This window comes from Streptomyces sp. NPDC006463 (genome assembly GCF_042870715.1).
In the GTDB taxonomy this organism is placed as follows: Bacteria; Actinomycetota; Actinomycetes; order Streptomycetales; family Streptomycetaceae; genus Streptomyces.
In genome coordinates, this window is sequence record NZ_JBIAHP010000029.1 from 1 (window position 1) to 57,671 (window position 57,671).

The window sequence follows — 57,671 nt, forward strand, 5'->3', positions numbered from 1 at the left end:
AGCTACCTCGCCGGCCTCCACCTCCGCGCCGCAATGATCTGGATCGACGACCTCCTGAAAGCCGCCGAATGATCACAACAGCACACAGGCCCTAGGCGACACAAGCAGGCCACGCCTACGCCCGGCTCCGAACACACCGCTGAGCCTCTCCCCCGCCTCGGGGTGGAAGCCGTCCGTCAACTGGCACTTCAGTTCTCGACCCGAGTGACCCAGTGATCCATGCCACCACGGAACAGCACAACCGACAGCACGGCCTCCGCCGGACCGGAACTCGCAATCGCCTGGCACCCCTCGCGGGAGTGCCTGCCCGCCCATGCCGAGGGCATCAGCAGCGACCGCTGAACGGCAGGACTGCTCAGCTGTCCGGGGTCAGCTTCCGATTGGTACCGGACAGACCTGGGTCCAGTTCGAGAAGTACGGTCAGAGTCGTGCCGCTGTTCCAGAAGCCAAGAAGGTCGACACGACTCCGTGAGGTCGGGACCCCTCAACCCGGCGCGGACATACCCAAGCTGACCAGGACAGATAGCTGTGGCATGCTCGCCCGCGTGATTCATGACCCGGATGGCGGATGATCCTTCGCGACCGCACGGGAGGCAGCCAGCATCGGTGCCGGCGAGCTGGCAAATGTTCCCGGCGTCGAACATGCGATGGCCGAGAGCGGGACGCTCTGCGGCATTCCAGAGCACCAGGTCACCCGCTATATGCACCTCTTCGAACCAGCAGACCCGCAGGGGTGTCCGACATGTCACCGGCAGGCCGAATCGGCTCCGACAAAGCCGTGTGCTCAAGAGCGGCTTCACGACAGGCTCCAGGACGCCTACCCGGGACAGGCCCGCCACGACCTCCTTGCCACCTTGTGTAGAGGGGCGAAAGTGCGCCTGTGGCTCCGCGGTCCCGCCTCAAGCCTGGCCAGACGCACGCAGGCCTCGACTCGCTGACCGAGGGGGCCAAGCCCGGCATCGAGGCCCGACCACCGAGCCATCGAGCCATCGACCATCGCCACCCACGTCTCCTGGCCCGGCACGACCACATCCCGGAACCATGACCGCACCTGGTCGTCCGTATGCGCCCGGCGCACGCCCGGAAGCGCTGCCGCGAAGGCACGCAGCCACACGTCAGCCACCGCGACAGCGTCGGAGGCCCCCATACCGCATAGCACCGGCATACCGCAGGGATCACTACCCGTCACTACCCGACGCCAACCCGAGAACCTCAGTAGCCGCCCCGGCCGCGGTCAGCCGCCGCCCCGACCACCTCGCTGTCCACGAGTGGCTGCGTAACTGAGAAGGGGGTTCTGGCACAGATCTTGGGGAGCGTTCGCGGAGGGTTGCAACGGTGTTCGAATGTGCTCGTTGATTGGCTACCCAAGGGCTCGGTAGTCAGGTGACGGATGAATCAGCCTGCGGTGTTCCGCTACGTACCGATCGCCGTGGATTGCAGGCATCGCCCAGTGCCACGCCTCGTCGTGAAAAGATCAGGCCGCGGTACGGCGCCTCAGCCGGTTCGTATGGATACCGCGCGAGTGTTCCGCACCGCGGCCGCGCTGCCGGGCCAGTTACGAAACTGTTGCCGGAACTGTGGGCTCCGGCACAGCCCTCGCTCCCACAGCCCTGCTGAAGTCGGCTGGTGGCCTTCTTCCTCCTGCTTCTCGTCCCGGCCGGTCTGATCCTTCCGTTCGTCTTCGCGGGTCGGGCCGTCGGGGTTCCGGCCCGGGCCGGCGGGCCGCGGCTGGCCGACAGCCACGTCTGGCTGCGCACTGCCGGTTTCGCGCAAGCGGCGATCGCGTTGGGTGTATACACCTGGGGCCTGCTGCACGTCACCGGCGCGGTCATGTCGGCAGAGGACGGCGGAACGAACTCGATCCCCATTCCGCCCTGCCGCACGCCGGGCTGGGAGCAGCGGGCGGAAGGAATCACCGGCTACCGGGTGGAGTACATGCCCTTGCGCTTCGTGTGCGAGACCGACGACATCGGCGACTACGCCGTCTCCGTCCCCGGCTACGTCAACCCGGTCTTCTTCTTCCTCGGTCTCGGAGCTGCCGTCTGCTTCACCGTTACAGCCCTGGATTCCGACGGCAGTCGCAAGCAGGACGTCACCCGAGCCTAAGTTTGATCTTCAACCTCGTGTGTCATCCAACCTGCAGTTGACGGCCGCGGCCTTGGCCAGCGCCACGGGTACAGGAAGCGCAGCGGTCTGATCTGCTCAGCCCAGCTGGTTGGCGGGCTGATCACGACCATCCAGAACGCGGCTCAGGAACGGCCCTGCGTGTCCTCATTCTCCCGCGTCCGCACTCGAAGCGGCAGTCAATCGCCTGTGCACGGCGACACTTCGTTCCAGGTGACGTGGTGCTTGTCAGACTGCATCCCAGGGGACTTCGGCCCAGGCAGTGTTGAGGACATCGGTCAGGACAGCACCGTCGCCGGAGAGGGCAACCTGGTCGATGGGGACGGGTGCCCCGCGTCGCCGATGGGGATGACGGCGTCGGCCAGCAGTACACAGACAGCCCCGAGCCCGGCGCTGGCCCATCGCGAGCGAGCAGGTGAGGGCGACGAGCCCTGAGGCGATGTCGCGGACGACCTTGACGGTGAAGTAGCCGGTCGCGTTCCCGTACGGCCAGGGGGTGATGCTCAAACCCCCCGCCGTGCCGTGCGGGTTGATCAGGAAGTTCGCCCCGAAGTAGATGACGGCCGCGCCGATCAGATCCGCGAGGACGGTGCCGGTGGGCTTCAGGGACACGGGGTCTCCCCTCGATCACGTGCGGTGCGCTCACTTCTGCTCGTCGTAGCTGATGTGGTGCCTGGCTGCGATGGGGTTGATCTTCGCGGGGTCCAACTGCCCGTCGGTGAAGACCGTAGGCCCCGCCTCGATCAGGTCCTCGACGTAGTGCTCCCAGCCTCCGGGGGATGAGATCTGCAGGACTCGGGGCGGCGGGTCGGAGGCGCGGCGCAGCGCGTGCGGGACGCAGCGGGGCAGCAGGGCGAAGGTCCCCTTCGGCGCCGAGTGCGTCTGCTCGTCGAACTCGATCTCCAGGATGCCCTCCAGTACGTAGATGCCCTCGTCCGCCTGGTGGTGGGTGTGCCGGGGAATGTCCTTCGCCACGGTCACCTCCAGCAGCGAGAACCTGCCTTCCGTGTCGTCGGTCATCGCCTTGACGGCGAAGGCGGGCGGCAACGGGATCCGGCCCGGCCGGGCGGCGCCCGGCTCCAGCAGGATGAAACGGTCTACAGACACGGATGTAGCCCTCCTCGCATGGCATAATCAAATCCGGAATCGGATTCCGATTCCGATTCCGGATAAAGTTAGGCAGAGGAGTGGTGAGCTTGTCAACGCCGTCAACACCCCCTGGGCGCAAGCCGCGTGCCGACGCGGAGCGCAACCGGGCCCGCGTACTGGCGGCGGCGTGCGCACTGTTCGAGGAACGGGGCGACGAGGTCCAGATGCCCGAGGTGGCGCGCGCCGCCGGGGTCGGCGTCGGCACCCTGTACCGGCACTTCCCCTCCAGGCAGGCCCTCGTGGAGGCCGCGGCGAAGCACCGGTTCGCCGAGATCCTGCGCCTCGCGCACGCTGACTGCCTGCGCGACCCCGAGTCGGGTCAGGGTCTGGCCCGGTACCTCCACCACGTCGGCCGGATCCTCTCCGAGAGCCGGGGGCTGACGGCCTGCGTCGCGGCGGCCCTGGGCACGTCGGCACCCGGCGGGGAGACGCTCGCGCAGCTCGAAGACGTGGTCGGAACCCTGATCGACCAGGGGCGGGCGGCCGGTACCCTCCGGGAGGACCTCACCGTCGGCGACGTCTACATGCTCGTCGGCGGCCTGTCCGCGGTCATCCGCACCGACAGCGGCGAGTGGCGCCGCTTCATCGGCCTCGCCCTCGACGGCATGCGCCCGCGCGGGGGCCGCTGACCGTCGACGCGCCTGCCCGTACGACCTCTTCGGGGCATCTCTCAGGGGATCTCAGGGGTTGGTGCCGGATGTGGTTCGGGGGTCCGCTCCCATAGCGTCATTTGCATGATCAACTCACGAACTGCTTTCCTGGCCGCGCCCGTTCTGATGGGCGCCTACGGTGTCATCCGCATCATCGATGGGCTCGACGGCAGCCGCGGTCCGGGCCTCGCGTGGAGCCTGGGCCACCTATGCTTCCTCGGCGCGCTCGTCTTCTTCGTACGGGGCTTCGCGGCGATGCGCGCTGCGGCGGGCGGCAACCGGTTGTCCACCGTAGGGCTGTGGACCGGCACGGCGGGAGCGATAGCCGTCGGCGTGCAGTTCGCCATCGACATGGTGGTCGGGTTCCTGTCGGCGGACCGGGGCGCCATGGACGAACTGTTCACCCGGGTCCAGGACATACCTGGCGTGCTCCCGGCGTTCTACGACTTCGGCCCGCTGCTGTTCTTCGTCGGCCAGCTGGTCCTTGTCTCCCAGCTCGCCAAGCGGGGCGTGCTCGAGCCGTGGGCCCCGCTCCTGGTCCTCATCGACACCACCCTGCCCTTCGCCGACAAGGACCTCATACCCCTCGGAGCCGTCCTGCTCCTGGTCTCCTGCGCCCCGCTCTGGCGCATCCGCGAGGTCGCCGCCGAGCCCCCGGCCGACGCGAAGGTGCTGGTCTAGCCGCAATGCCGGTGACTTTGGGGTCTGTACGGTCAACGGCTCTGTCCCGTAATCGGCTCTGTCCCGTAATCGGTGGTAACGAGGGGTGACGGTCGTCGTTGACGGAGCATGGAGGATGTCAACGACCTTGTGGGCGTGGTGTTTTCGGGACTTGCATCGCTGGTCGTCGAGGATGTGGCGGACGAGGGCGAGTTCATCCGGGTGCGGGCCCGGACGCGGGACGAGCCGGTGCAGTGCCCGGCGTGCGGGCAGCCGACGGGGCGGGTGCACGGCATCCACCGGCGTACGATCGCGGACGTGCCGGCGGACGGCAGGCGGGTCGTGGTGTCGGTACAGGTCCGGCGCCTGGTCTGTCCGGTCCTGGGCTGCCCCCGACAGACGTTCCGTGAACAGGTCCCAGGCCTGATCGAACGCTATCAGCGGCGCACATGCCGGCTCGCCGACCAGCTCGGCTCTGTGGTGAAGGAGTTAGCGGGACGGGCGGGCGCCCGCCTCTCCCGTGTCCTGGCTGCGGCGATATCCCGCTCGACCGCCCTCAGACTTCTGGCCCACCTGCCCTTGCCCGTGGTGCGGGTGCCGCGCGTCCTCGGCGTCGACGACTTCGCGCTCAAGCGCCGCCACCGCTACGCGACTGTCCTCATTGATACCGAAACCGGCGAACGCATCGACGTACTCCCGGGCCCCGGCGCCGACGCCCTGGAGAGATGGCTGCGCGAGCACCCCGGCGTCGAGGTCGTCTGCAGCGATGGCTCCGGCGCATACGGGGAGGCCGTGCGCCGGGCCCTGCCCGCTGCGGTGCAGGTCAGCGACCGCTGGCACCTGTGGAAGAACCTGTGCGAGAAGACCCTGGCCGAGGTCCGCTCCCACAGCGCCTGCTGGGCCACTGCGAACACGCCCCGTCCGGCCGGCGTCCACGAGCAGACCACCCGCGAACGCTGGCACCAGATCCACGACCTCCTCGGCAAGGGCGTCGGCCTGCTCGAATGCGCCCGCCGCCTGAACCTGTCCCTCAACACCGTCGAACGCTACGCGCGCACCCGTGAACCCGAGGCCCTGCGTCGGGCGCCGCGTTACCGGCCAACCCTGGTCGACCCCTACCGCGACCACCTGCGCGAACGCCGTGCGGCCGACCCCGCCGTCCCCGTGAAACAGCTGTTCCGCGAGGTCCAGGAGCAGGGCTACACCGGCAGCTTCAACCTCCTCTACCGCTACATCACCCAGGGCCGGGCCGAAGGCGACCGGCCCGTCACCACCCCGCGATGGTTGGCCCGCCTCCTGCTCACCCATCCCGACCACCTCCGGGACAAGGACACACGCCTCCTCGCCGAGCTCACCGCAGCCTGCCCTGAGATGGCCCAGCTAGCCTCATTTATCCGGGAGTTCGCACAGCTCCTTACTCCGGCCGCAGGCAACGACAAGAAACTGACCGCGTGGATCGTCGGCGTCCGCACGGCCCAGCTGCCCTACCTCCACGCCTTTGCGAACGGTCTCGAACTCGACCGCGCAGCCGTCAACGCCGGCCTCACCCTCCCGCACCACAATGGGCGGACCGAAGGCGTCAACACCCGCACCAAACGGATCATGAGGCAGATGCACGGCCGCGCGGGCTTCGACCTCCTCCGCCACCGCATCCTCCTGCACTGACCGTCACCCCTCGTTACCACCGATTACGGGACAGAGCCCCGTAATCGGTGGTAACGAAGGGTGCGCCTGCGGTCCGGCCGTTGTGGTGCTGGAGGGTGAGGCCGGCGTCGACGGCTGGGCGGTCGAGTTCGAGGCCGTTGGTGAAGGAGTGGAGGTAGCGCAGCTGGGCCGCGCGGACGCTCGCGATCCACGCGGTGAGATGGCGTCGAATGAGCCGAACGAAACGGCCTAGTAGAGGCGGCTGAGGACTTCGGAGGTTGCACTCTCTGCGCGGGTTACGGTGCGGTCGAGCTCGGTCAGCGTGTGTTCAGTTGATGGAGGGTGGGGGTAGTTGGGGGTGTCTGGAAACGGGGTTTGTGGGGGGCGGGATGTGCCGAGGAATGGTTCATGGCTGAGGACATTGCGGCTCAGGCCGCGGATGCGGCACGTGTCTACTACAACGCGCCTGACATCGATGGTTTCTACACCCAGGCGTGGGGCGGGGAGGACATTCACATCGGGGTGTATGCAGATGTGCGGGAGGCGGTCGGCGCCGCATCCGGGCGCACGGTGGAGCGGCTGGCTGCGAAGGTGGCTGACGCGCTCGGTCCCGACAGCACGGTGCTGGACATGGGGTCCGGCTACGGAGGCGCGGCCCGCCGCCTGGCCGGGGAGTTCGCCTGCCACGTTGTGGCCCTGAACATCAGCGAGGTTCAAAACCGCCGGCACCGAGAACTGAACTTCCGGCGCGGCCTAGACGAGCGCATCGAGGTGGTGACCGGTTCTTTCCACGACATCCCTGCCCCCGACGGGAGCTTCGATGTCGTCTGGTCCCAGGATGCCCTGTGCCACAGTGGCGACCGGCCCCAAGCGCTGCGGGAGGCCAGGCGCGTTCTCAAGCCCGGCGGCCGCCTGGTCTTCACCGACATCATGGCCGCCGAGGGCGCCCCTGAGGGCGAGGTACGCCCGCTCGCGGAGCGCTTGACCATCAGCGGATTCGCCACGCCGGGCTTCTATGAGGAGCAACTGCGGGCGCTCGAGTTCTCCGACACCGGCTTCGAGGATCTCAGCGATCACATGCTGACTCACTATGAACGCCTCGTCGACGAGGTCCGAACACCGACACCGGGACTCGTCAACGCCGTCAGTGCCGGGTATCGGGACCGCCTGGAAAGGAACCTGCCCCAAGTGGCTGCCGCCTGCCGCAAGGGCCACCTGAGATGGGGCATCTTCCACGGCCGCCGTAGGTGACCGGCTCCTCCCACACCCGCACACCCGCACACCCGTTGCGTAGCGCCCAGACGCTGCCAGCCGCGTCCGGCGAGCCGGTCTGCAGGCGGCTGTGACCGTCGGTCATCGGTGACGGGGCCTGGGTCGCCACAGGTCCGCGTGCTCCTCACCGACGGCGAGTGCATCTCCTCCCGCCCGCTCAGTCCGTACGGGAGCCGTTGGCGATGCGGGTGACGACCGGCCGGGTGCGCGGGTGCGTAGACGGTTCGAGACCAGGACGACTTCCTCCGGTACGACATTCCTTCCCAGGACGAATCGACCGAGCAGGCCCTGCGGCCCGGTGACGACCAGGACGTGACCCTCCATGGTCAGGCGCAGTTCTCCCCATGGTCGGCTCCACTGAGGCAGATAGCCGAACTCCCACAGCTGGAGCCGATGGGTGGTGGTCGTAAGGGAGTAGGACGTGTATTCGTTCTCCTTGAAGGACGCAGGCGCCGGAGCGCCGTCGGGGACCAGCTTCACCCGGTACTGGCTCAGTTCCCTCTCGCCCGCCTCGAGCGTGTCCCTGCGGACTTCGGCCTTGGTGCCGTCCCGATGGGAGGTCATCGCCCCGGTAATGCCTGCCGTGATGCCCATGGCGAGGCAGAACGTCAGGTTGAGCCACCAGGGCAGGTGCTCTGTGCCGTCGATGGCGATCGGCACGATGCGAGACACGCCCGCGGCCCCGCCCCAGACCGTGCCGCGCCGCAAACGTCTACGGCGTGCCACGTCTGCCTCACCCACCGCTGTCCGCTGGACGGTCCCGTCCATCTACTCCCCCGCCCCCTCGTGGGGCAGTGGCTGATCAGCGGCCCGGCCGCGGTCAGGCGCTCGTTGTAGGCCGATTGCTGGGGCAGGCAGCGAACAGGTGCCCCAGCCTGGCGTGGGCGAAGCGGATCCAGTGCCGGGCCGAGGGAACCCCAGCCATGCCTGGGCGCCCGCAAGGCGCAGCAGTTCGGCGTCCGTCAGTTTCGAGGGTCGCCCGATCCTGCGACGGGGTGCCGCATGGTCGTCGATGAACACGTACAGTGCCGCCAGAAGGGCTCGGTGTCCTTCCGCGCCAGCCACTGTGTCCGCCGAAGCGTGGGTTGTTCGAGCGCTTCGCCTTCCAGCGGGTGGAGCGGGCCGACGTCCCGGCCTCTTGGGCGGTTCGGCTGAACCCCTCCCGCGGCTCCCTCCTCTACGTCTGGCGCTGACCTGATGGGGTGCGCCGTCACACGTGCAGGGTGGTCCCCCGGCTGGTGTCGGCGGTGGAGGCGCTGAGCAGTGAGTCATCTCCGACCAGCCGGACGACGGGCACACCCGAGCGGAGGGCTGTGAGGGCGCCGGACAGCTTCGGCATCATGCCGTCCCGCGGAGGCCGGTCGCGCAGCAGCGCCGCGAGGTCGGCGCTGCCCATGCGCGGGATGATCGACGCGGGATCGGCCGGATCGGCCATCAGCCCTTCCACATCGCTGACGTAGACCAGACGGTCGGCGGGCAGAGCGACGGCCAGCGCGGCCGCAGCGGTGTCGGCGTTGACGTTGTGGGGCAGGCCCGCGGCATCCGGCGCGACGCTGGCGACCACCGGTATCAGACCCGCCTCCCACGCCATGGTCAGCACCTTCGTGTCGACCGCTGCCACCTCGCCCACCCTGCCGAACCTGGCGACGCCGTCGACCCTCAGCGTGCGCGCCGTCATCAGCCCGGCGTCCTCGCCGGAGAGTCCGATCGCCGGTACGCCGACGCCCTGGAGCTGACCGACCAGGTCCTTGTTGATCCGGCCGACGAGCACCATGCGGACGACGTCCATCATGTCCGGGTCGGTGACGCGCAGACCATCGACGAAGCGCGGGGTCAGACCGCGCCGGGCGGCCTCCTCGGTCACCGTACGGCCGCCCCCGTGTACCAGGACGAGCCGCCGGCCGTCGCCGGCCAGCACGGTCAGATCCCGCATCGCGGTGGTGGACAGACGGCCGCCGTCCATCGCCGCGCCCCCGTACTTGACCACGATCGCCGGCTCGGCCGTGCTCACTGCCGCCCCCCGACGCGGTACTCGGTCACCGCGGCGACGATCGCCCCGAAGGTGGGCCGGCCGATGGGCAGGTCGAGGGGCAGCGAGCAGTCCAGCGCCTCGCCGAGCAGCACCATGAGTTCCGCGGCGAGCAGCGAGTCGCCTCCCGCGGCGAAGAAGTCGTCGTCGTCCGTCGGCGCCGCGCCGTCGAGCAGCCGTTGCCACAGTCCACTGGTGTGCTGACGGACCGAGGGATCGCCGGTCGGCGGGGGAACGGTTTCCGCGACCGGCGCCGGAGCGGAGGACGGCCCGGAGTCGGCAACCGGTCCGGGGCCTGGAGCTGTTCCGTCGGCGGCACCCGGCCCGGCCTCCGGAGGCCCGCTCGGCTCAGGCGCCCCGACGGGGGAAACCTCCCTGGGCGGCCGCGGCTCCGACGCCATACGTTCCAGCACGCCGACCAACCCCGCGGCGAGCCGTGCCGCTTCCGCCGGGTCGATCAGGTCCGGCGAGTACAGCAGCCCCCCACGGATCGTCCCGTCGGGCTGCGGACCGAGTTCGAGCGTGATGTCGGTGCTGCTGGACAGGGCTGCCGCCGGGAGCGTCGTCGTCTCGGCGCCGGCCAGCCGCAGCGGTTGGCCGAGGCCGTCACGCAGGGCGACCAGGACATGGGTGAGCGGGTTGACGGGCAGGGTTCGGGGCAGCCCGAGTTCCTGCATCAGCAGCGGGAACGGCACGTCCTGGTTGTCCATCGCGGCGAGCATGACCGAGCGTGTCTCGTCGATCAGCTGGGCCGTGGTCGCCGCCGATACCGGGATGCGCAGCGGGACGGTGTTGGTGCTCAGCCCCACCAGGCGGTCGAACTCCGGCAGCGACCGTCCGGCCGTCGACATCCCGATCAGGGCCTCCCCGAGGCCGGTCTCGCCGGCGAGCCACCGGGCGACCGCGGCGATCAGCACGGTGGAGACACTGGTCCGCGCGTCGACGGCAAGTGCGCGGGCGCCCGCGGTGAGCGGCACGTCGCAGAAGATCTCCTCCCACAGGGCGTCCGGTCTACGGACCATGGGCCGCGGCTTCAGGAAGGGCAGTGGCGCGGGACCGGTGATGTCCGCCAACCGCTCCTTCCAGTACGCGATCTGGGTATCGAAGCGCCCTGTGTCGAGCCCCTCCTGCTGCCAGGCGGCGAAGTCGGAGAACTGACGGTGGACCGGGGGCAGCGCGTCTGGCCGCTTCTGCACGAACGCCTCGTAGCAGGCGGCGATCTCCTCCCGGACGACACCCATCGCCCGTCCGTCCACGCTCACGTGATGCGTGGTCAGCAGCACGCTGTGCCGGCTCGGACCGTGCCGCAGGACCCGGCAGCGCAGCAGCGGACCACGGCCCAGGTCGAACCGGGTCGTAGCCTCCTGCCTGGCCAGTTCCCGGACATCGGATACGGCGACGTCGTCGAGGAGGGTGAAGCCCGGCGGGAGTTCGGTGTGAACGACGCGCAGCAGCTCCCCCTCCCGCAGGGTGAACGTGGTGCGCAGCGCTTCGTGGCGGGCTGTCATAGCGGTCAGCGCGGCGTGGAAGGCTGCTGGGTCGAACGGTCCGTCGATCCGCCAGGCGTAGGCGAGGTTGTAGACGGGCGTGTCCCGGGCGTACTGCGTGGTCAGCCACAACCGCCGTTGCAGCGGGGTGGCCGGTGGGTGGAAGGGCAGGCTGTGCAGCCGGGCGCTACGCATCGGGCGGGGTTCCTTTCGGACGGGTACCCGTGGTCCGCCGAAGCGGCCGGGGCATCAGGTCACGAGGTCGGCACACCAGGTCCTCCACTCACCGGTACGCCTGGCGTTGCAGTGCGTGGAGCTGCGCGTACGAGCCGTCGAGCGCGAGGAGTTCGTGGTGCGTGCCGACCTCGGCGATCCGGCCCTCGCGCAGCACCACGATCAGATCGGTGTCGCGCATGCTGCCGAGCCGGTGCGAGACGAGCAGGGTGACCGCGCCGGTGGCCCGGCCGACGGCGCGTGCCGCCGCCGCGTAGCGGTCGAGGAGGACTTGTTCTGCGGCCGGGTCGATGGCCGCCGTCGGCTCGTCGAGCAGGAGCAGCAGCGGGGCGGGACGCATCATGGCGCGGGCGACGGCGAGTTTCTGCCACTGTCCGCCGGACAGGTCGGTTCCGTCGTCGAAGCTGCGCCCGAGCGGGGTGCTCAGCCCCCCGCCGAGGGTGTCCGGGAGCGTCTCGGCGTCGGCGGCGCGCAGGGCGCCGGTGACGGCGAAGGTGTCGTCGATCCGGGGGAGGTCGCCCATGCCTACGGTCTCGCGCAGCAGGAACTGGGGCTTGGCGAAGTCCTGGAAGCCGGCGGTGATCCGGGAGCGCCAGTCGGCGAGGTCGAGGTCACGCAGGTCGGTGCCGTCGATCAGGATGCTTCCGTGTGTGGGGGTGGCCAGTCCCGCCAGCAGACGGACCAGGGTGCTCTTGCCGGCCCCGTTGTCGCCCACCACTCCGACCACGCTGCCGGCCGGCAGGAACAGGTCGGCGTCGGTGAGCGCGGCGTGGTCCGCGTCGGCGTACCGGTAGCCGAGACCGCGCAGTTCGATGCCCCGGGTGAGCTGCCGCGGCGCCGGCAGGGTGCCCGTCCAGAGTTCCGCGGCGGCCTGGGCTCGGGCCCGCAGCCGCAGCAGCCGGGTCCCCGCCTCCTTGCTGTTGTTGACCGCGTTGCCGAAGCGCACGGTCTGCGCCATCTGCTGGCTGACGCTGGCCACCAGGGTCAGGGTCAGTACGACGTCACCGAGGCCGGTCCCGCCGGTGACTGCCTGGCGCGCCACGAGGATCACGGCCCCGGCGTAACCGGCGGCGAAGACCAGCCAGCCGCCGGCGACGTACAGCGTTCCCCGCACGCCGGCGCGGTCCAGCCGTGCGTCGGCCGCGATCAGGTGGCGCAGGTGGCGGCTGCGGAACTCCTCGCGCAGGCCGTAGATGCGCAGTTCCTTCGCCGGGCCGGCGTGGGTGGCCTGTTCGAACAGGAAGCGGGCATGGCGCTGGTCGGCGGCCGTGTCGGTGAGGGCCCGCTGCCTGAGCCGCTCCGTCCGGGAGCCCGCCGCCAGCGAGGGCCAGGCGAGTAGCGGCAGGAACAGCAGGTACGGATTGACGAAGGCGAGCGCGACTCCGGTGGCGACGGCCCGCAGCACGGCGCCGATGAGCAGCGAGGTGACATCGCAGCCTTCGGCCAAGTGCATCCGGTCGGCGGCCAGCAGTTCGAGTTCGTCCAGCCAGCCGGAGCGTTCGGCCGGCTCGACCGACGTGGTCGACAGCCGCATGTGTTCCCGGTCGACCAGGTGGGCGGTCTGCTCGATGAGGGGGACCGCCAGCCGGATCGCCACCGAACTGGCGGCGAAGCCGAGCGCGTTGATCAGGGCGATGACGGCTGCCAGCCGGATGGTCGAGCCGAGGTGGTGGGCCTGGATGGCCTCGACGGCCAGCTTGAGCCCGTACGCGGAGGCAACCAGGGTCAGCGGGCGGAGACTGAACAGGACGGTGAAGGGGAGCGCGCGGGCGCGGTCGGCGCGGAAGGACAGCGCGAAGGCGGCGGCGAGGCCGCGCAGGGACTCACGCACGCGCCTCACCACCCGGGCGCGGGCCGTCGAACCGGTCGGCCTGGATGCGGAACATCCGGGCGTACGCCCCGTCGGCGGCCACGAGGTCGTCGTGGCTGCCGCTCTCCAGGACCGTGCCGTGTTCGAGTACGACGATTCGGTCGGCTCGGCGGGTCGTGGAGAAGCGGTGCGAGATGAGCACGGAGGTCACTCCCTCGGTGAGCGAGAGGAACCGGTCGTTCAGCTCCGCCTCGGCCCGTACGTCGAGGGCGGAGGCCGGTTCGTCGAGGATCAGCAGCCGGGCGCCGTGCCGGACCGCGAACAGTGCGCGGGCCAGCGCCAGCCGCTGCCACTCGCCGCCGGACAGGTCACGGCCGCCGGGGAACCTGGCGGACAGCATGTTCTGCCAGCCGTGGTCCAGACGGTCGATCAGCTCCATCGCTCCGGCCTGGTCGGCGCAGGTCCGCAGGCCCTCCATGTCGTCGAGGTGCTCGACGGCGCCGAGTCCCACGTTGTCCGCGACGCTCAACTCGTAGTGGACGAAGTCCTGGAAGACCGCGCCGATCCGCCGCTGCCACCCGGCGGTGTCGGCCTCCGCCAGCGGTACGCCGTCGATCAGGACACGGCCGGCCTGCGGTCGGTACATGCCGGACAGCAGCTTGACCAGGGTGCTCTTTCCCGCGCCGTTGACGCCGACGACGGCCAGGGACCGACCGGCCGGGATGTCCAGGTCGAAGCCGCTGAAGACCGGTTCGGACCGCCCGGCGTAACGGAAGTCGACCGCCTCGAACCGGATCGCCGGCGGCGGACCGCCGGACGGCCTGTCCGCGGCCGGGGCGGTGGGGACAGGCGCGGTGGATACGGAGACGGCGGGCACGGGGGCCGGGGCAGGGGCGGACGGCAGGGCGCGTTCGAGCGCGCGGACCAGCGGAATCGCGGCGGCCCCCTGGTCGATCTTCACGTTGTCCGGGCTGACGCCCATGACAGCACTGAGCCCGAGCAGCGCGCCCGCGTAGGCGGTGAAGCGCCCCGCACTCAGGGAGCCGTGGGAGGCCGCGAGCCCCAGCACTGTGAAGCCGCCGAGCTGCACGGCCATCACCCCGGCGGTGAGCGCGGGCATCAGGAGACGGCCGTCCCGGCGGGTCTGCCACAGGTCCGCCATGGCGACCCGCCACTCCTGGTGGAAGCGCAGGTCGAGCCAGTCGCGCAGCCCGAAGACCCGGATCTCCTTGGCCGCGTCCGGGTCCCGCGCGAAGTCGCGTACGTACGACGGGCGCCGCAGCCGCGCCGGGGTTCCCATCAACGCCTGCTGGCCGCGCCGGTAATCCGCGACGACCCCGCTGGTCAGGACGGCGAAGCCGGCCAGCAGGGCCAGGGCGAGCCACCAGTGGAAGACGGCGATCAGGGCCGCGCAGGCCACCGCCTGAAGCCTGGCCACGCCGATGTTCGCGGTCGCGATCAGGGCGTCGCGCGGGGTGAAGCTGGCGGCGGCGACCCCCTGCGCCCCCGTCACCAGGTCGAGCGTGTCCGTGTCCTCCAAGTGGCCGATGCCGGTGGGGGTGAGCGAGGCCGCCATGACGCGGTCCCGCAGCTGCCGGGTGAGCCGCCGCCCGAGGGTGTCGGCCGTCTGCTGGGCCACCGCAACCAGGAGCTGCTGGAGCAGGAAGCCGAGCGCGATCAGGATGCCCAGGACGGTGACCTGCCGCAGCGCCGAGGCCTGGCCGTGGGCGACGGCGCCCGACACCACGTCGACCAGGCGACCGTTGGCGATCGTCAGCGCCACCGGCGCGAGCGCCGCCCCGACCAGTGCGAACAGCAGCAGTCCGGCCAGCGGGAGGCTGACGGACGGCAGCGTCCCGAGCATCGCCAGGAGCGGCGACCCGCGCCGGGCGGGCCGTTCACCCCCGGGGACGGGGGGCTGCGAGGGCATGCGATCGCTCTCCTTCCGGTCTTCTGGCGCAGACGCGTGACGCCCCGGACGTGCGCCGACGGGCGGAACGGCCGGCATCAGATGAGACGGCGCGGCGGTACCGCGTTGTGGGCGCGCACCCAGCGGAAGGCGTCGCTGGTGGCCTGCTGGCCGCCGTGGACCGGGAGGGTGACCCCCGAGATCCAGCCCGCCTGGTCGCTGCACAGGTAGAGCACCGCGGCGGCGACGTCGGCGGGGTTGCCGAACCGGCCCAGCGGATAGAGGGAGGCGCGGTCCTGCCGGTCGTCCTGGTCCGTCAGCCACGGCTGGGTCATCGCGGTCTCGATCAGGGCCGGGGCGACGGCGTTGACCCGGATGCCGCTCGGTCCGAGTTCGTACGCGAGGGCGCCCGTAAGGCTGATCAAGGCGGCCTTGGCCGCTCCGTACAGGGCTTCGCCCGGGGCGGGGAACAGGCCGTCGATCGAGGCGGTGGAGACGATGGCGCCGCCGGTTCCCTGGGCGGTCATCGCACGGGCCGCGGCCATCACCGTGAGCAGCGGGGCCTTGACGTTCATCCCGAACACGGAGTCGATCGCGGCCGCGGTGGCCTCGGTCAGCTGCCCTGTGGAGCCCGGCACGTCGCCCCAGCCGCCGACGTTGCCGACCAGGATGTCCAGCCCGCCCATCCGGTCGACCGCCTTGGCCACGGCCTGTTCGGCGGCCACGGGATCGGCGCAGTCGGCGGCGATCCAGTGCGCGGTCCCGCCGGCGCCGCGGATCTCCCCGGCGACCGCCTCGACGTCGGCGGCCGTGCGGGCGACGACGGTCACCTGGGCGCCCTGGCGGGCCAGCAGCATTGCCACCTCACGGCCGATGCCGCGGCCGGCGCCGGTGACCATGGCGCGTCCGCCGTCGAGACGAAAGGGCTCCGACACTCGTTCTCCTCGTTGATCACGTATCGCTTGATCATTTGCCGGACAGGGCGGCGACGACGGGGGCGAACGCCTCCATCGCAGCGGCCGGTACGGTCACGGTGGACAGTCCCCAGCGTTCCCTGCGTCGTTCCAACTGCTCGGCGGCGGACGTGGTGCTGCCGATCAGCATGGCGGGGTTGTCCACCACGCGTTCGGGGGTCTCGTCCATGGCCTTGGCGAAGACTTCCAGGATGGGCCGCGGGTCCGGCAGCACCATGCACTCCCACAGCACGTGGTTGAGCCGCAGCCGGGGGAAGCGGGGGCCGGCCGCCTCGCGGACCCAGGCGACCTTGCGGTCCACGGCCTCCGGCGTGGTGTCCCGCTGGTCGATGGTGCGCTCCGCGGTGGTGCGCGGCAGAAGGCTCACCGTGTCGGCGCAGCGCGCGGCCAGCGCGAGCGCGCCGCGCCGCGCGCCGCCCAGCAGGAGGTCCGGGCGGGTGCCGTCCGGGCGGCGGGGGGCGAAGTCGTCGACGTGGACGGTGTGGTGCTGTCCCTCGTGGTGGCAGCTTCCGGTGGTGAGGAGCTGCTCCACGATCGCGACCGTCTCGGTCAGCCGGGCCAGGCGTTCCGCTCCGGGGTCGAAGGGGATGCCGGTGCTCCGGTAGTCCTCCGGCAGCCAGCCGGCCCCCAGGCCCAGGGTGAAACGTCCGCCGGACAGGCTGTCCAGCGTCGCCGTCTCCTGGGCGAGCAGGACCGGATTGCGCAGGTCGTTGCCCAGGACGTACGTACCCAGGCCGATCCGGGTGGTGAGCACCGCGGCGGCGGCCAGGGCCGGTAGCGGGGCCAGGCCCTGGGAGACGTGGTCGGTGATCAGCAGGAGGTCGTAGCCCAGGTCCTCCGCGCGGCGCACGAAGTCGGGCCAGCCGCTGCCGGGTTGGTCCCCGGCGGTCGTCACGGCGAACTGGAAGGGATGGTGAGTCATGCCTCTCCCGGCGGGTTCGGTACCAGCCGCGTGGTGGCGCCGCCGGTCGGCGGCGGGTCCAGCGGCTGGGGGGCGGCGGTGAGCCATGCGGCGAACTGGTCGCGGTAGAACGGGCTTCGCGGGTCGCCGGACTGGCCGCCCGGGAGGTTGACGAGTGCCTGCGCGGGCCGGCCGGGGGACGCGGCCAGCCGCACGGCCGGGCCGAAGCCCGGCCGCGCTGCGCAGACCGACTCCGGGCAGCCCGGCATCTCGTCCTGGGGCAGGTCGAGGAGTGCGGCGAGTTCCGGCGCGAGGTGCGACATCGGGTGTCGTATGCCGGTGGGGTTCAGCATGCCCCACCGCAGTGCCTCGGGTCCGGTTCCCGGGGCGAGGTGTCGCAACAGGGCGCCGCATACGTCGAGTTCGAACAGCAGGAAGCTCCGCTGGTCGCGGTGCGGCGGGGGGAAGAGCGAGGCGTCGCCCAGCATCGCGCGCAAGGGGGACTCGTGCGAGTGCCAGCAGTAGACGAAGTCCTCGTCCTTGGACGCGCAGCGGCTCAGCAGCGCGGCAAAGAGCGACTCGCGCAGCAGCTCGCGCCAGGCGACCAGCACGGCCAGTCCGATCGCGTCGGGCCGGGCGGTGCCGTCCCATGCGCGGACCGCTTCGCGCAGCCGCCCTCGCTTCTCGTCGGCCTCCGTCACGGGGTCGGTGAGGACGGTGAGCGCCAAGTCGCGGTAGAAGGCGTAGAACTGCGCGTCGGTGTCGCCCTGGAGCGCCAGCAGCCGGTGCTCGTCCCAGTTTCCGCCGGCGTCGAGCAGTTCGCCGATGCGCGCGGCCCGCCGGGAGGAGAAGTGGTTGGCGGCCAGGCCCGGGACCGTGCCGTGCTCCCGTACACCGTTGTTGGCGCTGACCAGCCGTCCGGAGGCGGGGTCGGTGACGTGCGGCAGTTCGTGCGGGAGCCGGTGGGTGGTCCAGGCGCGGTCGGGGGTGACCGGTCCCACGCCGTCGCGCACGGGGACGCGGCCGGAGACGGTCCAGGCGACCCGGCCGCCGGTGTCGGCCAGCAGGATGTTCAGCGGCGGGCCGCCGGCCCGCCGGGCGGCCTCCGAACCGGCGTCGACGTCCCCGGCGGTCATCAGCGCGCCCAGCCCGAGGTCCACAGCGCCCGGCTCGCGGCCCAGCCAATGGCGGGCCAGCAGGACCCCGTCGGGTCCGGATACGTCGACCGGCCCCCACGGGCTGTCCGTCACCTCCACGTCGACGGGGTCGCCGCGGTGCACCAGGACACGTTCTCGCCGGGTCGTCAGGTGCGCGGGCTCCACCTCGACGAGCTCGACCACGTCCGCCGCCAGCCGGGTCGCACCCCAGGCGAGGGCGGAGCTGACCCCGGCCACGAAGACCGGTAGGCCGGGGACCGTCACGCCGTCCACCCTGCCGCCCGGCCAGCGCAGGCCGGCCCGGTGAAAGAGGGTGGGCGCGCCGAGCGGCAGATGCATGTCGTTGGCGAGCAGCGCCCGCCCGTCGGCGGTGTGCGAGCCGGCCAGGGCCACGGCGTTGGAACCCCAGGGCTGGTCGTCGGAGGCCACGATCTGGCGGTCGCCGGCGAGGGGGGCCGGGGCCTCGGCCAGCAGGGCGCGCAGCGCCTGCGTCGGCGGGTCGGTCCTCCTGCCGTCGGCCGGCCGGCCGTCCAGCCCCACGAGATAGGGGTCGGCCTCGCCGAGCAGGAAGCCGACGACCACGGGCGGCAGCGAGCGCTCCATCGCCGCGTGCATCCGGTGGTGTTCGCCGTTGCCGCTGAGCATCTGGGCGAGCAGCAGGGCCACCAGCAGCGAGTCGCGCGGCTGCCACGGCTCCATGTGCCGGCCGAGCACCTCGTGTTCCAGCGGTAGCGGCGCCGAGGCGATCACCGCGTTGATGCCGCCGGCGTAGGCGGTGAGCACCGCCCGTTGGTCCGCGGGCAGTTCACTGAGCGCCCCGTCCGCGGCCGCGGTGAGCCCGGCCCGCCGCTGGGCGACGTCCTGTGCGACGGCCGACGGGCCGAAGAGCTCGGCCAGGCGGCCGGCCGCGCCGCGGCGCAGGAGGTCCAGTTGGAAGAGGCGGTCGGTCGCGACCGCGTAGCCGAGGCCCGCCCAGCCGTCGGACAGGCCGGCGGCCCGGACGGTCGGCACGCCGCCGGCGCCGCGGTCGATCGTGACGTCGGCCCGCAGTCCGGACAGGCCGAGGCCGGACCCGCTCACCACGGCGCGCCGGTGCAGTGGGCGATCGGCTCGCCGGGGGCCGCCAGCAGGCGGTCCAGCAGCAGCCGGGCCTCCTCCAACAGGTGCCGGGCCGGTTTCTCATCCAGTACGGACCTGCTCACCTCCAGGACGAGTCGCAGGTCGTCCCCCTCCTCGCGTACGACGAAGGACGCCGCGGTCGAGGACGGCAGCACGCCGGGGTTCGATCCGCCCGGGGGCCGGTGGACCTCGAAGCGGGTCGGACCGACCTGGTGGGGCGGACGCGGCGGCTCCCATGCCACGCCGATGCGGAACGGCGGCTGCCCCGGCGGCAGCGCGTCGAAGGCCAGCTCCAGCGGGGTCCGCTGGTGGGTGAAGCTCTCCAGCACATCCGCGCGGGCGGCGGCCACCAGCGTGTCGAAGTCCGCTCCCGGGTCGACCGGCACATCCAGTGCCAAGGTGGTGCTGAACAGGCCGACCGCGTGCTCCCAGGCGGCCTCCTCGCGATTGGCCGTCAGGGTGCCGAGCCGCACCGGCGACAGGGTGCCGCGGGCGTTCAGCACAGCGGCGAGCGCGGCGGTCAGGCAGATGAACGGCGTGGCGCCCCGCGCCCCGGCGAAGTCCCTCATCCGGCGCGCGAGTTCCGGGCCCAGCGCGATGTCGGCGGTGACGAAGCTGAACGGGTCGGCCCCGTCGGTGGGTTCGGGGCCCAGCCGCAGTTCGGGCACCGGGCGGCTCAGCTTGGCGGCCCAGTACGCGAGGTGGTCCGCATACCGTCCCTCCGCCAGCTGCGCCCGCTGGTGTCCGGCGTACCGCAGGTGCACGGGCTCGGCGTCCGGATCGGCGCCGACCCCGCCGGCCAGCCGCACGCGGTACGCCTCGGCGAGGTCGGCCAGCACGACGTGCAGCGACACCCCGTCACAGAACAGGTGGTGCACCGCCAGCAGCAGGTACGAGCGGTCCGGTGCGAGCCGCACCAGCCGGGCGCGGAGCACCGGCCCGTGCACCGGGTCGAGCGGCTCGGCCATCAGGCGGCGGGCCTGGCGGACCGCCGCCTCCTCGGCGGACTGCGCGGACTCGGCGGCGAGCGCGCTCAGGTCGGCCACCGGGCAGGGCGGCGCCGCGGCCGGGGCGACCGTCTGGGTCGGCTCACCGCCGTCGGGCGCGGGGACCACGCGACCCCTGAGCGCGGGGTGCGCGGCGGCCACGTCACCGAGCGCGGCGGTCAGCACGGGCACGTCCAGCGGTCCGCTGACGAGGACCGGCAGGAGCGCCGTGTTGAAGGGGGTGCCGGCCAGGAACTCCTCGGTGCGCCACAGCTCCTGCTGCTGCACCGAGAGCGGGCAGGGGGCGTCGGTGTCCCGCCGCGGGCCGTCCGCCTCGCGCCGCGGGAGGCGGGCGACGGCCGCCGCCACCGCGCGGACCGTGCGGTGCTCGAAGATCATGCCGACGTCCACCGCACGGTCGAGCGTCCTCGTCAGTCTGCCGGCCGCCTGGACAGCGAGCAGCGAGTGGCCGCCGAGTGCGAAGAAGTCGTCGTCGGGCGAGGTCGCGGGGCGGTCCATCAACCCGTTCCACACCTCGGCGACCTGCACCTCCAGCTGGGATCCCCACGTCGCCGGCTCGGTGGGGGGCTGCGCCTCCTCGAATGCCTCGGCGGCGATCCTGGCCCGGTCCACCTTGCCGTTCGGCCTCAGCGGCAGCCGGTCGTAGACGCGCAGCGCCGCCGGCACGAAGTGGCCGGGCAGCCGGGTGGCCAGCTCGGCCAGCAGGGCGGCGGACAGGTCCGGGCCCGGCCGCGCGGACTCGACGCCCGCGGCGAGCACGACCGCGCCGCGGCTGTCCGAGGTGACGGCGAGCGCGGCGCGGCGCACCCCCTCCAGCGCCGTGAGGGCCGCCTCGATCTCACCGGGTTCGACGCGGTTGCCGCGGATCTTCACCTGGTCGTCCAGCCGCCCGCGCAACCGCAGGGTGCCGTCGGGCAGGAGGGCGCCCACGTCGCCTGTACGGTAGAGGCGGTCGGCCCCCGTGCCGGTGAAGCGCCGGGCGGTCTCGGCGGGCTGTCCCCGGTACCCGCGCGCCAGGCATACGCCTCCCAGGTGCACCTCGCCGTCCTCGCCCGCGCGGACCGGGCGGCCCGTGTCGTCGAGGACAAGCACCCGGACGTTGTCGACCGGACGCCCGACGGTCAGCTCGGCTCCGGCCGGCTGGAAGCCGCCGGTCACCTGAACGGTGGCCTCGGTGGGGCCGTAGACGTTGGCCATGGCGCAGTGCGGCAACAGCCGGCGGGTGCGCAGCCACAGCTCCTCGCGCACCCGGTCGCCGCCCAGGAACAGGCTCGACAAGGCGGGCGGCGGGGCCGCGGCGGACTCCAGGACCAGCAGCAGTTCCTCCCACAGCGCCGGCACGCAGTGCAGACCGGCGCCCGGACGGGCGGTCAGCTCGCGCAGCAGGCGCTCCGGATCGAGGCGTAGGCCCTCGTCCACCAGCCAGACCGCGTCGCCTCGGGTCAGCGGCGCGATCACCTGTTGGAGGCAGGCGTCGGAGGTGAGCCGGGTGGTGGCGGGCAGGAGGGCGACGCCGTCGTCGACCCGGTTCGCCCTGGCCACCCAGCGGCAGTAGTTGACCAGACTGTGGTGCGCCACCTCGACGCCCTTGGGCACGCCGGTGCTGCCGGAGGTGAACATCACGTAGGCGAGGTCGCGCGGCTGCACGGGGACGTCGACCGGCTCGGCAGGGCCTGACCACAGGTCCGGTCCGAGGACGACCGTGGGCGTGGCCGAGCCCGCCCGGAAGGCCCACTCGGCGGACTCCTCCTGCGTGCACAGCGCGGCGTCGGGGAGGGCCTGCTCCAGCAGGACGCGGGTGCGCTGCGGCGGGTCGCCGAGGCCGAGCGGCAGCCAGGCGGCACCCGCCTTGAGCGTGCCGAGTATCCCGGCCATGAGTTCGGGGGTGGCCGGGCCGAAGACCGCCACCAGCGATCCGGGGCCCACGCCCGCCTCGCGCAGCCGGGCGGCCACCCGGTCGGCCGCCAGGACCAGTTCGCGGTAGCCCACGGTCCGGCCGGGAGAGTGCAGCGCGACGGCGTCCGGCCGGCGCCGGGCGTGCTCCGCGACCAGGTGGTGCACGCAGGCGCCGGTCACGGGCCCACCTGCTCGGTGATGAGCGTGCCGACCGCCGTATGCGGCTCGTCGGCCACCGCACGCAGGATGCCGTCGAAGGCGGCCACCAGGGCCTTGATCGCGACCGGCGGGTATCGGTCGGCCTTGTAGGTGACGTGCCCGGACAGCGCCGGTCCGTCCGCACGCAGTTCCATCGTCAGTCCGAAGGTGGTGGGGTCGAGTTCCTGGCCGTCGCCGAAGGCCAGGCCGGACGCCTGGCGCAGGAAGCCGCCGGGCACGGGGGTCTCGGGCACCCAGGCGTCCTGGATCGCGAAGCCCACCTGGAGCAGGTCGGCGGGGTCGATGCCGTCGCGCTCCCGGAGCTCGTCGACCACCTCCTCCAACGGGACCTCCTGGTGGTCGAACGCCTCCAGCAGGGCCGTCCTGACCGTCCGCAGGTACGCCTCGAAGGCGGCGGCGGGATCGATGGGGACGCGCAGCACCAGGGTGTTGGCGAACAGGCCGACCAGCTTCTGGGTGCCGGGCCAGCGGCGATTGGCGACCTGAATGGCGGTCATCGCCTCCGGCGTGCCGCTGCGGGTCGCCACTGCGAGCAGGAAGACCGCCAGCAGGACCGTGAAGTCGGTGGTGTTCTTCCCCCTGGCCAGCCGCGCGACCGAGGCCATCGTCGCGGCGGACACGGTGACGGGCTGCGTGGCGCTGCGGTACCCGTCATCGCCTTCCAGCGCCTCGGGCAGCCGGAGGTCGGGGTAGGGCGCCGCGAGCCGGTCCAGCCAGTAGGCGCGGGAGGAGTCCATTCCCCCGGCCGCCCGATGGGCCACCTGCCAGGTCGCGAAGTCGGTGTACGTGAACGCGAGTGGCTCGGGCACGGCGGTGCCCTCGATCCGGGCCCGGTAGTGCGCGGCGACGTCGGCCACCAGTTGGTTGCGCGACCAGCCGTCGAAGGCGATGTGGTGGGTGACCACCAGCACCGCGCTGCGGGTCGCGGTGAACCGCAGCGCCCTCAGCCGCAGCGGGATCTCGCGGACCAGGTCGAACGGCAGCCGGGCCTCGGCCTTGGCGGCCTGCCGGATCGCCTCTTCGCGTGCCGACTCGTCCAGGTCCCCGCACTCGCGCTGGCGGAGGGGAACGGTGAAGTCGGGGCGTACGGTCTGCCGGGGGCCGTCGGGACCCTCGCCCAGGGTGGCGCGCAGGACGTCGTGCCGGCGGATGGTGCCGCGGAGCGCGGACAGCAGCATGCGCGGGTCGAGGTCCCCGATCAGGTCCACCCGCATGATCTGGTTGAAGAACGCGGCCTCCGGCAGCGTCCGTTCGACCTTCCAGAAGCGTTCCTGGAGCGGGGCGAGCGGAGCGCTGTAAGGGTGCAGCGGGGAGTGGACGAGCGGGGCCGGGCCGTCGGCGGGCAGGTCGGCCGCCGTGCGGGCGACGGTCTCCTCCGTACGTTCCCGGGCGGCGACCAGCGCGCTCAGGCCGGCCAGGGTGGGGTTGTCGAAGATGTCCCGGAGCCTGAGGCGGACGCCGAACTCCTGCCCGATGTGGCCGATCAGCCGGGTGGCGATGAGCGATTGGCCGCCCAGGCTGAAGAAGTCGCGGTCCTCGTCGCCGTCCGGCTGGTCCAGCAGTTCGTTCCACAGGGTCCGCAGGCGCTCGCCGGTATCGGTCACGCGTGCGCTCCGGCGCCGCCGAGGGTCAGTACACCGGCCGCGTCGGCTGCCTCCCGCAGCTCCTGCAAGTGCACCAGGTTGGCCAGCACCTCCTGCGGCGGGACGCCGAAGTCCACCAGGCAGGCGATCTCGGTGACGCCCGAAGCGGCCAGCGCGCGGACCCTGGCCAGCGCGGTGTCCGGAGTCCCGAACAGCCCGTTGGTGGTGAAGTAGCGCTCGAAGGCCAGCTCCGCCAGGGCCGCCCGGTCCGCGGCGCTCACCTTGGCGGGATCGACGGCCACGTCCTGGCTGTCGGCCAGCTTGGCGAAGAGCTCCATGTGCGAGCGCAGGTAGCCGATGAGCGGTCCGTGGACCGTGCGCCGCACGCCGTCCTGGTCGAGGCCGACGAAGGTGTGGAGCATCGCGGTGACCGCGTGCTCGTCCGGATCGCGTCCCGCGGCGCGCAGTTCCTCGCGGTAGACCGCTGCCTTCTCGCCCAGTTCGGTGTGGTTCTGCTCCAGCAGGGCGGTCAGGACGTGCAGGCCCTCCTGTGCGCCGGTGCGCCAGGTCTCCACCGAGGAGGACGCGGTGATCCACAGCGGGATCTCCCCCTGTACCGGGCGCGGGAGCGTGCCGATCTCGATGAGGCTGCCCGCACCGTCCCGGCGCTGGACGGTGCCGCCCCGCCACAGGTCGCGTAACTGCCGGATGCCCTCCACCGTCCGGTTCCGGCGGTCGGCGTAAGCGTCGGGGGCAAGGGCGAAGTCGTTGGGGTGCCAGCCGGAGGCGAAGGAGACCCCGGTCCGGCCGCCGGACAGGTTGTCGACGACGGCCCACTCCTCGGCCACCTGGACCGGGTCGTGCAGCGGGAGCACGACGCTGCCGGCCCGCACCCCCACCCGCTCGGTGACCGCGCAGACGGCGCCGGCGAGGACCGCGGGTGCGGGGTAGGGGCCGCCGAAGGTGTCGAAGTGGCGTTCGGGGAGCCAGATCGCCTCGAAACCGTTGCGGTCGGCGAAGCGGGCGCAGTCCAGCAGGAAGGCGTAGTGCTCCCGAGTGGTGTGGTCACCGCCGGCCGAGAAGAAGAACAGGCTCCACTTCATCGGCTGCCCGCCGTGGCGGACGCGGACCGGGGCGGGGGCCTTGGCGGGCGGCGCCGGAAACTGCCGGCGGGCAGCGAGTCGTTCCTGGAGCAACCGGCGCTGCTGCGGGGACAGGGCACGTATACGGGCGTCGATTTCCACCACGGGCGAGGATGCCTCCGTGAGACGGCCGGTACGCCGTCCCGCGCCGGCGGCGGGTCGTTGGTGCCGGCCCTGGAGCGGACGCGCGGAACAGTGAGCCGGGTGAGTGACAGCGCGAGTCGGGTGGAGCATCAGCGATCACCCAAGGATGTTCAGTGGTCACTCTTCCGTCAAGAGCGCCCGATACGGTCGCCGGGACGCCCGGCGTGTGCCATGGTCGATCGGCATCTGACGCTTGGGAGGGCGGGGCAGGATGGCAGGGGAAGCGCGAGCGGGCGCCGCGCCCGCGGGCGGAGCGGGGAACGACCTGGCCGGACGCCTGGAACGGCTCACTCCAGCTCAACGGGCGCTGCTCGCCCGCCGGCTGGGGCAGCGTACGTCGCCCGGACCGTACCGGCCGTCCGCGACGCAGTTCGGCATTTGGCTCTTCGAGCAGCTCAACCCCGGGACCTCGACTTACCACAACCCGGCGGCCGTACGGCTGTCCGGGCCGGTGGAAGAGGACCTGCTCCGCGAGGCGCTCCAGCGGGTCCAGGACCGCCACGAACCGCTGCGCTCGCGCTACCCGGCCGACGGGGACGGCGTCCCGCGCGCCTTCGTGGAACCGCCGGGAGCGCTGCGCCTGCCCTGGCGGGTGGTGGACGTCAGCGATCTGCCCGACCCCGGGCAGGAAGCGGCGCGGATCGTACGGGAGGAGGCGGTCACGCCGTTCCGGCTCGACCGGGGTCCGGTGTGGCGCTGCCTGCTGGTGCGTACCGGACCCGACGAGCGGGTGCTGGTCACCACGTTCCACCACATCGTCTCCGACGGCGGTTCACTGGGTGTGCTGCTGTCCGAACTCGCCGTGCTGTACCAGGCGTTGGTGGCCGACGAGCGTTCCGCCCCCGCCGTGCCGCCCAAGGGGTACTTCGCGCTCGCGGCGAAGGACACCGCGGCGCCGGGCTCACTGGAGCACTGGCTCGGGACGCTCGACGGCGCGCCGGACCGGATCGACCTGTCCGCGCTGGCCGAGTGGCCCGGGCACCACGAGAAGTCTCAACCGTCCGCGTCGGCCGCGGAGTTCGCGTCGGCCGACCGGACCGGGCAGACCGGGCGGCCCGGTCGGTCGCAGGGCGCCGCGGCCGGTCGGAAGTGGGCGGGCCGCGAAATGACGCTGCGGGTGCCGGACGGCACGGCCACGGCGCTGGAACGCCTGTGCTCACGCCGCTCCGCGAGCCTGTTCGCCGGGTTGGTGGCGGCGTCGGCGGCCACGCTGCACCGGGCGAGCGGTCAGGGCGACCTGGTCCTCACCACCCCCGTCGACCGGCGCGACCGCGAAGGGCTCGCGTTGATCGGCTGCTTCGTCAACACGGTGGTCCTGCGCCTGCGGATCTGCCCCGACGACCGGCTGGACGCGCTGCTGGAGCAGGCCGCCGGGGTGGTGGCCGACGCACTGGCCCACAGCGACCTGCCGTTCTCCCGGCTGGTCTCGGCACTGCCCCGCCGCGGCGACGGCCGAAGCCCGTTCGGGAACGTGGCCGTGGTGCACAACAACGCGCCGCTGGACGCCGTGTCCCTGGGGGACCTGAGGCTGAGCCACTACCCCCTGCCGCCGGTGGAGGTGAAGCACGACCTCGCCCTGTCCTGGAACCGGCGGCGGGACGAGCTGACCGGCCGGATCGAGTACGCCGCGAGGTTCCCGGACGCCGCGGTGGAACGGCTCGCCGGGCATCTGCGGTACACCGTGGAGACGCTGGCCACCGCGCCCGCCACCCGCGTCGCGGATCTGCCGCCGCTGTCGGAGCCCGCCGGATGACCGGCGCCACCGGCTCCGGACCGCGGTTGTCCGGCTCGCCCTGGTTCCCGTACGCCGCCGAGGAGAGCGACGCCGCGACACGCTTGTTCTGTCTGCCGTACGCGGGAGGCGGCTGGGCCCTCTTCAGGGGCTGGCAGGAGGAGCTCGGTCCGGACATCCAGGCCGTACCGGTGAAACTGCCGGGCCGGGCGGAACGTCTGCACGAGCCTGCGGTGGCCCGGATGGACCGGCTCGCGGATCTGCTCGCCGCGGAGCTGACCCCGCTGCTGGACCGGCCGTACGCGCTGTTCGGCATCAGCATGGGGGCGCTGCTGGCGTTCGAGACGGCCCACCGGCTGGTCGCCCGCGGGCTGCGCGCTCCGGACCGGCTCTTCGCCGCCTCCTACCGTGCGCCGCGGGAGCCGTTCACCACGCCGCCGGTCCACGGGCTGCCGGACCCGGCGCTCATCGAGGTGCTGACCCGCCTGACGGCGACCCCGCCGCAACTGCTGGCCAATGCCGAGCTGATGCGGCTGGTCCTGCCCACCGTGCGGGCGGACTTCGTCTGCACCGAGACCTACGTACGCCCCGACCGCGCCCCGCTGCCGGTGCCGGTGACGGCCGTCCGGGGGCGGTACGACGACACGCTGACCGAGGCGATGGTCGACGGCTGGCGCGCCGAGACCTCCGCCGGCTTCGAGCAGGTGGAAGTCGCGGGCGATCACTTCCTGGTCCACGGCGACCATCGCGAACTCACCGCGCTGGTACGCGAACGGCTGACGCGGGGCGGGCCGGACACGTAGTGCCATGGGGGTGGAAGTCCCCTCCGGTGCTCCTTCCACCCCACGGCCCGGTCCGACCCGCCCTGGCGGCGGGTCAGGCGGTCTCCTCGCCCTCGGTACCCAGCGCCGCCTCGATGTCCGAACTCGACAGCCCCTCGATCTCGGTGAGCAGTGCCTCCAGTTCTGCGGAGGCGACCTCGCCGACCTCCAGGTCCACGGCCTCCGCCCCTTCCGCGGTCTCCGCGGGCTCGGGCGCGCCGGTCGGCGGTGTCTCACCGGCGGCGCGGATCAGCTGGGCGATCGTGGCCACGGTGGCCTCCTGGAATATTTCGCCGAGGGGCAGTTCGATCCCGTGGGCATCCCTCAGCCGGCCGACGAGCTGCATGGCCAGCAAGGACTGCCCGCCCAGTTCGAAGAAGCTGTCGCGGACCCCGATCTCGTCGATGCCGAGCAGGTCGCGCCACATGCCCGCGACGTACTTCTCCGTCTCGTCGCGCGGTGCGACGAAGGGCACGGACAGCTTCGGCCGGCCCTTGGCCGTCCCGGCGGACGAGGGCCCCGCCGGTCCGCGGTCGGCCGGCAGCGCGGCGGCGCCGGAGCCGACCTCGGCCTGCCGGGCCAGCGCCTCGCGTACGTCGGGGTCGGCCGCGCACACCGTGAACGGCCCGTCGCCGCCCGCCGCGGCCAGCAGGCGGTACAGCTCCTTCGCCTCGTGCGGTCCGCAGTCGGCGGCGTCCCGCACACCGGGCGCGTCGGCCTCCCGCCAGTGCTCCCACTGGACGTTGAGCCAGCGGCGCGCCGCGGTCCGGTTGCGCAGCGCCACATAGGTGTCGGCGTACCAGTTGGCCGCGGTGTAGGCCGCGCTGCCCACCCCGCCCAGCAGGCTTGAGAGCGATCCGACGATCAGGCAGCGGTCGTACGCCACCCCTTCCAGCGCCGCGTCGAGCGCGTGCAGCCCGGTCATCTTGGTGGCCATGTGCTGCGCGAACAGCTCGGGCGAGGAGTCCAGCACGGCCCGGATACCGTCGGAGACGGACATGCCCGGGGTGTAGATGACACCGGCCAGCCGGCCGTCCCGCTGCGCCGCGGCTTCGCGGACCGCCGCGGCCAGCGCCCCGGCGTCCTCGGCGTCGCCCCGCCGTACGGTCAGCCGGTCGCCGCCGAGCGCGCGCAGCTCCTCCAGCTGCCGCCGTGCCGACGGGGCGAGCGCGGCGGGATCGGCGCGGTCGTAGAGCACCACGTGGGCGGCGGGGTCGCGCAGGATCTCCGCGGCCAGGGTGCGGCCGATCATGCCGAGGCCGCCGACCAGGAGATGGGTGCCGTGCGAGGAAGGAGCCTGGTTGCCGAGGTGCACCCGGACGTGCGCACGGACGAACCGGTTGCGGCCGCGAAGGGCCACCGGGGACGCCTGCGATGCCTGCGATGCCTGGTCGTTCAGCTCGGCCACCAGGTCCGCCACCGTCTCCGGCAGGCGCTCGCGCGGATCGCGCGGGTCGAGCTCGACCACCCGGCAGTCCCAGGAGGTCTCCTGCGGCACGACCCGGCACAGACCGACCGCGGTGGCCAGGCCCGGGCGCACCGGGTCCTCGCCGGTCACGTCGAACACGTGGCGGGTGACGTACAACAGCCGGGGCGGCTGGGCCCCGCCGGCCGGCAGGAGGTCGAGCAGCGTCCGCAGGCCGACCGCCTGCTCCTGGTCGACGTCGCCTCCGGGGGCCGCGTCCAGCGAACGCAGGTGCACCACGACGTCCGGGCGGGAACCGGGTACGGCCAGCGCCGCCCGCAGCGCGGCCGCGGGGTCGGCGTCGGCGTCGGCGTCGGCGTCGGCGTCCACCAACGTGACCCGGCCGCCCAGGGCCGTCAGCCGCTCGCCCAGGGCCGCGCCGACGCCCGACCGGTCGGCCAGCACCAGGACACCGCCCGGCGCGGTCCCGGGCGCGGCGCCCCCGGACTCGGCCCCGCCCGCCTCGCGCGGCACCTGCACCCAGCGGGGCTGGTGTATCCACTCCTCCGGCCCCTGGGGAGCCGCCTCCAGGGCGACGGCCGCGTTGTCCGGCGCGGCGTCGATCCAGCACCGGGTGCGCTGGAAGGGGTATGTGGGCAGCGGAACACGCAGGCGGGGGTGCTCGTGGGTACGCTGCCAGTCGATGCGGACACCCTGGTGCCACAGCTCGGCGAGCCCGTCGAGCAGGGCCGCCCGCTCGCTGCCCCGGTGGTCGGCGGCGGGCATCATGCCGGCCACCGGCGCCGTCCGCGCGCCCAGTTCGTTGCCGGCCAGGGCCGACAGCTGGCGGCCGGGACCGACCTCGATCAGGACGGTGCCGGGAGCCGACGCGACCTCCCGCAGGCCGCCTGCGAACCTGACGGTCTCGCGCAACTGCCGCGTCCAGTACCCGGGGTCGGTGGCCTCCTCATCGGTCAGCGGCCGGCCGGTGACACAGGAGACGACCGGGATCGTCGGCGGATTGAGCGCCGCCTTGGCCACTTCGGCGGTGAAATCGGCGAGGACGGGGTCGAGCATGGCGGAGTGGAAGGCGTGGGAGACCCGCAGCCGCCTGCTCACCACGCCGTCGGCGCGCAGCTGGGCCTCAAAGGCGTCCACGGCCTGGTGATCCCCGGCGACGGACACGAGCGCGGAGCCGTTGACTGCGGCGATCGACAGTTCCTGGTCGCCGATCAGCTCGCGGACCCGGGCCTCGGGCAGCGGCACGCCGAGCATCGAGCCGCCCGGCAGGTCCGCCACCATCCTGCCGCGCGCCGCCACCACCGACAGCGCGTCGGGCAGGCTGAAGACGCCCGCCAGGGTCGCGGCCACGTACTCGCCGATGCTGTGCCCGAGCATGGCCGCGGGTTCCAGGCCGTACGAGAGCAGCAGCCGGGCAAGCGCGTACTCGACGGTGAATAGCGCGGGCTGGGCGAGGTCGGTGGAGGTCAGGCCGTCGGCCGAGGGGTCGCGGCGGGTCAGCAGCAGCGGCCGGAGGCGCTCGGCGACCTCGGCGGGCATCAGGGCGAGGCACTCGTCGACCGCGTCCCGGAACACCGGCTCCGTACGGTGCAGTTCCGCTCCCATGCCGACGCTCTGGCTGCCCTGGCCGGGGAAGAGGAAGACGAGGGAACCGGCCCCGTCCACGGTTTCCGAGGTGCGGATGCGCGCGGAGCCCTTGGCGCCCAGGGCACTCGCGGCGTCGGCCAGGTCCCGGGCCACCACGCTGGCCCGGTACTCGTGCTCGGTCCGGCCGACCTGGAGGGTGTAGGCGACATCGGCCAGTAAGGCGCCGGGGTGCTCGCGCATCCAGCGGGCGGTCTGCTCCATCTGTTCGGCGAGCGCCGGCCCGCTGCGCGCGGAGAGCACAACCAGTTGGCTGTCGGGCGCCGGCGCGCTGGGTACGGGGTCGGGGGCCTCGCGCAGCACCGCGTGGGCGTTGGCGCCGCCCATGCCGAGCGAGTGCACCGAGGCGTAGCGTGGCCGTCCCGGCTCGCCCTCCATCGGCAGCAGTTCCGTCGGCACGTAGAACGGGCTGGAGGCGAAGTCGATCTCGGGGTTGGGCGTGCGGAAGTGCAGCACCGGCGGGATCGACTTGTTCTTCAGGCACATGACGGTCTTAATAAAACCGGCGACCCCGGCGGCGGCGTCGAGGTGGCCGATGTTGGGCTTGACCGAGCCGATGGCGCAGTAGTTCCCGCGGTCGGTGGTGAGCCGGTACGCCTTGGTGAGCCCGGCGACCTCGATCGGATCGCCCAGCGGCGTGCCGGTGCCGTGCGCCTCGACGTAGTCGATGACGTCCGCGGTCAGACCGGCCGAGGCGATGGCGCCGGCGGCGGCGCGGGCCTGGCCGTCGACGCCCGGCGCGGTGAAACTGGCCTTGGCCCGGCCGTCGTTGCCGATCGACGTGCCGGCGATCACGGCGTGGATGTGGTCCCCGTCGCGCAGCGCGTCGTCGAGGTGCTTGAGCAGTACGGCTCCGGCGCCATTGCCCACCACGCTGCCGGTGGAGTCGGCGTCGAAGCTGCGGCAGTGGCCGTCGTCCGAGGCGGTGGCGTTCTGGAGGTAGCCCGCGTTGTGGGGCATCCGCAGCGACGCGCCACCGGCGATGGCCATGTCGCACTCACCGGCCAGGATCGCCTGCGCGGCGAGGTGGATCGCGGTGAGGGAGGTGGAGCAAGCGGTCTGCACGGCGACGGCCGGACCCTGGAGGTTCAGCTTGTAGGCGACGCGCAGCGCCAGGTAGTCCTTGTCGTTGCCGATCATGGTGGCGTGGTCCCCGACCGCGTCCAGCATCCTGCGGTTGCCGACCAGGTTGACCAGCAGGTAGGTGTTCATGGTGGAGCCCGCGTAGACGCCGACCAGCCCCGGGTAGCGGGCCGGGTCGTAGCCCGCGTCCTCCATTGCCCACAGGGCGCACTCCAGGAAGAGCCGGTGCTGGGGGTCCATCAGCTCGGCTTCCCGGGCCACGTATCCGAAGTAGTCGGCGTCGAAGTCCTCCGCCTCCTGCAAGGCCGCGGACGCCGGCACGTAGCGGGGGCTCGCCAGCATCTGGGCCGGCACCCCCGCGGCCCGCAACTCGTCGTCGTCGAAGAACCGGATCGATTCGACGCCCTCACGGATGTTCTGCCAGTACTGGTCCGGGCTGTCCGCACCGGGGAACCGGCAGCCCATGCCGATCACCGCGATGTCGGCGGGGATCGCGTCGTTCTGCTTCTGACCGTTCAAGTGCGCTCCAGAGTCGGACCGGGCAAGGGGACGCGGGATCAGCCGAAGGTGATCCGGATGTGCTGGGCTCCGCGCCGCCGGACGCGGCCGGTGACCACCGGGCGGTCCGTCTCGCCCGGAGTTCCGGTGTGGAGCAGGATCTCCAGATGCGCTGCCAGTTCGGCAACGGTGGGGAACTCGAAGAGCAGCATCAACGGCAGCCCCGGCAGACCCAGTTCCTCTTCGAGGCGGGAGATCAGCGGCGCCACCAGCAGCGAGTGCCCTCCCAGGTCGAAGAAGTTGTCGTGGGACCCGACGCGCGGGACGTCCAGCACCGCCTGCCAGACCTCCGCGACCCGGCGCTCCACGGCCCGGGTGGGTACCTCGCCGCGTACCGGCGCGGGCGCGGCCGCCGCCAAGCTCTGGTCCAGGCGGGCGCGGTCGAGTTTGCCGTGCGCGGTGCGCGGGAGCGCGTCGAGCGGGACGATCCGGGTCGGCACCTCGTGCGCGGGCAGGTGCTCGGCCGCCCAGGCGCGCAGCGCGTGGGCGCTGAAGCCGGGTCCCGGCACCACCCCCGCGGCCAGACGTCGCCGGTTCCCGTCCCCCTCGACCACCACGACGGCGTCGAGGACGTCAGGGCGCCGCAGCAGAACGGCCCGTACCTCTTCAGGCTCGACCCGGAAGCCGCGGATCTTGACCTGGTCGTCCAGCCGCCCGAGGAGTACCAGGTCGCCGCTCGGACGCAGGCTGCCGAGGTCGCCGGTACGGTACCGGCGCACGCTGTCCGCCCCGGTGGCGAAGCCCCGCCCCGCGGTCCCGGGCAGGTTGAGGTAGCCCGCGGCCACCCCAGGCCCGCCGATGACGACCTCGCCGAAGCCGCCCGGCACGGTCGGGTCGTCCCAGGGATCGCGGACACCGACCTGCGAGCGGCCGGTCGGAAGCCCCACCGGCACGATGCCGCTGCCGGTGCCCGCCTCCTCGGCGCTGATGAAGCGCATCGAGCAGTTGATGCTCGCCTCGGTCGGCCCGTAGCCGTTGACGAAGACCGCGTCCGGCGCCACCAGTGCGGTCAGCGCCCGGAGCGCCTCGTAGGTCAGCATCTCGCCGCCGAGCACCACCGTGCGTACGGAGGGCATGTCGACGCCTGCGGCGGCCAGTTCGGCGGCGAAGGTCGGCGTCAGGTAGAGGATGGTCAGCCGTTCCCGCCGGACGAACCGGGCGTAGCGGGGGGCGGACAGCCGCTCGGCCTCGTCCGGAAAATGGAGTGCGGCGCCGAACAGCACGGTGGTGAACAGTTCCTGGAGGCCGAAGTCGAAACTCAGCGACAGGGTCTGCGGGAGCCGGGTGCCGGGTCCGAGGGCGAACCGTTCGCGCTGCCACAGCAGCAGCGGCAGCACGTTGGCGTGGGTGATCGGCACGCCCTTCGGGGTGCCGGTGGTGCCCGAGGTGTGCACCACATAGGCCAGCGCGTCGGCGCTGGGCGGCCCGTCGACGCGTACCGCCGGCGGCGGCGCCGGATCGTCGAGCACGACCACCGGGCAGCCGGGGGCCAGCCGCGCCGCGCGTGCCGCGTGGGCCCGGTCCGTGAGGACCGCGGCGGCGCCGGCGTCCGAGACGACGAACCGCAGCCGCTCGTCCGGGAAGGCGGGCAGCAGGGGCACGACGCCGTAGCCCGCGGTGAAGGCGGCCAGCAGGGCGGTGACGAACCGCGGCTCGGGGGGCAGCAGCAGGCCGACCGGGGCCCCGGCGCCGGAGCCGGCGGCTCCGGCGAGCCGAGCCGCGGCTGCGGCGACCTCGGCGGTCAGCTCGGCATAGGTGACCGTGCCCGCGCCGGAGACGACCGCCGGGGCTTCGGGGTGGGCGGCGCAGCTGTCCGCGAAGTAGTCGATCATGGTGCGGGACGGGTCGGGCCGGGGGCCGCGGCCCTCGGTGAGTTCGGCCAGACGCGCGCGCTCCGCGTCCGACAGGACGGTCAGGTCGGCGATCCGGGTTTCGTCGTCCACCGCCGCTGCCGCGGCCACCCGCAGCAGCCGCCCGCCCAGTTCCTCCGCGGTGGCGCCGTCCAGCACCTCGGTGGCGTACCGCAGCACCAGGGTCAGTTCGCCGTCGGACTCCGCGACGCTGACATCGAGGTCGGCCAGAGCGGTGGTGTGCGGCAGCGGTACTGCCTCCAGCACGAGACCGCCCACGCGGCACTCGCGGCCGGGGATCTCCTCGGCGAGCGCGGACAGGCCGTCCGGGGCGCCCGGTGGTGTGGCGGTCCAGCCGAACATGGTGGCGAACAACGGCCCCCGGGCGGCATCCCGGGCCGGCCGGACCGCCGCGGTGATGAGCGGCAGAGGGTACTGCCGGGCGGCCAGGGCACGCCGGAAGCGGACGGCGGTGTCGCGGACCAGCCCGGCGAACGAACCGTCCACCGGTACCTCCAGCGGCACCGGCAGGGTGTTCACGCAGTAGCCCACCACCTGGCCGGAGAGGGCGTCGGGGCGGACTGCGGTCGGCACGCCCACCACGAACCGGCGTTCTCCGGACAGCCGCGCCAGCAGGACCGCGTAGCAGCTGAGCAGCACCACGAACGGCGTGGTGCCGAGCCGCCGGGCGGTGCCCCGGACCTGCTCGCTCAGGCCGGTGCCGAACGGCAGCCGGAGCAGGGAACCGGACCAGGTGCGCGTCGGAGGGCGTGGCCGGTCGAGGGGCAGGCGAAGCTGGTTGTCCGCGCTGTCGGCCAGCAGGTCGATCCACTCGTCCCGCATCCGTTCGCCCGCGGGCCCGGCCAGGAGCCGGTGTTCGGCGGCGACCACCTCGGACATGCCCGGCGCGGGCACCAACGTGTCGGCGGAGCCGTCCGCCAGTTCACGGTACCGGTCGCCCATCTGGGCGAGCAGCAGGCCGAGCGACCACAAGTCGGCGGCGATGTGATGGACCGCCAGCAGGAGTACGGGGTCCTGCCCGCCCGGCCGGATCAGGGTGATCCGGGCCAGCGGGCCGTGCTCCGGGTCGAGCGGGTCGGCGGCGCGCGCGGCCAGCAGCGCATCGAAGCCGTCGGCGGGGGTGTCGACGACGACCAGCTCGGGGACGGGCGCACCGGACGGGCGGGCGGTCACCTGACCGTCGGTCACCGTCCACCGGACGCGGAGTGCCTCGTGACGGCCCATCACCTCACGCACCGCACGCGCCAGAACATCGGCGTCCACTCCGCCGCGCAGCCGCGCGGCGCGCGTCACGGCGTAGCGGGAATCTCCGACGGAGGAGTGCTCCAGGAACCACAGCGCCTGCTGCCCGGCCGAGGCCGTCGGCACGGGGCGGCCCTGACCGGAGGCGTCGCCCTGAGCACCGGGTGCGGTGGCCTGGCCGGATGAGGTGTCCTGACCTGCGAGCACGGTGTTCTGCCCGGGTGCGGCGTCCTGCCCGACGACCGCGCCCTGTGGATCGGATGACGTGTCCTGCCCGATTGCGGGGCGCTTCCCCGCATTGGGCGCGCCGGCGCCGCGTACCGCCTCCGCCAGATCGCCCACGGTGGCGTGGTGCAGCAGCTCCTCCAGCAGGACGGTGAGGCCGTAGCGCTCCTGGAGGGCGTGCTGGAGCTGGACCGAACGCAGCGAGTCCATCCCCAGCTCCGCCAGCGCCCGGCCGGCCGGGAGGGCGGCGGCGTCCGGCACGCCGAGCACCTCGCCCAACAGCGTCAGGAGTGCGTCGCCCGGCTCGGTGGTCGGCTCGACGTCCGACGCGGCTTGCGGCCGGTCCGCGTCGCCCGCGTCCACCGGGGGCTCCAGTTGGAGGGCGCCGGAGAGGTAGGCGTCCCGGCAGGCGCGTCGGCGGATCTTGCCGCTGGACGTCTTGGGAATGGTGCCCCGGCGGACCAGAACGAGGTGTTCCAAGCGCAGACCGTGCCGGCGGGCAACTTCGGCATGGACCGCGGGCAGGAGGTCAGGACCGGCATCGCCCCGGGCCTCGGCCACCACGACCAGCCGCTCACCGACGGTGAAGGCCGCGACGCAGCCCTTCCTGATCGCCGGACACGCCCGCTCGACCGTGGACTCGATGTCCTGCGGGAAGTGGTTGCGCCCGCGCACCACGATGACGTCCTTCGAGCGCCCGGCGATGTGCAGCCGGCCGCCCGCGAGGAAACCGAGATCCCCCGTACGCAGATACGGTTCTTCGCCGTCCGCCGTCCGAGCCGCGAACAGCTCGGCGTTTACCTCGGGCTGCTCCCAGTACCCGGCGCCGATGCTGGGGTCGGCGGCGCGTATCCAGATCTCGCCCAGTTCGCCGTCGGGGACCGCCGTGCCGTCCGCCCCGACGATCAGCAGCGTGTCGGGCGGGGCGCCGCAGCTGACCGCCCTCTCGCCGTCACCGCCCGGGACCGGCGCCGTGCCGGGGGCGTCGGCGGAGTTCTCGGCCGAGACCATCAGTGTGTACTCCGCCAGCCCGTAGCTGGGCGTCATCGCGCCGGGGGGGAAGCCCGCCTGGGCGAAGTGCGCGGTGAAGGAGGCGACGGTGTCCGGCCGTACCGGCTCACCGCCGTTGATGGCCGTCCGCCAGGCCGTCAGGTCCAGTCCGCGCAGGTCGTCCTCCGAGACCTTGCGCACCGCCAGTTCGTAAGCGAAGTTCGGCGCCGCGCTGATCGTCGCGCCGAAGCCGGACACGGCCCGCAGCCAGCGGACCGGGCTCTCCAGGAAGGCCAGCGGCGAGAGCAGGACGCAGGTTGCCCCCAGATGGAGCGGGTGCAGCACTGAGCCGATGAGGCCCATGTCGTGGTACAGCGGCAGCCAGCTGACGACGACGCCGTGCTCGTCCTGCCCGTAGGTCTCCCGCATCCGCTCCTGGTTCGCGGCCAGTTGACGGTGGCTGACGACGACCCCGCGCGGAGTGCCGGTGGAACCCGAGGTGAACTGGAGCAGCGCGGGCGCCTCGGCGTCGACGCCGGGCGCGCTCCAGTCGGCCGGCGCCTGCTCCGAGCGGTCCAGTGGGCCCAGGACCAGCGCGTCGGGCGTTTTGGCGGTGATCTCCTCCATGGCCCAGGGCAGGTCGGTGAGGACGGTCACCGGCTGGGTCGCGGCGACGATGTCCCGGGCGGTGTCGATCTCGCGCCGGCCGACCGGCGGGTAGACGGGCACCGCGACGAGACCCGCGTACCAGCAGCCGAGCAGGTCGACGACGAAGGCGAGCCCCGGCGTGTGGGCGAGCACGGCCCTGCTGCCCGGTTCGCCGACGGCGCCGAGCCGCGCGGCGGACGCCCGTGCCGCCGCGTCGAGTTGGGCGTACGTCAGGGAGTCCGTGACGTTCTCACCGTCACCGAGGAAGCGGAAGGCGATCTTGTCGGGACTGTTCCGGGCGTGGGCGCGCAGCCGGTCGGCCAGCGTCATGAGGAGCGACGGAGGCGAGAAGGACGTCATCGGTAGGTCTCCCGTCGGAGGACGGTCAGGAGGAGACAGAGCCGGTAGGGGTGCCGCCGGCTGTTGCGGTGGCTGTCCCGGTTGCCTGGCGGATGTCACCCCCGGCGGCGGGGGCCGCCCGCCGCAAGCGCCGTCCAGCGGGCCATCAGATCGGCGGTGATCCGGTCGGGAGTGAGCCCGCATGCGGCCCTCAGGTCCGGTATGGAGCCGTGCGGCAGGTAGTCGTGGGCCACCGCGAACAGCCGTACCGGGGTGTCGACGTCCTCGTCGGTGAGGCGCTCGCGCACCGCGGTGCCAAGGCCGCCGCGGCTCCAGTGGTCCTCGATCACACAGACCATCCGGTGCTCCCGGGCCAGGTCGGGCAGCCGCTCGTCGAGCGGTTCGATCCAGCGGGCGTTGGCCGACCCGGCCGGCACACCGGCGGCGCGCAACCGGGCGGCCACCTCGGTGGCGCAGGACAGCAGGTCACCGGCACCGATGACCAGGACACCGCCGGGGGCCGGTTCGACCTGCCAGGCGGCCATGCGGCCGTCTTCTCCAGCGGCCCCGTCGCCGTCCTCCGGCAGCCCGGGGTCGTCGATCGCCTTCCCGTACCGGATGGCCACCGGTCCCGGGTGCCGGACCGCGGCCCTCAGCAGACCGCGCATCTCGGCGGCGGTCGACGGGGTGGCGATCGCCATGCCGGGGATCTGGCGCAGCAGGGCGAGGTCCCCGAGCCCGTGGTGGGAGGCGCCGTCGCCGCCGGTGATCCCGGCCCGGTCGATGACCACCACGACCGGCAGCCGGTGCAGCCCGATGTCGAACAGCAGCTGGTCCTGGGCCCGGTTGAGGAAGGAGGAGTGGATGGACAGCACCGGGTGCCGGCCCGCCATGGCCAGTCCGGCTGCGAGCCCCGCGGCGTGCTGTTCGGCGATCCCGACGTCGTGGAAACGGTCGGGATAGCGCTCCTGGAAGACGTCGAGTCCCGACGGGCCTCCCATGGCGGGTGTGATCACCACCAGGTCCGGGTCCTCGGCGGCGAGCTCCACGAGACAGGGGCCCAGGACCGAACCGGCCGGTACCCGGCCCGGCGCCGGCGCGTACTGGCATCCGGTGCCGGCGTCGAACGGTCCCACGCCGTGCATGTGCTCGGTACGGTCGTCGACGGCGGGTGGGTAGCCGCGGCCCTTCTGGGTCCTGACGTGCACCAGCAGAGGACCGCGCTCGGCGCCGGCGTCGGCCAGGACCTTCTCCAGGGCGCTGAAGTCGTGTCCGTCGACGGGCCCGAGGTAGCGAATCCCCAGCGCCTCTAAGACACCGGGCGCGCCGCCCGCGTGGAACTCCCGCATGTGCCGGGCCAGCGCGCCGGTGGTGGGCGCGTAGCTGCGGGTGTTGTCGTTCAGCACGATCGTGACGTCGAGCCCGCGGTCGCCGATGTCGTTGAGCGCCTCCAACGCCATACCCGTGGTGAGCGAGCCGTCGCCGGTCACGGTCACCACCCTTCGGTGGCGGTCGGCCGGACGCGCCGCGAACGCGGTGGCGAGCCCGGCGGCGTAGGAGAGGGAGGTCCCGGCGTGCGAGTTCTCCACCCAGTCGTGCGGGCTCTCGGCCCGGCTGGGGTAGCCGGACAGCCCGTTCAGCGCGCGCAGCGACCCGAAGGCCCCGGCCCGGCCGGTCACCATCTTGTGCACGTACGCCTGGTGACCGGTGTCCCACAGGATGACGTCGTCGGGGCTGTGGAAGACCCGGTGCAGCGCGATCGTCAACTCGACGACGCCGAGGTTCGACCCCAGGTGGCCGCCGCTGGCGGAGACGCTGCGGACGAGCAGTTCGCGCACCCGCGCCGCCACACCGGGCAGGTCCTCCGGCTCCAGCCGGCGCAGGGCATCGGGCGTCCAAGCGTCAAGGGCGGTCATGAATTCGAGCCTCCGGCGCCGAGTCGAGGGTCAGCGGTGAGCGGTCCTGCGGCAGGGTCAGCTGCCCCAGTCCTGGTCCAGGAGGTGACGGGTGTGGGCGCCGCGGTATCCCAGCAGCATGCCCAGGCGCGGTTGGTCGGTGCGGTTCGGCGGGCTGTCGTGCACCACCAGTCCGCTGTGTATGGCCGCCGATCCGGCCGGCAGCACCGCGCGCACGGTGTTCTCGGCGTCGTGGTCGACCATGTCGTCGCGCACCTTGAGTCCGAAGGGGGCAGGGACGTGGGGCAGCAGACCGCCCAGGTGCGACCCGGTCCAGTACTTCACCGCCCCGTTCTCCTCCGTGGCGTCGGTGAGGGCGACCCACAGGTGCACCACGTCCATCGGCTCCACCGGCAGGAACACGCAGTCCTGGTGGGGCGCGACGCTGGAGCCGACCCGCGCGTACTTGTTGAAGGTCTCCACGACGTACAGCTCGGGTTCGTAGCCGACGATCGCGGCGACCAGTTGCTTGAAGAACGGGCGATTCCCGAGTTCGTTGAAATACTCGTCGACCTGGTCCATGAAATAGCAACTGCGCAGTGAGACACCGTCGTCCTCGTACCGCACGGTCTTGTCGCGGACCGCCTGCGGGAGGTTGGGAATCACGTAGCGGTTGTACCGGGACACGTGGAAGCGGACGTCCGCCACTTCCTCGGGGGTCAGCAAGGGACCTACCGTCGCAACGCCGTCCTGCGCGTAACGGGCGGCGAGCGTCTCGGTGTCGTAGTCGGCGAGGGTGCGGCCGGCGGAAAGGCTCACCGGATCAGACCTCGGTCGTGGTCTCGGCGGCGCCGGAACCGGCCTGCCTCTCCTGCTGTTCGTCGGCCTCGCCGTGCTCGGCCTCCTGAAGTGACTTCAGGTAGAGCTCGCGCACCTTCTTCAGTTCCTCGTCATTCAGAAAACGAGAGAATGAGTTCGGCATGGTGACTTCTCCCCGAAAGTCGATCGGACACTGCGACGCGGAACAAACCAGCAGCCCGCGTCGCAAGTGAGGGCGAACGCGGGGTGGAACGTGGCCTCCGAAGCCTGATCGAGTGCGGATTCAGCGTAGCCCAGAGGTCGCCGGATTGTCTTTAGATCATTCAAGCCGAGCCACCGGGCGGAGTGTCTCGCCGCCAGCCGTCGACGCCCGAGCGCTCCGCCCCGCGTCTTCGTCCGGGCCGATGGCGGCCATGCGGCCTGGCCAGATGAGGACTTGGCCGTCGTCGGTCAGGGCTGGCAGGACGGTTCTGCGAAGGTCGGGGGCGGTCTCCAGGTCACCGGTGGCCGTGTCGTAGACCGCGACGGGGCGAGGCGTTGACGACGGATCGGATCGGGACACCGGGTTCCGCCTGCAGTCGGCCCATGTCGTGTGGGGCCCGTACATGCATGATGACGGGATGAACCAGACCGACCAGCGCTTCCACGTCATCGTGCTCTCGAACTTCGCGAAGGGCTTCGACAAGTACGCGTTCGCCTACGGCAAGGCGGGGATTCCGGAGAGTACCTATCCCGACCGGTTCCACCTGCTGACCCGTGCGGAGTTGGGAATCGGCATCGGCAAGGCGCGAGGCTTGCTGGACCGTCTGGCCATTCCGGGCGACCGGCTGCTGGTGCTGGAAACCATGGTGGACCCCGACAAGTTGATGCCCAACGTGTCGACCGGCCTCGGCATGGAACTGCACGAGGCTCGCATCCGGTTGTCAGCGGTCCACGAGCTCGACCAAGGAGCCGACGAGTTCACTCTGCGCCCGACAACCGTCGAGGACGCGATGGCGGCTTCCCTGCAACTGCACGGATCGGCACTGCGTCGCTACGCCGACACGCGACCGCGGTCGGTTTCGCTTCTGCCGGTGGCCTCCGCCTGCCAAGCCCGGTGTTCGTTCTGCTTCTCCTCGGCTTCGATCTCCAGCGACCAAGCGCCGGCGCGGGTCCCGTGGGACGCGGTCGCCCACTGGCTGGAGCGCGCCCGTGTGGCGGGTGCCGAGCGTGCGGTGATCACCGGCGGCGGGGAGCCCACGCTCATACCGTTCGAACAGCAGCTGCGACTGGTGTCCGCCTGTTCGGCGGCCTTCCCCAAGGTCGTCCTGATCACCAACGCGCACACCCTGGCGAAGGGCGAGGACGCTGACCGGGCCGGCCGACTCGCAGCCCTTGGCGCCGCAGGCCTGAGCGTGCTGGCGGTCTCCCGGCACCATCAGGACGACGCCGTCAGCGAGCGGCTGATGATGCTGCGCACGCCGGTGAGCTCTGTGATCGACACCTGGCGCGTGGAACGTGACCGCTGGCCGGGGCTGCGGATGAGGCTGATCTGCGTACTCCAGCAGGGCGGCGTGGCCGACGCGGCCGACGTCGCCGACTACCTTTCGTGGGCCGCGGCTCTCGGTGTCGAGGAAGTCTGCTTCAAAGAGCTCTACGTCTCCACCAGCACCGAGTCGCTCTACTTCGACCGCGCCGCCAACGTCTGGAGCCGAGAGCACCAGGTTTCGCTGTCCATCGTCACCCGGTTCGCCGAGCAGCACGGCTTCGAACTGGCGAGCCGCCTGCCCTGGGGCGCGCCGGTCTACCACGGCAGCTGGGACGGCCGACCGATGCGGATCGCCGCTTACACCGAGCCCAGCCTGCTCTGGGAACGCACCAGCGGGATCGCACGCAGCTGGAACGTCATGGCCGACGGACGCTGCTACGCCTCCCTGGAAGACCGGGCCAGCGAGATCGTGCCGGAAGGTGCAGAGGCATGAGGTTCGACGAGTTCCAGGAATTCCGGCAACGGCAACTCAGCGCTTCCTCGTCGCTTCTGGACGCCGCCGAGACCAACGTGTACCGGGCGCTTGCTCCGATGCGACCGGAACCGCCGACCGGCATGAGCACGGTGCACCGGTGCGATCTCGCCCGTGCCTGGCTGCGGCGCTTCGAGCTGCCGGAAGAGTGGTCCGGCCAAGCCATGGTCTGTCGAGGGGTCCGTCACGGGCTCAGCGTGGTGTTCCACTGGCTGCGCGCCGTGCAAGCACGGTTGTGGCTGCCAAGCGACGTGTACCCGGTCTACTTCGAGCTGGCCCGCGCTGCGGGCCTGGCGCCCGCGTCCTACCCCACGCTGCCGGCACCGGCCCTGCCGAGGTCGCCGGCGGACGACCGGCCCGAATACCTGCTGCTCGCCAACCCCAGCAAGCCGCTCGGCCGATACCTGACCGATGCCGAGTGCGCCGCGGTGATTTCGTGGTTGCGGGAATCACCACGCCGCCGGCTGCTGATCGACAGCGTCTACGACCTGGGAGCCCCGTTCGCCGCCGGCACACGGCGCTTGCTGGACACCGGTCGTGCGGTCCTGCTGCATTCGGTCACCAAGGGCTGGCTGTGGCCACGCACGTTCGGCGTGGTCCTGCTGGGTCCGGCGCAAACCGAATTGGCCGAAGCGTTCCGCGCGGATCCGCCGACGTCGGCACAGCTGCGGCTCGCCGACCGTCTGCTCACCGAGCACAGCGACGTGCCCCGGCAGGTCGTCGACGAACTGGCCGCACGGGCTGAGTGGTTGTTCGAACGGTTGCCGGACGAAGTGCTCGGGGCGCTTCCCACGGCGAGCCGGACTTGTCCCGGCAACTACTTCTTCCCGGTTGAAATCCCAGCGGAAACGCTCCAGCACGAGTGCGGCGTACTCGCCATACCGGTCAGCGTGTTCGGGGAGAGCAGTTGGTCCGGCTCGATCCTGACCAGCCTTGCTGACGCTTTCGGCCCGACGCCGGCGGTGGGACGATGAAACCACTGAAGGACCTGGCCGTATACGACGATGCGGACTTCTACGATCAGGAGTTCACCGCGCACCCACGACATCCCGTTCTGCCTCGCCAAGCGGTCCGAGGGGGCGGTCCGGTCCTGGAGGTGGCCTGCGGAACCGGGCGCATCACCCTGCCGCTCGCGCGGACGGGCGTCGATGTCACAGGGCTTGACATCATGCCCTTGTTGCTTGCGCGCCCGTCAGCGGGCCGAGGACGAGCGACTGCCAGTCGAGTGGCTGGAACCGGGAGGGCCGAGACATCCGCTCTGACAGGCGGGTCGCCCTGCCAGGCGGGACCCTGATCCTGGATGTGTCAACCCCGACATGGCCAAGCTGTGCCGGCTCCCCGAGTCGCCCTACACCACAAGTCGGTCGTGGACCGAGACGGGGCAACGCTCGACGCGCGAACGACGACAAAATACGATGCCGCCGCCCAAGTGCTGCGCAAGGGCCGGGCGGGACAACTCCGGGGCGGCCGGCCTGAGCACCCGCATCGTCGTGATGCGCCGAAACCTGACGACCGGCGGCTCCCAGCCCATACTTGGCGAGCGTCACGGCTGTCAGGCCCCGGCGCGAGGCCTTGACCGTGATGTAAGACTTTCAGCATGGACATGGGGCGCGAGTCGCGGTGGGAAAAGGACGCAATGACGGTGGAGATCGTTTTCGCCCTGGTGACTGCCGCCGTTCTGGCTGCGGTGATCTTCGCCGTCGCTTTTACTCTCGTCCTGGCCCTTGACATCTCTGGTTCAGCGGAGAGAGGCCTGTTGGTGGGGGGCGCGCTGCTCGGAGCGATGGCCGGAGTGTGGCGTCTGGTACGGGTGCTGCTTCGGTTCGACGAGCACCGCCGTACAGGCCGCTGACTATGGGCCTTCTCCTTGAGGTCGGTAGCCTCCCGGCGTGGGGAGGGCCAGCCAGCCACCCGCCGACGGTACGGCCAGTGCCGCTCCGGGCCCCGGCCACTCGTACCAACCCCGATGCACCCTCTTCTGGCCCTCGCCCCGAGCCCTGTTGCGTCTTCGGCACGGCCCTTCGTGCTCGAGGTACCGCTAAAACCCGTAGCTCACGGTCGTGATTCCCAGGTAGATGAAGGCCAGGAACGTTGCGCCCTTCATGCAAGAGCCGAAGTCCAGCCCAGGCCGCGCCCCGGCGTGCAGGACCTGCTCGGGGCGCTCGGGAAGATAGCGCACTGGCACGATGTCTTTCGGAGAGTGAGCGTGGCCACCGGCCTGTCCGGGGGAAGGCAGTCCCCAATCCGAGTGTCATCAGAGCTTCGGCCTGGCACGCCATCCGGCCGGTGCAGGGGCGCCCCCCTACCGTGTCGCCATGACGATGCTGACCAGCTTCCTCGACCACCTCAGCACCGTCCCCAGCCCGATCCCCTCTGTTGCCCCGGCATCGAATCAGAGCCCCAGCTCTGGGACGCCCGTCTGGGTGACTCTCCTTGTGGGTCTCGCCGGTGCCTTGCTCGCTAAGGGCTGTCCCGTAATCCCCGGCGGGCGCACGACGCCGGCTACGGCACCTCGCCGCGTTGTCGGAACGCCCGAATACGCCCAGTATGGGGGCGCCCCTCCGCCTTGCGATGCACCGCATCCGACGCCGTGCGCTGACCCACCGGGGATTACGGGACAGCCCTTAGCGCAGGAGCGTTCGCCGGTGCTTGGCGCTCCTCGAGGGCCCTCCGCCAGAACACTGAAAGAACCCTGGAACACGAACGGACTCGCCTGCTCAACGAACGCTTCAGCACCGCGGCCGAACTCCTCGGCCACGGCGAGGCGGCCTGCCGCCTCGCCGGCGTCCACGCCATGGCCGGGCTCGCCGACGATTGGACCGAACGCCGACAAACCTGCATCGATGTTCTCTGTGCCTACCTACGCATGCCCTACCCACAAGGCCCCGAAGACGACACACCAGCCGACGAAGACCCAAACGGACAAGCCAACCGCGAAGTCCGCCTCACTGTCATCCGGACTATCCGTGACCACCTCCTACCCGCCACCCCACCCGAGACGGCCTGGAGCGGCTACGACCTCGACTTCACCGGCGCCGTTTTCGATGGCGGCGACTTCTCCAACGCCAGCTTCTCCGGCGGCAAGGTGCGTTTCACCGGCGCCACGTTCTGCGGCGGCGCGGTGAGCTTCTACGGCGCCAAGTTCTCCGGCAGCGCGGTGGGCTTCTACGGCGCCGTGTTCTCCGGCGGCGAGGTGAACTTCCGCAGCGTCACGTTCTCCGGCGGCGTGGTGAGCTTCTCCAGCGCCACGTTCTCCAGCGGCGAGGTGAACTTCAAAGGCGCCATGTTCTCCAGTGGCGAGGTGAACTTCAAAGGCGCCAAGTTCTCCGGTGCCGGCGTGACATTCCAAACGGCACAGTTCGATGGCGGTGTCGTCGACATGCGAGACGTGGCAGCCTGGTCGAGGCCTCCATCCTTCGACGACGGCCTCCTGACAGCCCCACCCGCAGGACTGCTCCTGCCAGGCCCGCTGCCCAAGCCGAAACCTTGAAACCGCGTCGGCAGCCCGCCCCATCAGGGGCAACCTGGATGCCCATCCCCACGGTCCACTGCCGACACCTGGACGAGTGGGCCGCCGCCAAGCTCCGCTGGAGCCTCGCCGTCGACGAAGCCGAGCGAGAAGCCCTGCTGCGCTACGCCGCCGACTGACCCAACACCGAGCTGAGGTACGGCCCGGCACTGTGACACCCGAGCGCCGGTCTGCAACCTCAACGGGTGTTGCCGTCCCCCTGACGGCGAATTGGTCGCAAGCCCGAACCCTCAGGACGCACGGGGATACGCGTTGGCCCGCACCTGCCGCCCGTGGCCCCGGCCTTCGCCGGAGCGCTGCTGGCCGTGGTTGGCGGGGATGTGCTCGCGCAGGAACAGCGACTGTCCGGCGCGAACGATTGCCCGGTCTCCTCCAGCACCTCCCGCTCGACTGCACGGTGCAGAGGCTCGCCCAGCATCTGTCCACCGCCGGGCGGCAGCCAGGGTATCCAGCTGAGGCCAGTTCCCTTTGATGAGCAGGACGTGGCCGTCACGGACCACCAGGCCGGTCGCGGCTGTGCGGATGCGGCTCATGTCGGCATCCCCTCCTGCAGGTAAACGGCGCGGCCGGCCAGGGCTGCGGCATGAAGCGCGGTGAGCGTCTGAGAGTGCGCCGCGAGAAGATCCGGAAGGTTGTCGGGGTGGTGGAAGGCGTGCCGGTCGTGCTCGGGGCTGAGCCGGATCTGCTGGCCGGCGGCGAGCCGCGCGGCGAAGAAGTAGTCCACGACAGGACCGGTGCCGAGGACGTCGGCCCTGTGGTCGATTCCGATGAGGCAAGGTTCCGAGCCCAACGTGATGCCGGTCTCCTCGCCCATCTCCCGGCGGGCCGCCGGCCACGGGTTCTCGCCCTCGTCGACCATGCCGCCCGGCAGCCACCACGTCCCGCTGGCGCCCTCCTGGCCGGGGCCGTACCGGAGTAGGAGCATTCGGTCCTGGTCGTCCAGCAGCATGACGCACGACGCCACGAGCGCCTGGGGCTGCGTCTTCACCCACTCCTCGCGGGGGATCCAGTCACCCACGCACGCCTCCCCTTCAGTGTTCAGCGGGGCGCAGGCCCGATTTGGTGAGAACAGTTCGGCCGGTCGTCCAACGATCGCAGAACCAAGACGGAAGGCGCCCCCGCCGCCCCGCTGAGCGGGTCAGGCCAACACAGAGCGCCCCAACGGGTGACGGACACCAGGTCGGGGCGCTCGCCGTTCGCTGGGTGGACGACCTCGACCAAGCCGGCCACAGCTTTCGGTGCACTGCCGGGAAAGGATCTCCTGTCAGACGGGAAGCGATCTTCGTCCCTCTCGGGGGGGCCTGTCAGGGACGCTCGTGAACAGCCCCCGTGCGGCCGACAAGCCTTCCCCAGCCGGTCGGACAGGCGGATCAGCGCAGTCCGGCGAAGAGATCGTTCTCGGGTACGGCTGCGCCGGTGGCGTCCTTGACACGTACGAAGGTCTCCATGCCCATCAACTCGCCGAACCTCTCCTTGCCCATCCTGAGGAAGAAGATGTTCTCGCCCTGACTGGCGTGCGCGGCCAGCGCATCGAACTTCTGACCGCTGAACGCGGTGGTGTCCACCCACGTGGTGATCTCATCATCGGGGAGGCCGATCTCGGCCATCGCGGCGGCCTCGGCAGGATCCGGCTCCGGCATGTCCTCATGGAACTCGCGCATGATCTCCCCGAACCGCTGCATCCCCGAGCGGGGCATCGTCGTCCAGTACACCTTCGGTGTCAGCGCGGTCATCTCGAGCGCCGCCATCGTGATGCGGTGGGCCTGGATGTGGTCGGGGTGGCCGTAGAAGCCGTTCTCGTCGTAGGTGACGACCACATCGGGTCGGTAGTGCCGCATGAGTTCCGCGAGGCGGGCGGCGCCTTCCTCCACGGGGGTCTGCCAGAAGGATCCGGGGGCGTCGTTGCTCGGCCAGCCCATCATCCCGGAGTCGGCATAGTCCAGCATCTCCAGATCGCTGACCTTCAAGACATCACAGCTCGCCTCGAGTTCTTGACGGCGCATCAAGGCGACGGTCGCGGGATCGTGCCCGGGATCGCCCGGCTTGACACCCCCCGGTCCGTCACCACAACGGCCGTCGGTACACGTCACGAGAACCGTGCGGATGCCTTCCGCCGCGTACCGCGCGAGGACCCCTCCGGTCCCGGTGGCTTCGTCGTCGGGGTGGGCGTGCACTGCCATGAGCGTCAAAGGCCGGTCAGTCATTCAGTCCTCCTGCAGAAATACGTCTTGGTCCGAGTGCACGGCGGGCGTACCGCGATCCGGGAGCCCGGACCCTGGTGGGGCAGACGACCTGGTGGTCTCCATGTTCCCCGTCAATGCGGCGCCGGTCCCTCGGTCCATACAACCTGCCGACCGGACCGGCTGTTCCCGGCGCGGCCGCTTGGCCTTCGAGGCGTCCGTGTTCCAACGCGAACGAGGCACAGACGCGACCTTCGCATCTCAGCGCGACATCGGACCCGACTTGCATCCGACACCAGCCGTGAGATTCCGAACAGGAAATTTGAGACCCCCACGGCGGTAGGGTCTCGTCGCTCGTGGTGCAGCCGTGCATGGCTGCGTAGGTGAGAAGGGAGAACGTTGGTAGACGAGTTGCAGGCAGTCGGCTGGTTGCTGAGCCCGAGGCTCGTCAGCGTTCACGCATTCTGGTCCACCACCAGCCCGACATTGCCCACTCAAGGTTGTTGGGCTCGGGCAGGGTACGGCGTTCGAATTCCTCATCGATGCGGGTGATCAGTCGGCCCAAGTCCCGTTTGGCTCCGGGAGGAAGGTGCAGCATCGCCCGCTCCAGGTCATCACGGGCGTCTTCCACCTCTATCCCCGGCGAATAGGCCTCGGAGGCGTCCAGGTACCGTCCGGGCTGCTTGAAAGCCCACTCGAAACGAGCCAGCGCATGAGCGACTGCGTTGGGCCACATCTGCTGGTCTTCGACCCGGCGGATTGCTGCACGGGTGCGTGCGGAGACACCACGGACCTTCAGGACCGGATCCTGCCATCGTGGCCGCCACCGCTCTGCACGGACGGCCTTGGGACGCCTACGCGGCATCGCCCTTTCGGATCAACATGAGGCCATCCTGCCACGGCTGGGCACCCCCATGGGCCCCTGTAGCAGCCCATGTCCTACTTCTCGGTTCTCGCGCAGGTCTTGGGGGCGCCTCGAAGTGCTACTGGAGCAGAACCATCTTGCGGAGCAGTTCGAATCCGGCTCGCCCGTGGAACTGCCGCTTGATCTTCTTGATGCGGTTGACGGCGCCCTCGATGCTGCCGGAGCTCCAGTCGAGAGTGAGCCCGGCCGTCACGGCGTCGAGGTCTCGAAGCAAGTGGAGCGCGAAGCCTGTGAGGCCGGGTAGCCGGCTGGCTTCCACTGCGCCGATCCAGGTGTGGAGTGTGGAGCCGAGGCGGTCGGCGAGTATCTCGCCGAAGTCGCGGACGTGTTCTGCCGCCTTGTGCAGTGCCGGGCAGCGGGCCAGGACCCCCTTCGGGCCGGCTCGCTCTTCCTCGGTCAAGGTGGTGGGGTGACGGGTGAGCCAGCCGGTCACCTGCCACACCGTCGGCGTCCGGGGCGGCGCCTCGGCCGGAGCCGCGTGCAAGGTGGCGCTGTGGGGGCGGAACCATGCCGTAGGCGACCGGGGCGTGCGCGGAAATCAGCTCGCCGTACAGCTGGGGGACGCTGGTGCATCCGTCGGTGGAGCGTCGCTCCAGGTAGGGCTTGTAGGGGTCCAGTCTGCTGGGCCCGGACCGGTTCTCGCGGAAGGTGTCCTGCCAACGAGCGGCGTTCGCGGAGGCGTGAGTGACCTTGGTCAAGCAGCTCCATCGACCACGCCCTCTGCGACCGGCCGTCCGGCGCACCCGTGGTGGAAGGGATCCGGTGCGGGCGCCGCACCATGTTCGCCGTCGCCGCCCGCCCCGCCCCCGTCAAACGCTCCGCGACCGCCCAGGACACCGGCCGGCTCGTGTCGAGGGCCCCGTCGCCCGGCACGTGATCGTGCCGTCCAGGGAGTCCGGGCTGGGCCGGGTCAGGGGGTTTCCTCCGGTGGTCCGGCCGGTGAAGGGCAGGCGGATCGGAAGGTGAGCGCCGACCCGGCGGCGGGGGGCGACGCCGGGTCGTGCGCCGGCGCCGCTGGAACAGGTGGTTCGGGCAGGATGCCTGGTCAGCGCACGACCTTGATACCGAAGTGGCCGCCGAACTGCTGGCCGAGGCCGAAACCGACGGCGGAGTGCATGTGGGCGTACATCTCCATGCCGCGGGCGTACATCTCCATGCCGCGGGCGCACACCAGGGGGCCGAGGTCGAGGGTGTCGTTCCAGCCGTAGGTTCAGCAGCGCGGTGGTCTGCCCCTTGGCATCGACGTGGTCGCCGGCGACGAACGTGGTGTGGTCGCCACCACCCATGGAGGCCGGGCTGACGAGGGTGACCTGCTCCTGGGTGACGAAGCTCTTGACGACCTTCGTAGCGGGCAGAGCGCGCTGGATCTGCTCGCCGAGGCTGTCGGTGTCGCAGGGCTCCAGCCTCGGCATGACGCCCCACGGCGTGGACCACGGGTGCTCGCTCTGGTGCTGGTAGACGAAGGGGACGGCGTAGTCGATCAGAGTCTTGCCAGCGAGCTGATCGGCGATCGCGCTCAGGGCGGCGACGGCGTTGTGGCTGCTCCTGGGATAGCCCCTTTCGGGGCGGTCAGCTGTTCGCCGCGGACAGGATCACGTCGACGAGCCGGTCCGCGGCGTCCGGCCTTCCGTACGCACGGGCCCGCTCCGCCATCGCCGTCCGCCGAGCGGGGTCGGTAAGGAGCGGGCCGAGAGCGTCCCCGAGGCTCTGTGCCGTGACCTCGCCGAGCAGGGCGACCGCCGCTCCCGCATCGGCCAGGTGCTGGGCGTTGTGAGCCTGCTCGTTCCCCGCCGACGTGGCGAGCGGCACGAACACGGCCGGCTTGCCCAGAGCGGTCAGCTCCGCCAGCGTCCCGGCCCCGCTCCGCGACAGCACCACATCGGCCAGCGCGAGCACGTCCGGCAGCTCCGGCCCCACGAAACCCGTCAGGTGGTACCGCCCGGCGAGAACAGGGTCCAGAGCGGCAGCGGCGTTGCGGAGTTCGTCCACGTTCGCCGGGCCGCACTGGTGGATCACGTTCGCGTGGCTCAGCAGCCAGGGCAGCACCTCCCGGACGACGCTGTTGATCTGCTGCGCCCCCTGCGCGCCGCCGGTGACGTAGACCGTCGGCAGCCGTCGGTCGAATCCGTACAGGGCCAGCGCCTCGACCGCCCTGTCCGGGTGACCGCTCAGCACCTCCGGCCGCACGGGGTTCCCCGTGACGACCGCCCGGTCCCGCACCTCGGCGGGCAGCAGCGCCAGCGACGAGTCGGAGGACACCGCGATCCGCGTGGCCGAGCTCGCCAGCTTCCGGTTGGCCAGGCCCAGCCGGACCGTCTGCTCATGCAGGACCAGCGGACGCCGGCACAGCCGCGCGGCCAGCCCGGCCGGAACCGCGACGTACCCGCCCGTCGCCAGGACGACATGCGGCTGGAACTCGGACACGATCGCCCGCGCCTGCGCCACACCGAGCGGCACCCGGGCCATGTCCTTCACGTTCGCGGCGGACAGCATCTTGAGCGGGTTCGACGAGCGACGGATCTTTCCTGTCGCCACCGTCTTGAACGCGATTCCCTCTGCCGGAGCGACGCGCGCCTCAAGGCCGTCAGCGGTCCCGATCCACAGGACATCCAGCGTTCCGCCTGCGGCCGCGAGACGTCCCTGCAGAGTACGGACCGCCGTCAGGGCGGGGTAGGTGTGACCGCCGGTCCCTCCGCCCGTCACCAGGAGCCGGAAGGTACGCGGGAGCGTGGAGGAAGTGTTCACCCCGCGCACCCTACTGGCTAGCAGCCGCTCCACGCCTTCGGCGGAGGAGACGCCATCTCCTGCCCACGATCGGCTGTGCGCTCGACGAAGGACCGGCTCATCAGGCTGATCGCTGGCATGGCGGGAAGGTGCACCGCTGCCGCGGTGCCCGGATAAGGCTCAGATCAGCCGGGTCAGGATGTGGGCCATGTCCTGGTAGTTGGCCGTGACCCCATCGGTGTTGGCCAGGCGGCGACGTTCCAGCCGGATCGCGCCGAGGTGGCGGGCCCCGTTGGGCGGTCGCCGTGGGCCCGGGCGGCTTCGTCAGCGTCCAGGTGGCCGGAGTTTCGGGAGTGCCCGCGGAGGGTGTCGACCGCCGTAGTCCTGAACGTCGCGGTTACCAATACCACCTGGGTCAGTCGCGCGGCTGCGTGAACGCGTCGAGGCGGCCTGACTGTCTTCCTCACCCGGCGTTACTCCTGAGGCAGCCAGATGTAATGGACGTCCGGCTCATGTTCCTCATTGCGCAGCCCGTCAGTTCGCTCAACCGCGATGAAGCCGTGCCGCTCGTAGAACCGTTGCGCTGCCCCGTTGACCTGGAACGTCCACAACGCCAGCCCGTTCGGCCGCTGCCGCTTGGCCAGGTCCATCAGCCGGTCGCCCAGCCCCCGGCCGCGCCAGGACGGGTCGAGGTAGAGCTGATCCAGATCCCCGCCGTCAAGCACCAGCAGCCCGACCACGGCCCCCTCGGCGACGGCCACCCAGGTCTCGTGCTGCCGCACGACCACGAGGGAGAACCAGTTTCGCACCGCGTCGTCGTCATGCGCGCGGCGCACGGTCGGCAGCGCGGCGGTGAAGGAACGCAGCCACAGATCGGCTATCTCGATCGCGTCGGAGTCGTTCGCACGCCGAAGGACAAGATCATCGCTGTTCACAGTGCGCGACGATCGCACATGGAGGGGCCTCATGCATCCGAATTGGAAACTATCGCCCACCGACAATTGCTACACACCGCCGGTTGCCGCCGGCGCAAGGGTTCCCGGTGGTCAGAGCGCGCGATGCTCCCACCCACCCTCCCCGACCCTGCCGGGGACCGCGTACCCCGGCCTGGTATTCGGCCGCCCGAAAACCCTTGCAGGTGCTTTAGGCCTGAAAGCACGGAATTCGGATGGTCCAAAAACGGGCGGAGATCGCTTCCCAACCCGCTGGCGGTCGCACCTTCTCCGCTGTCAGTCCCAGGGGCAAGGATGAGCGGCATGACGAAGACCGGAGCCGACTACGCGTGGTTCGAGAACGACTTTCCAGACATCGCCGAGGCGTACTGCTTCACCCTGGTGCGGGGCCTGTCGCCTGCTGAGCTGGTGTCTCGGCTCGAAGGGCGATCGGAGGCACCCTTGCAAGGCATAGCCGCGGTCGTCGATGCCGCTTTCGCCCAGTACGAGCTGGGGGACGGCGACCGTCAGTTGGTCGCTCTGACGGCTGTCGGCGCCAGCCGACCACCGGGCGGCCAGGGCGGGCCGGCTGCGGCCGCGGGCGGCAGCCCGGCGCTGCAGCGCCTCGAAGGACAGCCGGCCGCCCGGGTCGTTCGGGGTGAACAGCAGTGCCCGGTGCCCGTCGTTCTCCAGATTTCCTGATGTCTCATGAACATCAGGCGCCGACGCATCGGTCACCCGCCGCCGCGATGTCGCCAGGAGTGAGGTCATCCCGAATACGCAGGCAGCGCACTGGGTGCCGTTGCCGGCCGCGGTCTACCGCTGTGTCAGCGCGTACCTCGGCGACGAGGTTCGGCTGGACGGTGACGTACCGGAGCTTGTTCCCAGAGCCCCATCCAGCACTGATCTGCATTCCCGTCCACGGATGCCCGGGGCCCCGCCGGGGGTCAGCGCGGCCCCCAGCTCGCGCCGGGCGGCGGGGACCTGGACGGGTGCGGCGAGGGCGAGCGGCACGGGGAACTCCCCCCGCCACGGGTGACCCGGCACCGTGAATCGATTGGGGAGGCGCAATTCTCAAGCGCGCACTCTGCGAATCGTCGAGGAAGCATTGAAAAGCGGGGACGGCACGCTACGGCTGATCGTCTTCATGGGGGCGGCCACCTGCGCCGCACTCACCCCCGGTGGTGACGCCTGGCCCGCGGGTCTGCCGCAGCGGTGCTGAGGCGTGATCCAGACTCTTCGGAGTCAGGCGGCCTGCGGATGTCGAGAACGTGCCACCGGCTCCGTCCCAGGGACATCAGCGGCCACCACGGCCGCACGAGGAAGAAGGAGAAACCAGCATGGCGATTCAGCGGATGGACAACGTCGGCATCGTCGTCGAGGACATCGACGCCGCCATCGCGTTCTTCGTGGAACTCGGCATGGAGCTGGAGGGCAGGGCGGAGGTCGAGGGCCTCTTCGCCGACCAGTGCACCGGACTCGACGGCGTCCGCTGTGACATCGCGATGGTCCGGACCCCGGATGGTCACAGCCGGCTCGAGCTGGCGAAGTATCACAGCCCCCCGGTGATCAGCGCCGGGCCGCGCAACCGGCCGCACAACGTTCTGGGCACGCACCGCGTCATGTTCGCCGTCGACGACATCGAGGACACCGTTGCCCGTCTGCGCCCTCACGGCGCCGAGCTCGTCGGCGAGATCGCCCGGTTCGAGGACAGCCATCTGCTCTGCTACATCCGCGGCCCGGAGGGCATCATTGTCGGACTGGCCGAGCAACTGCGCTGAGAAGGAGGAATCGAACCATGCAGCCGAACGAGATCACCGAGGTTCTGAACCGCCCGATCAGCCAGGAGCTGCCGGCCCGTGACGTGACCCGCCCACCTGGCCTACGTCGCCAAGGACGGAACGCCGCGCAGCGTACCGATCGCCTTCACCTGAAACGGGTCGCACATCGTCATGTGTAATGCGATGCTTTCTCGGCTTGATATGGCCGTAGAGCCTGTCCTTGCCCAGGTCGTAGGCGGCGAACAGGTGCCGGACCCCGTGCGGGCGGGTGTAGGTCGCCCGTGGGCGGGGCCTCGGCTCCCGGCCGGGGTCCTTGTGCCACCCTCCGCGCCCAGCCCACCGCCGCCCGGCGTGGCGCCGGGGGTTGAGCGGACCTGGAGCCTGGCCAAAGCCGTGCTCGATCGGCTTGGAGTTGACGATCTTCTTGATCTCCCGGCGCTCGGACAGCGTGAAGGTCCTCGGACTGATACGGCACTGGCGGCGGGCTCAGGGATGTCCAAGGTGCCTCGGACGTGAGCCAAGTGACTCGGGGCCGTCTGACCAGTGCTCTCATCGACAGCCGTTCGACCGCCCCCGCGTGCTCTGCACCATCCGCAGCTGAGGAGCCGCGTTGGGTGTTGTGGGTATGGACATTGCTGACGCGGTGCCCCCCCCAAGGGAGGCAAGCCGGTCGGGAAGGTCGACGGCCCATGCGCTGGGCGTAGGGCGTGATCTTCGAGCCGTCTGGCGTCGACCACTCCTCTGCCGCGGCGGGGGTGTTGCGCCGGTGCTCTCCGCAAGCGACTACATCCTTTGGCCTACTGTGATTTCGGCCCTGTGGAGGACCACCTTGCGGCACCGCCGCGAGAGGATTGATCCGTGCGAACAACCATCGGATACACCATCGAAAGCATCGGCTACGTCGTAGGAGCCCAGGGGCTTGTCAGCTTCGCTTCGCAGACCTTCTTCGGCACGGAGTGGGGCTGGATGCACAAGGTCGTCGACCTTCCGTCCACCGCTTACCTCGGCATCGTCGTCGTGGGGCTGGCGCTCATCGTCGGCGGGGTGAAGACACGGAAGGCGCCCGAGCGCCAGCAGGCCGCCTGACCGGCGGGCCCTTCAGCCCACGACTCCCAATTTCCGTGTCGTGGCGGTCAAAGCCCTTAGGACGCCCGCCACATGACCCCCGCTCACAGCAGGCGGCCCTGCGGTGGCTCTGCCCCGGGGCCGGCCGCATGCCCGCTGATGACGCCAGATGGTGGCGGAGTCGCCGTAGTACTCGGAGGCCGGGAAAGCCGGTCACATGGGGGGCTCAGCCTTCCCTACCCCCCCGGCCCGGGCCTGGAGCAGTCCCGCTGCCGGACGGCCATGCCAGCATCCTCTGGGTTCTGCCGGTTACCGCGCCGAGATGGCATACCGCCGGGAGCACGGCCACGAAGCCCTTGAGCAGCCCTTCGACGAGCAGGCGCTCGTCCCAACCGATCCACGGCGCCCATCCGTCACCTGAGCTTCCCGAGCGCAGCCTGACCACGGAGCGGGGAGCCCTCGAGCGCTGTCAAAACTCGGGTTCTGGCTCAGGTTTGTGGCGTGGTTACGCTGAGCGATCCGTCATCTTGGGAAATACAGCGCGATGGTGTGCTGGTGACGGGTAAGATCGCGAGCGGGCTGGGGCTCGTAGCGCAGTGGTTGTCGCGCCTTCACCGCATGTGGGAGGACGCCGGTTCGAATCCGGCCAGCCCCAGCCCGCCCCGGCAGTATCCAAGGCGGCCCTCGCTCGCCAGCCGCCTCTGGGCACTCCTGCAGGACGGAGGAGTGCGCGTAATGCTCTGCCGTCGTGCCGCACCCGGGCGATCTGCGCCGAGCGGGGACACACGGTCGGGCGGCCTGGCCACCTCGGGTCATACCGGCTCACTCGTGAGCGCTACGCGCATGGAATCATGGCCGGCGCCGCGCGAGGTCATGCGGAGACACGGAGATCGCACCGGGGGTGCTCGTTGGGAACCAACATTGATGAACACGGCCGACCCTGGACGTGCTCGGGCGGCGGACCGATCATCGTGGTCCCGGCAGAAGCCGCTGAGCACTGGCGGGGGACGCTGCCACCCTTGGGGGCCGAGGTTCCGGAAGGCTGGACCTGGGGCGCCGCGGGCGGCCCGGAGTGCGACTACGACCGCGCGTGCGATCCGCCGGTTTCCGAGGTGTCGCCGTTCGGAGGCTTCGGATGGGTCGATGTGCAGGGGCACCCCGCCTTGATCCTCGACGGCGAGGGCACCACGTGGTTCGAAGCGGACAGTGAGGGCGGAGTCCTCGTCCGCCCGTCGTTCGACGGAGCCGACGAGGACCCCGGGAGCGTGCCCGCGCGTGATTGGCGTGTCGTCGGAGTGGACGTCGTCTCACTGGCCGACGGCCGCCTGTTCATGTTCGATTCGGCCTTCGACGGTGCCGCGGATCCAGAGCAGATTCGAGCGGATGAGGGGGTGGGTGTCATCAAGCTCGGGGCTGGGTGTTGGCGGGTGGAGGTCGCCACCAACGCGGATGAGGTGGATTTCGTGCGTTTTTGTCCAGCCCGAGACGAGTGACCCCACGTGGTGGTAGAGCGTTCCGCCCGGCCTCGGCCGGCGCTCCGGCCACGATTGCGATCCCTCCCGCGGGACGGGCAACTTTCTGAGCGACCGGCCCTCATGGCGGGATGGCTGGCCTGGCGGGGCAGTGAAGGCGCACAGCCATGCTGGAACACCCGCGGGGCAGCCATGGGCCGAAGACGCCCAAGAGGCTGCCGTCCGGAGCCCCGAGCGGTACACCGGCGGTGTACCGGCTCCAGCGCCGCGCGCCCCTCGTGGCCGAGCGTCCGGCGAACCGTAGTCCAGAGCGGGCGTTCAAGCGCCGCGAGGCTTGCGCTGGGTCACCCCAGCCGGAGGCGGCTGGAGGCGGCTCTCAGTCACGATGTCATGTGAGTGGCCGATCTGACACGGGATAGAGAATCGCTGCTGATTGCCAGCACATTGGCCTCCCACGCCCGGCCAGTGACGGGTAGCGTGCCGGTATGAAGAACGAGGACATACCGGTGACGGTGGAACAGATCGGTGCGGCTCTGGTCGCGTTAGGCGCATACGACGGCAACAACACACCGGCCGAGCACGCCGAAAACGCCACCCAATTCGGCAGATCCGAAATCTACCGGCTACGGCTGCTCAACACCCTGCTGGGCTCGGTGCAGG

The 57,671-nt window shown here is 71.3% G+C and carries 41 protein-coding genes, 1 tRNA gene and 2 pseudogenes (1 of these 44 running past the window's edge); 18 read left to right on the forward strand and 26 right to left on the reverse strand.

The genetic code is table 11. The features are described from left to right. Positions 1-997: 997 nt before the first annotated feature. Positions 998-1,165 (reverse strand): annotated as a pseudogene (locus tag ACFYOB_RS35655) (GNAT family N-acetyltransferase); the annotation flags it as partial. A gap of 461 nt (positions 1,166-1,626) precedes the next feature. Between ACFYOB_RS35655 and ACFYOB_RS35660 the strand changes: the two are divergent. Beyond that, positions 1,627-2,106 (forward strand): hypothetical protein, encoded by a 480-nt coding sequence (locus tag ACFYOB_RS35660; RefSeq protein ID WP_388567561.1) that lies wholly within the window; start codon positions 1,627-1,629, stop codon positions 2,104-2,106. A gap of 246 nt (positions 2,107-2,352) precedes the next feature. Here ACFYOB_RS35660 and ACFYOB_RS35665 read toward each other — a convergent pair whose 3' ends face one another. Next, positions 2,353-2,736: a DUF4267 domain-containing protein gene (locus ACFYOB_RS35665; protein WP_388567563.1), complete on the reverse strand. Its 384-nt coding sequence runs from the start codon at positions 2,734-2,736 to the stop codon at positions 2,353-2,355. A 30-nt stretch (positions 2,737-2,766) separates the two neighbouring features. After that, a complete protein-coding gene (locus ACFYOB_RS35670; protein WP_388567565.1) occupies positions 2,767-3,231 on the reverse strand; it encodes a cupin domain-containing protein in 465 nt (154 codons plus the stop codon). 83 nt (positions 3,232-3,314) lie between these two features. Here ACFYOB_RS35670 and ACFYOB_RS35675 point away from each other — a divergent pair, with 83 nt between their 5' ends. The 4 genes from ACFYOB_RS35675 to ACFYOB_RS35690 all read left to right on the forward strand — a co-directional run bounded on the left by ACFYOB_RS35675 (position 3,315) and on the right by ACFYOB_RS35690 (position 7,478). Continuing rightward, the gene (locus ACFYOB_RS35675) at positions 3,315-3,902 is read left to right on the forward strand and encodes a TetR/AcrR family transcriptional regulator (RefSeq protein ID WP_388567568.1); all 588 of its coding nucleotides are present in this window, start codon (positions 3,315-3,317) and stop codon (positions 3,900-3,902) included. 105 nt (positions 3,903-4,007) lie between these two features. Beyond that, positions 4,008-4,604, forward strand: a complete 597-nt coding sequence (locus ACFYOB_RS35680; RefSeq protein ID WP_388567571.1) for a hypothetical protein — start codon at positions 4,008-4,010, stop codon at positions 4,602-4,604. A 138-nt stretch (positions 4,605-4,742) separates the two neighbouring features. Then, on the forward strand, positions 4,743-6,248 hold the full coding sequence (locus tag ACFYOB_RS35685) for an ISL3 family transposase (RefSeq protein WP_388567697.1): 1,506 nt from the start codon (positions 4,743-4,745) through the stop codon (positions 6,246-6,248). Positions 6,249-6,635: 387 nt separating this feature from the next. Then, positions 6,636-7,478 (forward strand): SAM-dependent methyltransferase, encoded by an 843-nt coding sequence (locus ACFYOB_RS35690; protein WP_388567574.1) that lies wholly within the window; start codon positions 6,636-6,638, stop codon positions 7,476-7,478. A gap of 102 nt (positions 7,479-7,580) precedes the next feature. On the opposite strand, the gene ACFYOB_RS35695 is transcribed toward ACFYOB_RS35690, so the two are convergent. The 11 genes from ACFYOB_RS35695 to ACFYOB_RS35745 form a co-directional block, all read right to left on the reverse strand. Next, positions 7,581-8,171, reverse strand: a complete 591-nt coding sequence (locus ACFYOB_RS35695; RefSeq protein WP_388567577.1) for a hypothetical protein — start codon at positions 8,169-8,171, stop codon at positions 7,581-7,583. A gap of 538 nt (positions 8,172-8,709) precedes the next feature. Then, entirely contained in the window at positions 8,710-9,510 is an 801-nt protein-coding gene (argB, locus tag ACFYOB_RS35700) for an acetylglutamate kinase (protein WP_388567579.1), read from the reverse strand. Next, on the reverse strand, positions 9,507-11,210 hold the full coding sequence (locus ACFYOB_RS35705) for a condensation domain-containing protein (protein ID WP_388567582.1): 1,704 nt from the start codon (positions 11,208-11,210) through the stop codon (positions 9,507-9,509). The genes argB and ACFYOB_RS35705 overlap by 4 nt, the downstream gene beginning before the upstream one ends. A gap of 88 nt (positions 11,211-11,298) precedes the next feature. Beyond that, the gene (locus ACFYOB_RS35710; RefSeq protein ID WP_388567584.1) at positions 11,299-13,080 is read right to left on the reverse strand and encodes an ATP-binding cassette domain-containing protein; all 1,782 of its coding nucleotides are present in this window, start codon (positions 13,078-13,080) and stop codon (positions 11,299-11,301) included. Further along, a complete protein-coding gene (locus tag ACFYOB_RS35715; protein WP_388567587.1) occupies positions 13,073-14,989 on the reverse strand; it encodes an ABC transporter ATP-binding protein in 1,917 nt (638 codons plus the stop codon). The genes ACFYOB_RS35710 and ACFYOB_RS35715 overlap by 8 nt, the downstream gene beginning before the upstream one ends. A 77-nt stretch (positions 14,990-15,066) precedes the next feature. Continuing rightward, positions 15,067-15,903, reverse strand: coding sequence for an SDR family NAD(P)-dependent oxidoreductase (locus tag ACFYOB_RS35720; RefSeq protein WP_388567590.1), 837 nt, complete (start codon positions 15,901-15,903; stop codon positions 15,067-15,069). Positions 15,904-15,934: 31 nt separating this feature from the next. Continuing rightward, positions 15,935-16,864, reverse strand: a complete 930-nt coding sequence (locus ACFYOB_RS35725; RefSeq protein ID WP_388567593.1) for a TIGR03621 family F420-dependent LLM class oxidoreductase — start codon at positions 16,862-16,864, stop codon at positions 15,935-15,937. Then, a complete protein-coding gene (locus ACFYOB_RS35730) occupies positions 16,861-19,083 on the reverse strand; it encodes a penicillin acylase family protein (RefSeq protein ID WP_388567596.1) in 2,223 nt (740 codons plus the stop codon). The genes ACFYOB_RS35725 and ACFYOB_RS35730 overlap by 4 nt, the downstream gene beginning before the upstream one ends. Continuing rightward, a complete protein-coding gene (locus ACFYOB_RS35735) occupies positions 19,077-22,202 on the reverse strand; it encodes an amino acid adenylation domain-containing protein (RefSeq protein WP_388567598.1) in 3,126 nt (1,041 codons plus the stop codon). Before ACFYOB_RS35735 ends, ACFYOB_RS35730 begins: the two co-directional genes overlap by 7 nt. Beyond that, a complete protein-coding gene (locus ACFYOB_RS35740; protein ID WP_388567601.1) occupies positions 22,199-23,845 on the reverse strand; it encodes a condensation domain-containing protein in 1,647 nt (548 codons plus the stop codon). Before ACFYOB_RS35740 ends, ACFYOB_RS35735 begins: the two co-directional genes overlap by 4 nt. Further along, positions 23,842-25,071 carry a MupA/Atu3671 family FMN-dependent luciferase-like monooxygenase gene (locus ACFYOB_RS35745; RefSeq protein WP_388567603.1) on the reverse strand — a complete coding sequence of 410 codons (1,230 nt, stop codon included), beginning with the start codon at positions 25,069-25,071 and terminating at the stop codon, positions 23,842-23,844. Before ACFYOB_RS35745 ends, ACFYOB_RS35740 begins: the two co-directional genes overlap by 4 nt. A 250-nt stretch (positions 25,072-25,321) precedes the next feature. Between ACFYOB_RS35745 and ACFYOB_RS35750 the strand changes: the two genes are divergently transcribed. Both ACFYOB_RS35750 and ACFYOB_RS35755 read left to right on the forward strand, forming a co-directional pair. Then, positions 25,322-26,863, forward strand: a complete 1,542-nt coding sequence (locus tag ACFYOB_RS35750) for a condensation domain-containing protein (protein WP_388567606.1) — start codon at positions 25,322-25,324, stop codon at positions 26,861-26,863. Then, positions 26,860-27,645 (forward strand): thioesterase II family protein, encoded by a 786-nt coding sequence (locus ACFYOB_RS35755; RefSeq protein WP_388567608.1) that lies wholly within the window; start codon positions 26,860-26,862, stop codon positions 27,643-27,645. Before ACFYOB_RS35750 ends, ACFYOB_RS35755 begins: the two co-directional genes overlap by 4 nt. Before the next feature lie 73 nt (positions 27,646-27,718). On the opposite strand, the gene ACFYOB_RS35760 is transcribed toward ACFYOB_RS35755, so the two are convergent. The 5 genes from ACFYOB_RS35760 to ACFYOB_RS35780 all read right to left on the reverse strand — a co-directional run bounded on the left by ACFYOB_RS35760 (position 27,719) and on the right by ACFYOB_RS35780 (position 40,566). Then, positions 27,719-32,335 (reverse strand): beta-ketoacyl synthase N-terminal-like domain-containing protein, encoded by a 4,617-nt coding sequence (locus ACFYOB_RS35760; RefSeq protein ID WP_388567611.1) that lies wholly within the window; start codon positions 32,333-32,335, stop codon positions 27,719-27,721. Between the two features lie 38 nt (positions 32,336-32,373). Further along, the gene (locus ACFYOB_RS35765) at positions 32,374-37,710 is read right to left on the reverse strand and encodes an amino acid adenylation domain-containing protein (RefSeq protein ID WP_388567613.1); all 5,337 of its coding nucleotides are present in this window, start codon (positions 37,708-37,710) and stop codon (positions 32,374-32,376) included. Positions 37,711-37,805: 95 nt separating this feature from the next. Continuing rightward, entirely contained in the window at positions 37,806-39,605 is a 1,800-nt protein-coding gene (locus ACFYOB_RS35770; protein WP_388567615.1) for a 1-deoxy-D-xylulose-5-phosphate synthase, read from the reverse strand. Between the two features lie 57 nt (positions 39,606-39,662). Next, positions 39,663-40,403, reverse strand: coding sequence for a phytanoyl-CoA dioxygenase family protein (locus ACFYOB_RS35775; RefSeq protein WP_388567618.1), 741 nt, complete (start codon positions 40,401-40,403; stop codon positions 39,663-39,665). Positions 40,404-40,407: 4 nt separating this feature from the next. Beyond that, the gene (locus tag ACFYOB_RS35780; RefSeq protein WP_388567621.1) at positions 40,408-40,566 is read right to left on the reverse strand and encodes a hypothetical protein; all 159 of its coding nucleotides are present in this window, start codon (positions 40,564-40,566) and stop codon (positions 40,408-40,410) included. A 457-nt stretch (positions 40,567-41,023) separates the two neighbouring features. Here ACFYOB_RS35780 and ACFYOB_RS35785 point away from each other — a divergent pair, with 457 nt between their 5' ends. The 5 genes from ACFYOB_RS35785 (at position 41,024) to ACFYOB_RS35805 (ending at position 45,893) form a co-directional block, all read left to right on the forward strand. After that, positions 41,024-42,364: a radical SAM protein gene (locus ACFYOB_RS35785; protein ID WP_388567623.1), complete on the forward strand. Its 1,341-nt coding sequence runs from the start codon at positions 41,024-41,026 to the stop codon at positions 42,362-42,364. Beyond that, positions 42,361-43,377 carry an aminotransferase class I/II-fold pyridoxal phosphate-dependent enzyme gene (locus tag ACFYOB_RS35790; RefSeq protein ID WP_388567626.1) on the forward strand — a complete coding sequence of 339 codons (1,017 nt, stop codon included), beginning with the start codon at positions 42,361-42,363 and terminating at the stop codon, positions 43,375-43,377. The genes ACFYOB_RS35785 and ACFYOB_RS35790 overlap by 4 nt, the downstream gene beginning before the upstream one ends. Further along, the gene (locus ACFYOB_RS35795; RefSeq protein WP_388567629.1) at positions 43,374-43,697 is read left to right on the forward strand and encodes a class I SAM-dependent methyltransferase; all 324 of its coding nucleotides are present in this window, start codon (positions 43,374-43,376) and stop codon (positions 43,695-43,697) included. The genes ACFYOB_RS35790 and ACFYOB_RS35795 overlap by 4 nt, the downstream gene beginning before the upstream one ends. A gap of 303 nt (positions 43,698-44,000) precedes the next feature. After that, positions 44,001-44,255 (forward strand): DUF6332 family protein, encoded by a 255-nt coding sequence (locus ACFYOB_RS35800; RefSeq protein ID WP_388567632.1) that lies wholly within the window; start codon positions 44,001-44,003, stop codon positions 44,253-44,255. A gap of 942 nt (positions 44,256-45,197) precedes the next feature. Continuing rightward, positions 45,198-45,893, forward strand: a complete 696-nt coding sequence (locus tag ACFYOB_RS35805; protein ID WP_388567635.1) for a pentapeptide repeat-containing protein — start codon at positions 45,198-45,200, stop codon at positions 45,891-45,893. 568 nt (positions 45,894-46,461) lie between these two features. Here ACFYOB_RS35805 and ACFYOB_RS35810 read toward each other — a convergent pair. The 6 genes from ACFYOB_RS35810 to ACFYOB_RS35835 all read right to left on the reverse strand — a co-directional run bounded on the left by ACFYOB_RS35810 (position 46,462) and on the right by ACFYOB_RS35835 (position 52,729). Continuing rightward, complete coding sequence (locus ACFYOB_RS35810; protein ID WP_388567638.1) at positions 46,462-46,950, reverse strand: NUDIX hydrolase; 489 nt, start codon at positions 46,948-46,950, stop codon at positions 46,462-46,464. 352 nt (positions 46,951-47,302) lie between these two features. Continuing rightward, positions 47,303-48,136, reverse strand: a complete 834-nt coding sequence (locus ACFYOB_RS35815; RefSeq protein WP_388567640.1) for a PIG-L family deacetylase — start codon at positions 48,134-48,136, stop codon at positions 47,303-47,305. A gap of 424 nt (positions 48,137-48,560) precedes the next feature. After that, positions 48,561-48,848, reverse strand: coding sequence for a hypothetical protein (locus ACFYOB_RS35820; protein ID WP_388567643.1), 288 nt, complete (start codon positions 48,846-48,848; stop codon positions 48,561-48,563). A gap of 247 nt (positions 48,849-49,095) precedes the next feature. Further along, positions 49,096-49,521, reverse strand: coding sequence for a transposase (locus ACFYOB_RS35825; protein ID WP_388567646.1), 426 nt, complete (start codon positions 49,519-49,521; stop codon positions 49,096-49,098). 1,085 nt (positions 49,522-50,606) lie between these two features. Beyond that, on the reverse strand, positions 50,607-51,782 hold the full coding sequence (locus tag ACFYOB_RS35830) for a glycosyltransferase (protein ID WP_388567649.1): 1,176 nt from the start codon (positions 51,780-51,782) through the stop codon (positions 50,607-50,609). A 452-nt stretch (positions 51,783-52,234) separates the two neighbouring features. After that, on the reverse strand, positions 52,235-52,729 hold the full coding sequence (locus ACFYOB_RS35835; RefSeq protein WP_388567652.1) for a GNAT family N-acetyltransferase: 495 nt from the start codon (positions 52,727-52,729) through the stop codon (positions 52,235-52,237). A gap of 288 nt (positions 52,730-53,017) precedes the next feature. Between ACFYOB_RS35835 and ACFYOB_RS35840 the strand changes: the two genes are divergently transcribed. Both ACFYOB_RS35840 and ACFYOB_RS35845 read left to right on the forward strand, forming a co-directional pair. Beyond that, the gene (locus ACFYOB_RS35840; protein ID WP_388567654.1) at positions 53,018-53,395 is read left to right on the forward strand and encodes a DUF6461 domain-containing protein; all 378 of its coding nucleotides are present in this window, start codon (positions 53,018-53,020) and stop codon (positions 53,393-53,395) included. A gap of 638 nt (positions 53,396-54,033) precedes the next feature. Next, complete coding sequence (locus ACFYOB_RS35845) at positions 54,034-54,474, forward strand: VOC family protein (RefSeq protein ID WP_388567657.1); 441 nt, start codon at positions 54,034-54,036, stop codon at positions 54,472-54,474. A 180-nt stretch (positions 54,475-54,654) separates the two neighbouring features. On the opposite strand, the pseudogene ACFYOB_RS35850 reads toward ACFYOB_RS35845, so the two are convergent. Then, a pseudogene (locus ACFYOB_RS35850) lies at positions 54,655-54,936 on the reverse strand (hypothetical protein); the annotation flags it as partial. A 396-nt stretch (positions 54,937-55,332) separates the two neighbouring features. Here ACFYOB_RS35850 and ACFYOB_RS35855 point away from each other — a divergent pair. The 4 genes from ACFYOB_RS35855 to ACFYOB_RS35870 all read left to right on the forward strand — a co-directional run. Then, a complete protein-coding gene (locus ACFYOB_RS35855; RefSeq protein ID WP_388567660.1) occupies positions 55,333-55,560 on the forward strand; it encodes a hypothetical protein in 228 nt (75 codons plus the stop codon). Positions 55,561-56,120: 560 nt separating this feature from the next. Next, positions 56,121-56,194: transfer RNA gene (locus ACFYOB_RS35860), tRNA-Ala, on the forward strand. Between the two features lie 253 nt (positions 56,195-56,447). After that, positions 56,448-57,032: an Imm21 family immunity protein gene (locus ACFYOB_RS35865; RefSeq protein WP_388567663.1), complete on the forward strand. Its 585-nt coding sequence runs from the start codon at positions 56,448-56,450 to the stop codon at positions 57,030-57,032. A gap of 464 nt (positions 57,033-57,496) precedes the next feature. Continuing rightward, on the forward strand, positions 57,497-57,671 hold the 5' end (the start) of the coding sequence (locus tag ACFYOB_RS35870) for a DUF6245 family protein (protein ID WP_388567666.1). 389 nt of this gene lie beyond the right edge of the window; only the first 175 of its 564 coding nucleotides appear in the window; it begins with the start codon at positions 57,497-57,499; its stop codon lies off the right edge, out of view.

Bases quoted from the DNA above. Each gene is read 5' to 3' on its own strand.
- ACFYOB_RS35680 (WP_388567571.1), top strand. From the start codon at position 4,008: ATGATCAACTCACGAACTGCTTTCCTGGCCGCGCCCGTTCTGATGGGC.
- ACFYOB_RS35690 (WP_388567574.1), top strand. From the start codon at position 6,636: ATGGCTGAGGACATTGCGGCTCAGGCCGCGGATGCGGCACGTGTCTAC.
- ACFYOB_RS35705 (WP_388567582.1), bottom strand. From the start codon at position 11,210: ATGCGTAGCGCCCGGCTGCACAGCCTGCCCTTCCACCCACCGGCCACC.
- ACFYOB_RS35715 (WP_388567587.1), bottom strand. From the start codon at position 14,989: ATGCCCTCGCAGCCCCCCGTCCCCGGGGGTGAACGGCCCGCCCGGCGC.
- ACFYOB_RS35725 (WP_388567593.1), bottom strand. From the start codon at position 16,864: ATGACTCACCATCCCTTCCAGTTCGCCGTGACGACCGCCGGGGACCAA.
- ACFYOB_RS35750 (WP_388567606.1), top strand. From the start codon at position 25,322: ATGGCAGGGGAAGCGCGAGCGGGCGCCGCGCCCGCGGGCGGAGCGGGG.
- ACFYOB_RS35755 (WP_388567608.1), top strand. From the start codon at position 26,860: ATGACCGGCGCCACCGGCTCCGGACCGCGGTTGTCCGGCTCGCCCTGG.
- ACFYOB_RS35765 (WP_388567613.1), bottom strand. From the start codon at position 37,710: ATGACGTCCTTCTCGCCTCCGTCGCTCCTCATGACGCTGGCCGACCGG.
- ACFYOB_RS35770 (WP_388567615.1), bottom strand. From the start codon at position 39,605: ATGACCGCCCTTGACGCTTGGACGCCCGATGCCCTGCGCCGGCTGGAG.
- ACFYOB_RS35780 (WP_388567621.1), bottom strand. From the start codon at position 40,566: ATGCCGAACTCATTCTCTCGTTTTCTGAATGACGAGGAACTGAAGAAG.
- ACFYOB_RS35785 (WP_388567623.1), top strand. From the start codon at position 41,024: ATGAACCAGACCGACCAGCGCTTCCACGTCATCGTGCTCTCGAACTTC.
- ACFYOB_RS35790 (WP_388567626.1), top strand. From the start codon at position 42,361: ATGAGGTTCGACGAGTTCCAGGAATTCCGGCAACGGCAACTCAGCGCT.
- ACFYOB_RS35795 (WP_388567629.1), top strand. From the start codon at position 43,374: ATGAAACCACTGAAGGACCTGGCCGTATACGACGATGCGGACTTCTAC.
- ACFYOB_RS35800 (WP_388567632.1), top strand. From the start codon at position 44,001: ATGGACATGGGGCGCGAGTCGCGGTGGGAAAAGGACGCAATGACGGTG.
- ACFYOB_RS35805 (WP_388567635.1), top strand. From the start codon at position 45,198: ATGGCCGGGCTCGCCGACGATTGGACCGAACGCCGACAAACCTGCATC.
- ACFYOB_RS35815 (WP_388567640.1), bottom strand. From the start codon at position 48,136: ATGACTGACCGGCCTTTGACGCTCATGGCAGTGCACGCCCACCCCGAC.
- ACFYOB_RS35820 (WP_388567643.1), bottom strand. From the start codon at position 48,848: ATGTGGCCCAACGCAGTCGCTCATGCGCTGGCTCGTTTCGAGTGGGCT.
- ACFYOB_RS35835 (WP_388567652.1), bottom strand. From the start codon at position 52,729: ATGAGGCCCCTCCATGTGCGATCGTCGCGCACTGTGAACAGCGATGAT.
- ACFYOB_RS35840 (WP_388567654.1), top strand. From the start codon at position 53,018: ATGACGAAGACCGGAGCCGACTACGCGTGGTTCGAGAACGACTTTCCA.
- ACFYOB_RS35845 (WP_388567657.1), top strand. From the start codon at position 54,034: ATGGCGATTCAGCGGATGGACAACGTCGGCATCGTCGTCGAGGACATC.